General features: G+C 69.1%; 51 protein-coding genes (2 of these 51 cut by a window edge). 28 read left to right on the top strand and 23 right to left on the bottom strand.

The genetic code is table 11. The annotated features are described in order from the left end of the window. The 4 genes from ASF94_RS12895 to hemA all read right to left on the bottom strand — a co-directional run. Positions 1-511, bottom strand: partial view of a hypothetical protein gene (locus tag ASF94_RS12895; RefSeq protein WP_056666793.1) — the 5' portion only. The gene continues 92 nt to the left of window position 1, outside the view; the window shows 511 of its 603 coding nt (coding positions 1-511); the start codon lies at positions 509-511; its stop codon lies off the left edge, out of view. 93 nt (positions 512-604) lie between these two features. Then, positions 605-1462: an NADPH-dependent 7-cyano-7-deazaguanine reductase QueF gene (gene queF / locus ASF94_RS12890; RefSeq protein WP_056666792.1), complete on the bottom strand. Its 858-nt coding sequence runs from the start codon at positions 1460-1462 to the stop codon at positions 605-607. A gap of 14 nt (positions 1463-1476) precedes the next feature. Further along, positions 1477-2556, bottom strand: a complete 1080-nt coding sequence (gene prfA / locus ASF94_RS12885; protein WP_056666791.1) for a peptide chain release factor 1 — start codon at positions 2554-2556, stop codon at positions 1477-1479. 137 nt (positions 2557-2693) lie between these two features. Further along, on the bottom strand, positions 2694-4022 hold the full coding sequence (gene hemA, locus ASF94_RS12880; RefSeq protein ID WP_056666787.1) for a glutamyl-tRNA reductase: 1329 nt from the start codon (positions 4020-4022) through the stop codon (positions 2694-2696). 72 nt (positions 4023-4094) lie between these two features. Here hemA and ASF94_RS12875 point away from each other — a divergent pair, with 72 nt between their 5' ends. The 4 genes from ASF94_RS12875 (at position 4095) to ASF94_RS12860 (ending at position 6581) form a co-directional block, all read left to right on the top strand. Next, entirely contained in the window at positions 4095-4370 is a 276-nt protein-coding gene (locus ASF94_RS12875; protein WP_056666784.1) for a hypothetical protein, read from the top strand. A 107-nt stretch (positions 4371-4477) separates the two neighbouring features. After that, positions 4478-4690 (top strand): hypothetical protein, encoded by a 213-nt coding sequence (locus ASF94_RS12870; protein ID WP_056667263.1) that lies wholly within the window; start codon positions 4478-4480, stop codon positions 4688-4690. Between the two features lie 23 nt (positions 4691-4713). Next, a complete protein-coding gene (locus ASF94_RS12865; RefSeq protein WP_056666781.1) occupies positions 4714-5499 on the top strand; it encodes a zeta toxin family protein in 786 nt (261 codons plus the stop codon). 116 nt (positions 5500-5615) lie between these two features. Next, positions 5616-6581, top strand: a complete 966-nt coding sequence (locus tag ASF94_RS12860; protein ID WP_056666780.1) for a tripartite tricarboxylate transporter substrate binding protein — start codon at positions 5616-5618, stop codon at positions 6579-6581. Between the two features lie 76 nt (positions 6582-6657). Here the strand turns inward: ASF94_RS12860 and ASF94_RS12855 are convergent, their stop codons facing one another. The 8 genes from ASF94_RS12855 to ASF94_RS12820 form a co-directional block, all read right to left on the bottom strand. Further along, on the bottom strand, positions 6658-9180 hold the full coding sequence (locus ASF94_RS12855; protein WP_235505368.1) for a DUF3772 domain-containing protein: 2523 nt from the start codon (positions 9178-9180) through the stop codon (positions 6658-6660). Between the two features lie 311 nt (positions 9181-9491). Beyond that, complete coding sequence (gene ugpQ, locus ASF94_RS12850) at positions 9492-10256, bottom strand: glycerophosphodiester phosphodiesterase (RefSeq protein ID WP_056666777.1); 765 nt, start codon at positions 10254-10256, stop codon at positions 9492-9494. A gap of 86 nt (positions 10257-10342) precedes the next feature. Then, positions 10343-10690 carry a VOC family protein gene (locus ASF94_RS12845; protein WP_056666772.1) on the bottom strand — a complete coding sequence of 116 codons (348 nt, stop codon included), beginning with the start codon at positions 10688-10690 and terminating at the stop codon, positions 10343-10345. 19 nt (positions 10691-10709) lie between these two features. After that, entirely contained in the window at positions 10710-11723 is a 1014-nt protein-coding gene (locus ASF94_RS12840; protein WP_056666769.1) for a sn-glycerol-3-phosphate import ATP-binding protein UgpC, read from the bottom strand. A gap of 63 nt (positions 11724-11786) precedes the next feature. After that, positions 11787-12638, bottom strand: a complete 852-nt coding sequence (ugpE, locus tag ASF94_RS12835; protein ID WP_056666766.1) for a sn-glycerol-3-phosphate ABC transporter permease UgpE — start codon at positions 12636-12638, stop codon at positions 11787-11789. A 174-nt stretch (positions 12639-12812) separates the two neighbouring features. Then, positions 12813-13694 (bottom strand): sn-glycerol-3-phosphate ABC transporter permease UgpA, encoded by an 882-nt coding sequence (gene ugpA / locus ASF94_RS12830; protein WP_056666764.1) that lies wholly within the window; start codon positions 13692-13694, stop codon positions 12813-12815. 114 nt (positions 13695-13808) lie between these two features. After that, entirely contained in the window at positions 13809-15125 is a 1317-nt protein-coding gene (gene ugpB / locus ASF94_RS12825; protein ID WP_056666759.1) for a sn-glycerol-3-phosphate ABC transporter substrate-binding protein UgpB, read from the bottom strand. A 293-nt stretch (positions 15126-15418) separates the two neighbouring features. Beyond that, positions 15419-16309 carry a LysR family transcriptional regulator gene (locus ASF94_RS12820; protein ID WP_056666755.1) on the bottom strand — a complete coding sequence of 297 codons (891 nt, stop codon included), beginning with the start codon at positions 16307-16309 and terminating at the stop codon, positions 15419-15421. A 107-nt stretch (positions 16310-16416) separates the two neighbouring features. On the opposite strand from ASF94_RS12820, the gene ASF94_RS12815 reads away from it, so the two are divergent. The 6 genes from ASF94_RS12815 (at position 16417) to ASF94_RS12790 (ending at position 25831) form a co-directional block, all read left to right on the top strand. After that, entirely contained in the window at positions 16417-17544 is a 1128-nt protein-coding gene (locus tag ASF94_RS12815; protein ID WP_056666752.1) for a TauD/TfdA family dioxygenase, read from the top strand. A 235-nt stretch (positions 17545-17779) separates the two neighbouring features. Further along, a complete protein-coding gene (locus ASF94_RS12810; protein WP_156382532.1) occupies positions 17780-18733 on the top strand; it encodes a tripartite tricarboxylate transporter substrate binding protein in 954 nt (317 codons plus the stop codon). Then, on the top strand, positions 18730-19629 hold the full coding sequence (locus ASF94_RS12805) for an oxaloacetate decarboxylase (protein WP_056666749.1): 900 nt from the start codon (positions 18730-18732) through the stop codon (positions 19627-19629). Before ASF94_RS12810 ends, ASF94_RS12805 begins: the two co-directional genes overlap by 4 nt. 433 nt (positions 19630-20062) lie before the next feature. Next, positions 20063-21292: a phosphoglycerate dehydrogenase gene (gene serA / locus ASF94_RS12800; protein WP_056666746.1), complete on the top strand. Its 1230-nt coding sequence runs from the start codon at positions 20063-20065 to the stop codon at positions 21290-21292. 193 nt (positions 21293-21485) lie between these two features. Then, the gene (locus ASF94_RS12795) at positions 21486-25400 is read left to right on the top strand and encodes an FAD/FMN-binding oxidoreductase (protein ID WP_056666744.1); all 3915 of its coding nucleotides are present in this window, start codon (positions 21486-21488) and stop codon (positions 25398-25400) included. Further along, complete coding sequence (locus tag ASF94_RS12790; protein WP_056666741.1) at positions 25400-25831, top strand: HIT family protein; 432 nt, start codon at positions 25400-25402, stop codon at positions 25829-25831. The genes ASF94_RS12795 and ASF94_RS12790 overlap by 1 nt, the downstream gene beginning before the upstream one ends. 54 nt (positions 25832-25885) lie before the next feature. Here ASF94_RS12790 and ASF94_RS12785 read toward each other — a convergent pair whose 3' ends face one another. Beyond that, positions 25886-26950, bottom strand: coding sequence for a diguanylate cyclase (locus ASF94_RS12785; protein ID WP_056666734.1), 1065 nt, complete (start codon positions 26948-26950; stop codon positions 25886-25888). A gap of 196 nt (positions 26951-27146) precedes the next feature. Here ASF94_RS12785 and ASF94_RS12780 point away from each other — a divergent pair, with 196 nt between their 5' ends. The 11 genes from ASF94_RS12780 to nudB all read left to right on the top strand — a co-directional run bounded on the left by ASF94_RS12780 (position 27147) and on the right by nudB (position 37969). Beyond that, positions 27147-27581: a gamma-butyrobetaine hydroxylase-like domain-containing protein gene (locus tag ASF94_RS12780; protein WP_056666730.1), complete on the top strand. Its 435-nt coding sequence runs from the start codon at positions 27147-27149 to the stop codon at positions 27579-27581. Positions 27582-27853: 272 nt separating this feature from the next. After that, positions 27854-28585 carry a bifunctional demethylmenaquinone methyltransferase/2-methoxy-6-polyprenyl-1,4-benzoquinol methylase UbiE gene (ubiE, locus tag ASF94_RS12775; RefSeq protein WP_056666727.1) on the top strand — a complete coding sequence of 244 codons (732 nt, stop codon included), beginning with the start codon at positions 27854-27856 and terminating at the stop codon, positions 28583-28585. A gap of 40 nt (positions 28586-28625) precedes the next feature. Then, positions 28626-29666 carry a Tim44 domain-containing protein gene (locus ASF94_RS12770; RefSeq protein WP_056666724.1) on the top strand — a complete coding sequence of 347 codons (1041 nt, stop codon included), beginning with the start codon at positions 28626-28628 and terminating at the stop codon, positions 29664-29666. A gap of 101 nt (positions 29667-29767) precedes the next feature. Next, positions 29768-30361 carry a hypothetical protein gene (locus ASF94_RS12765; RefSeq protein WP_056666721.1) on the top strand — a complete coding sequence of 198 codons (594 nt, stop codon included), beginning with the start codon at positions 29768-29770 and terminating at the stop codon, positions 30359-30361. After that, the gene (gene ubiB, locus ASF94_RS12760; RefSeq protein ID WP_056666718.1) at positions 30358-31923 is read left to right on the top strand and encodes a ubiquinone biosynthesis regulatory protein kinase UbiB; all 1566 of its coding nucleotides are present in this window, start codon (positions 30358-30360) and stop codon (positions 31921-31923) included. Before ASF94_RS12765 ends, ubiB begins: the two co-directional genes overlap by 4 nt. A gap of 100 nt (positions 31924-32023) precedes the next feature. Beyond that, positions 32024-33472 carry a sodium:solute symporter family protein gene (locus ASF94_RS12755; protein ID WP_056666716.1) on the top strand — a complete coding sequence of 483 codons (1449 nt, stop codon included), beginning with the start codon at positions 32024-32026 and terminating at the stop codon, positions 33470-33472. A 124-nt stretch (positions 33473-33596) separates the two neighbouring features. Beyond that, a complete protein-coding gene (locus ASF94_RS12750; protein ID WP_056666713.1) occupies positions 33597-33914 on the top strand; it encodes an FmdB family zinc ribbon protein in 318 nt (105 codons plus the stop codon). Between the two features lie 43 nt (positions 33915-33957). Continuing rightward, positions 33958-34578, top strand: coding sequence for a DUF502 domain-containing protein (locus ASF94_RS12745; RefSeq protein ID WP_056666710.1), 621 nt, complete (start codon positions 33958-33960; stop codon positions 34576-34578). An 85-nt stretch (positions 34579-34663) separates the two neighbouring features. After that, positions 34664-36478, top strand: coding sequence for an aspartate--tRNA ligase (aspS, locus tag ASF94_RS12740; RefSeq protein ID WP_056666706.1), 1815 nt, complete (start codon positions 34664-34666; stop codon positions 36476-36478). 116 nt (positions 36479-36594) lie between these two features. Further along, the gene (locus tag ASF94_RS12735) at positions 36595-37434 is read left to right on the top strand and encodes a CsgG/HfaB family protein (protein ID WP_056666704.1); all 840 of its coding nucleotides are present in this window, start codon (positions 36595-36597) and stop codon (positions 37432-37434) included. A 37-nt stretch (positions 37435-37471) separates the two neighbouring features. Then, positions 37472-37969: a dihydroneopterin triphosphate diphosphatase gene (gene nudB, locus ASF94_RS12730; RefSeq protein ID WP_056666702.1), complete on the top strand. Its 498-nt coding sequence runs from the start codon at positions 37472-37474 to the stop codon at positions 37967-37969. A 179-nt stretch (positions 37970-38148) separates the two neighbouring features. Here nudB and ASF94_RS12725 read toward each other — a convergent pair whose 3' ends face one another. Further along, positions 38149-39918, bottom strand: a complete 1770-nt coding sequence (locus ASF94_RS12725) for a response regulator (RefSeq protein WP_056666699.1) — start codon at positions 39916-39918, stop codon at positions 38149-38151. 402 nt (positions 39919-40320) lie between these two features. On the opposite strand from ASF94_RS12725, the gene clsB reads away from it, so the two are divergent. From clsB to ASF94_RS12690, 7 genes are all read left to right on the top strand, one after another. Next, positions 40321-41526, top strand: coding sequence for a cardiolipin synthase ClsB (gene clsB, locus ASF94_RS12720; protein ID WP_056667259.1), 1206 nt, complete (start codon positions 40321-40323; stop codon positions 41524-41526). A gap of 159 nt (positions 41527-41685) precedes the next feature. Beyond that, entirely contained in the window at positions 41686-42411 is a 726-nt protein-coding gene (gene folE / locus ASF94_RS12715; RefSeq protein WP_056666696.1) for a GTP cyclohydrolase I, read from the top strand. A 3-nt stretch (positions 42412-42414) separates the two neighbouring features. Continuing rightward, positions 42415-42837, top strand: a complete 423-nt coding sequence (locus tag ASF94_RS12710) for a BLUF domain-containing protein (protein ID WP_056666694.1) — start codon at positions 42415-42417, stop codon at positions 42835-42837. Between the two features lie 67 nt (positions 42838-42904). After that, the gene (locus ASF94_RS12705; RefSeq protein ID WP_056666690.1) at positions 42905-43786 is read left to right on the top strand and encodes a DMT family transporter; all 882 of its coding nucleotides are present in this window, start codon (positions 42905-42907) and stop codon (positions 43784-43786) included. Between the two features lie 13 nt (positions 43787-43799). After that, positions 43800-44768 carry a DUF429 domain-containing protein gene (locus ASF94_RS12700; protein ID WP_082493233.1) on the top strand — a complete coding sequence of 323 codons (969 nt, stop codon included), beginning with the start codon at positions 43800-43802 and terminating at the stop codon, positions 44766-44768. A 78-nt stretch (positions 44769-44846) separates the two neighbouring features. Further along, positions 44847-45485: a LysE family translocator gene (locus ASF94_RS12695; protein WP_056666687.1), complete on the top strand. Its 639-nt coding sequence runs from the start codon at positions 44847-44849 to the stop codon at positions 45483-45485. Positions 45486-45501: 16 nt separating this feature from the next. Beyond that, positions 45502-45774: a hypothetical protein gene (locus ASF94_RS12690; RefSeq protein ID WP_369818667.1), complete on the top strand. Its 273-nt coding sequence runs from the start codon at positions 45502-45504 to the stop codon at positions 45772-45774. A 69-nt stretch (positions 45775-45843) separates the two neighbouring features. On the opposite strand, the gene ASF94_RS12685 is transcribed toward ASF94_RS12690, so the two are convergent. The 9 genes from ASF94_RS12685 to ASF94_RS12645 all read right to left on the bottom strand — a co-directional run. Then, positions 45844-46524, bottom strand: coding sequence for a hypothetical protein (locus ASF94_RS12685; RefSeq protein ID WP_082493232.1), 681 nt, complete (start codon positions 46522-46524; stop codon positions 45844-45846). A gap of 64 nt (positions 46525-46588) precedes the next feature. After that, positions 46589-46975 carry a two-component system response regulator gene (locus ASF94_RS12680; protein ID WP_056666677.1) on the bottom strand — a complete coding sequence of 129 codons (387 nt, stop codon included), beginning with the start codon at positions 46973-46975 and terminating at the stop codon, positions 46589-46591. A 271-nt stretch (positions 46976-47246) separates the two neighbouring features. Continuing rightward, entirely contained in the window at positions 47247-49475 is a 2229-nt protein-coding gene (locus ASF94_RS12675; RefSeq protein ID WP_235505352.1) for a GAF domain-containing protein, read from the bottom strand. Further along, on the bottom strand, positions 49472-50131 hold the full coding sequence (locus tag ASF94_RS12670; protein WP_235505351.1) for a biliverdin-producing heme oxygenase: 660 nt from the start codon (positions 50129-50131) through the stop codon (positions 49472-49474). The genes ASF94_RS12675 and ASF94_RS12670 overlap by 4 nt, the downstream gene beginning before the upstream one ends. 250 nt (positions 50132-50381) lie before the next feature. Then, complete coding sequence (locus ASF94_RS12665) at positions 50382-50987, bottom strand: hypothetical protein (protein WP_056666675.1); 606 nt, start codon at positions 50985-50987, stop codon at positions 50382-50384. Positions 50988-51148: 161 nt separating this feature from the next. Beyond that, positions 51149-52564, bottom strand: coding sequence for an amidase (locus tag ASF94_RS12660; RefSeq protein WP_056666672.1), 1416 nt, complete (start codon positions 52562-52564; stop codon positions 51149-51151). 17 nt (positions 52565-52581) lie between these two features. Further along, a complete protein-coding gene (locus tag ASF94_RS12655) occupies positions 52582-54075 on the bottom strand; it encodes an ABC transporter substrate-binding protein (protein WP_056666670.1) in 1494 nt (497 codons plus the stop codon). 215 nt (positions 54076-54290) lie between these two features. Then, positions 54291-55229, bottom strand: a complete 939-nt coding sequence (locus tag ASF94_RS12650) for an ATP-binding cassette domain-containing protein (protein WP_056666667.1) — start codon at positions 55227-55229, stop codon at positions 54291-54293. Beyond that, positions 55226-55446 carry the 3' portion of an ABC transporter ATP-binding protein gene (locus tag ASF94_RS12645; protein WP_056667255.1) on the bottom strand. 865 nt of this gene lie beyond the right edge of the window, so only the last 221 of its 1086 coding nucleotides appear in the window; its start codon lies beyond the right edge, outside the window — the gene reads right to left on this strand; its stop codon occupies positions 55226-55228. The genes ASF94_RS12650 and ASF94_RS12645 overlap by 4 nt, the downstream gene beginning before the upstream one ends.

Below are 55446 nucleotides of genomic sequence, written 5' to 3'. Positions count from 1 at the left end.
GCATCGGGCCAGCGGGAAGGTCGAGCACCTGGAGCCTCCACATGCATCGCGCGGGATCGTCTTCGCTGCGCCCATAAACCAGGCTGGCGGGCCGCCCCTTCACGGTCAGGGTGATGGATTCGGCAGGCGCGCAGGCCCGTGCGCCGGCGCGCTGGAGATGGCTGATCGAAAGCATCACCTCGCCGAGTTCGGTGGTGTAGACCGCGTCGGCCCGGCTCCCGTCGCCGGACTGGTAGCGCACGATCTTCTCGCGCTGCGGGAAGCCGTAGGTGTCCGCCAGGCTGGCGATACCCGGAGCGTCGGACTGGTTCAGCATCCGCAGGTCGAGCACGTACTGGTCCGGGATCTTCGCCTCGTTCCAGCGCACCGTGGCGTTGGCGCTGTAGGGGCCCGCGATCTCGATGGTCTGCTTGCCGGGGCATGCCGGGGCGGCGGGTGCCTGAGCGGCCGCCCAGTGCGAGGCGAGCAGCAGCGCGCATCCACCCAGCAGTCGGAAAGTGACAGCGGTCATCTTGTTTCCTCCTTGTGCTTCATGTCGGACCTGGAAGCAGGCCGCCCCGAAGACTAACGCGCCGCAGCGGCCGGTCAAGCGCCGCGACGGTGGCTACTGCCGCGCCGTCCGCACGTTGGCCGGCAGCGCCTGCGGGTGACTGGTGCGCAGCGGGTTGATGTCCAGCCCGCCACGGCGCGTGTAGCGCGCATAGACGGCCAGCTTGATCGGCCGGCAGCGCGTCCACACGTCCATGAAGATGCGCTCCACGCACTGCTCGTGGAATTCGTTGTGGTTGCGAAAACTCACCAGGTACTGCAGCAGCCCGGCCTGGTCGATCTGCGGGCCGCTGTAGCGGATCTGCACGCTGCCCCAGTCGGGCTGGCCGGTCACCAGGCAATTGCTTTTCAGCAGGTGGCTGACCAGCGTCTCGGTCACGGGCGCCTCGCCCTCGGCAGCCTTCAGCAGCTCGGGCGCGGGCGTGTAGCGCGTGCACTCGACGTCCAGCCGGTCCAGCAGCAGGCCGTCCAGCTCATGCACCGGTTCGCGGTCGAACAGCTCGGGCAGCAGCAGCTTCACGCCCACTGTCGAAGCGCTCGCCGCGCCGCGCCAGGCGGCTTCGCTGAGGTCGGCCCGCAGGCGCGCCTGCACCTCGGCCGCATCGGCAAATCGGCTGTTGTTGAAGCTGTTCAGGTACAGCTTGAACGACTTGCTCTCGATGATGTTGGGCGTCTCGCAGGGGATGGTGACGTGCGCCAGCGCGACCTGCGGCTTGCCGCGCGGGTTCAGCCACGACAGCTCGAAGGCGGTCCACAGGTCGGCGCCGAAGAAGGGCACGGCGGCAGCGGCGCCCAGGCCGATCTCGGCCCGCTTGGGCGCGCGCGGAATGGGAAAGAGCAGCGACGCGTCGTACTGGTCGACATAGGCCGAGGTGCGGCCCAGCTGCGATTGTTCGGGGGTGTTGTCGTTCATGGGCCGGTGTTCCTTCAGGTGCGTTCCAGTTCTTCGAGCAGTTCCGCCTCGCGCGCATGGGCCAGGGCCTGCAGCACGTCGCCCAGGTCGCCTTCCATCACGGCCAGCAGCTTGTAGACCGTGAGGTTGATGCGGTGGTCGGTGAGCCGCCCCTGCGGGAAGTTGTAGGTGCGGATGCGGTCGCTGCGGTCGCCCGAGCCGATCAGGCCCTTGCGCAGCGCGGCTTCCTTGGCGGCGCGTTCGCTGCGCTCCTTGTCCTGGATGCGCGCCTGCAGCACCTGCAGCGCCTTGGCCTTGTTGCTGTGCTGGCTGCGGCCGTCCTGGCATTCGGCCACGATGCCCGTGGGCAGGTGGACCACGCGCACGGCCGAGTCGGTCTTGTTGATGTGCTGGCCACCCGCGCCGCTGGCGCGGAAGGTGTCGATGCGCAGGTCGGCCGGGTTCAGCGTGATGGCCTGGTGCTCGTCGGGCTCGGGCATCACGGCGACGGTGCAGGCGCTGGTGTGGATGCGGCCCTGCGTTTCGGTGGCGGGCACGCGCTGCACGCGGTGGCCGCCGGATTCGAAGCGCAGCGCGCCATACGCTCCGTCAGCTTCCACGCGCAGCACCACTTCCTTGTAGCCGCCGATCTCGTTCTCGCTGGCGCTCATGATCTCGACCTTCCAGCCCACGCTGGCGGCGTAGCGCGTGTACATGCGCGCCAGGTCTGCCGCGAACAGCGCCGATTCGTCCCCGCCCGCGCCGGCGCGGATTTCGAGGAAGGCGTTGCGCGCGTCGTCCGGGTCCTTCGGGAGAAGCAGGCGCTGCAGGCCGTCTTCCAGCTGCACCAGCTCCGCCTCGGCGGCGGCCACCTCTTCCTGCGCCATCTCGGCCATGTCCGGATCGGCCAGCATTTCGCGCGCACCGGCCAGGTCATTTTCGCGCTGGCAGTAGCGGGCGTAGCGGCTCGCGATCTGCGTCACCTCGGCATGCTCGCGCGAGATGGTGCGGTACTGCGCCATGTCGCTCATGATGTCTTCGCGCGAGAGCAGGAAGTCGAGTTCTTCGAGGCGCTGGGCATAGCGCTCCAGCTGGCTTCTGAGAAAGGGTTTCATCGGGGCGGAAAAGGAGAGGTGCTACGGGTGGGGTAGCTGAAGGCGCTGGCTGGACCAGCGCCCGGGGCCGGAATGGCTCGAAAGGGGAAACAGGGGTGCGGCAGGCGCGGGTGTCGCCCTGCCCGGGGCGAGCGCCGCTACAGGCTGCTCTTGGTCTGCGAGCGCAAGAAGAGCCGCGAGACGGTCTGCGCCGTCTGGGCGCGCGCTTCGGCGTCGCCCGCGCGCAGCTCGGCCATGGTGCCGTGCAGCATCTTCTGGGTGAGGCCGCGCGAGAGCGCCTCCAGTACCGCGTCCACGTCTTCGCCGCGGGCCAGCAGCTTCTTGGCGCGGGCGATCTCGGCGGCGCGCCAGGCGTCGGTCTGTGCGTTGAGCTGCTGGATCAGCGGCACCACCGCAGCGCCGCCTGCCGCCCCCGCCGCACCGGCGGGCGGGCTGCGCAGGTCCATCCAGTGCATGAAGCTTTGCACGCCCGCGTCGATGATCGCCTCGGCCTGTGCCACGGCGGCCTGGCGGTTGGCCTGCGCCGTCTGCACCACGGTGGCGAGATCGTCCACGGTGTAGAGGTACACGTCGCCCAGCGCCTTGACCTCGGGCTCGATGTCGCGCGGCACGGCCAGATCGACCATGAACATGGGGCGGTGGCGGCGCTTCTTGAGCGCCCGTTCCACGGCGCCCAGGCCGATGATGGGCAGGCTGCTGGCGGTGCAGCTGATGACGGCGTCGAATTCATGCAGCCGCTCGGGCAGGTCGGCCAGGCGCATCACCTCGCCGCCGAAGCGGGTGGCCAGTTTCTCGCCGCGCTCCAGCGTGCGGTTGGCGATGGCGATGGCCTTCGGTGTCCGGGCGGCGAAGTGCGTGGCGCACAGCTCGATCATCTCGCCCGCGCCGACGAACAGCACCTTGATGTCGGACAGGTCTTCGAACAGCTGCCCCGCCAGGCGCACGGCGGCGGCGGCCATGCTGATGCTGTGCGCGCCGATCTCGGTGCTGCTGCGCACTTCCTTGGCCACGGCAAAGCTGCGCTGGAACAGCTGGTTGAGCGTGGTGCCCAGTGCGCCGGCCGTTTCGGCGGCCCGCACGGCATCCTTCATCTGGCCCAGGATCTGCGCCTCGCCCAGCACCATGGAGTCGAGCCCGCTGGCCACGCGGAACGCATGCCGCGCGACCAGGCCGTCTTCGAGCGCGTAGGAGTGCGAGCGCAGCAGCGCGGGGCTGACGCCGCCGCTCTGGGCGAGCCATCCCAGCGTGTGATCCACCGCGGTTTCGTTGCCGGCGCAGTAGATCTCGGTGCGGTTGCAGGTGGAGATGATGGCCGTCTCGATCTGCGGATGGCGGGCCGATGCGCCCGCCAGCGACTGGCGCAAACCCTGCAGCGTGGGGGCGATCTGATCGAGCGCGAACGCAAAACGACCGCGCAGATCGAGCGGCGCGGTCGTGTGGTTGATGCCGAGGGCCCAGACTGCCATAAGCCGCCATTATAAAATTTGTGGCTCCGCCAGGTAAGCCACCTGCCCGAAAGCCTTGATCCAGGTCAACCCATGGGCCCCATCGCCGCCGCCAACCACCTGCTGAACTTCATCGCGCCCGCCCTGGTGGTGGCGCTGCTGCTGGTGCTGGCCTGCCGCCTGATGATGCGCCGGCGCTCTGCGGCCAGCGGCCTCTGGAAGCAGTGGGCGGTAGTGTCGGCCGTGGGCTGCGCGGTGCTGCTGGCCGGTCTGGTGGGGCTGGGGCGGGACGGCAAGATGCTGACCTATGCGGGGTTGGTGGTGGGTTGCGCCAGCGCGCAGTGGGTGCTTTTGCGCGGCTGGCGCTGAGCGGTGTGCGCCATCCTTTTCGGGGCGCTGGTAGACTGAGTCACCACTTTTCCATGGAGTCGCTGATGTCTACGGGTTCCGTACGAAGGGTACTTACCGAGCGAGGCATGCAAATGGCCGAGCAGCGTATCCCCGAGTTGGCTGCAAAGGCCGGCCACCAAGCCTACCGGACGACATTGGAGCAGACGGGCGCGGTGATCGTGAAGACGAGTAACGGTCAGGTGGTGGAGCGCAAGCGAGATGGCAGCGTGATCCTCATCAAGACACTTGCGCTGGGTAAACGCGTCAAACCCGGCACGGTGCTCAAGCGCAGCAGTTGACGCGACGCCCGAGCATCGCAGCGATGTCCTCGGCAGCCACGCGTTCCCCTCACCTGGCGCAGCCTGCTCAGCCTCGCCTTCGCATTCTTGCGGGGCCTAACGGGTCCGGCAAAAGCACGATCAAGTCAGAACTGAAGCCTGAGTGGATCGGAGCGTTCGTCAACGCCGACGACATGGAGCGCGAACTGCGGATCACGGAGGGCACGCTGAGCCTGGCTGCCCTAGGGATTTCTGGCAGGCCCGCAAGCGTGTTGGAGAGCGTTCTGCGCAGTCTCACCACGTCCGGCCTGGGGCACAGGCTGAATCTGAGAGCACTGCGCAGCGGCATGACGCTGGATGACAGCATGGCGCTCCATGTGCCCGGACCGCATGACTCGTATCTGGCTGCCGCGCTGGCCGAAGCGGTGCGGCAGCAACTCCTGGCAGCAGGACAGACGTTCACCTTCGAAACCGTGATGTCCCATCCATCCAAGATTGGCATCATGAAGCAGGCGCGGGCGAGCGGCTACCGTGTTTATTTCTATTTCGTTGCCACGGACGACCCGGACATCAATATTGACCGCGTGCATCGGCGCGTGCTCCAGGGCGGGCATCCCGTCGATGCCGGCAAGGTGGTCGAGCGATACCACAAATCGATTGCCCTGATGACACAGGCGTGCAAGGTCGCCCACCGAGCCTATATCTTCGACAACTCCGGTTCGAGGCATAAGTTGCTTGCCGAGGTCACCGACTTCGACACTATCAAGCTCGTCTCCAGTCGCATCAACCCCTGGTTTCTCAGCACGGATCTCTGGCAGGCGTTTTCCTGAACTAGCGCGTGAGAGTGCGCACCGCGCATCCTGCGGGTAAGGCCCCGTGTCAAGCCCCTGCCGCCGGCCTAAGCTCGGGTTCTTTCATTCCAGCATTCGCACAAGGAGACCCCCGCATGCGCCTTCGCCACTGGCTCGCCACCGCTGCCTTGACCTGCCTGTCCCTGGGCGCCTTCGCCCAGGCCTTTCCGTCCAAGCCCATCCGCATCGTTGTCGGCTTTCCGCCCGGTGGCCCGCTGGACCAGCATGCGCGGCTGCTCACCGACAAGCTGCAGGCCGTGCTGGGCCAGCCGGTGGTGGTCGATTACAAGTCCGGCGCGGGCGGCACGGTGGGTGCGCAGGACGTGATGAAGGCCCCGCCCGACGGCCACACGCTGATGCTGGCCAACACGGGCGTGATGGTCATCAACCCGGCGCTGTACAGCCGCCTGCCGTATTCGACGCTGAAGGACTTCACGCCCATCGCCCGCACCGCCATGCAGCCGCTGGCGCTGCTGGTGAACCCGGCGCTGCCGGCGAAGACGCTGCCGGAATTCATCGCCTATGCCAAGGAGCGGCCGGGCAAGGTGAATTTCGGCTCGGCCGGCAACGGCGGCATCAGCCACCTGGTGCCGGAGATGTTCAAGACAGCGACGGGCCTCTACCTGGTGCACATCCCGTACCGGGGCAGCGCGCCGGCCTTCACCGACCTGATGGGCGGGCAGGTGCAGTTCATGGCCGAGAGCATTCCGCAGGCCGCCAGCTATCACAAGCAGGGCAAGGTGCGGGCACTGGCCGTCACCAGCCGCCAGCGCAACCCGGCGCTGCCCGACGTGCCCACGGCCATCGAGAGCGGGCTGAAGAACTTCGAGGTGGTGGGCTTCTACGGCTTCCTCGCGCCGGCCGGCGTGCCCAAGGACGTGGTCGCCAAGCTGAGCGATGCCTTCGGCCAGGTGATGCAGCTGCCCGAGGTGCGCGACCGGATGGTGTCGCAGGGCGCCGACCCGGCCTTCCTCGGCGCCGATGCGTTCGCGGGCTTCCTGGCGGCGGAGATGCCGCGCTGGGCGACTGCGGTCAAGCAGTCCGGCGCCAAGCTGGACTGAGCGCCGGGCGTCTGGACGGGGGTTGGAGGCCTTTCAGCCCTCCAGCGCTTGTCCATCATGCGCTGGTAGCTATTAATTATGTAGCGTTCGACGCGCCGCCCACCGCGGCTTGCGGTTGGGGCACCGCCACCGTCGGCAGGGCGGGCGCGGCGGCCGGTGCCGGCGCTGCGGGAGCGTGGGGCGCCACGCTGGTCGATGCCGGTGGCGACAGGGCCAGGCCGGCGGCGCGCAGCGATTCGAGGATCGAGAACAGCAGGTCGCTCTTCACGCCGCCCGCATTGCGCGGGTTGCTCACGTAGCCGATCGCCAGGAAGGTGAGCGTGCCGCTCACGATGTCTTCCAGCTGCACGATGGGTTCGGGGGTGTCCAGGATGCCTTCGTGCGCGGTGAGCGCGGCCAGGATGATCTCGCGCATGCGCTTTGCGTCCACGTCCAGCGGGGCGGGCAGGCGCAGCAGCACCCGCCCCGGCGCGCCGGTCAGCGTCATGTTGCGCACGGTCTTGGTGATGAATTCCGAATTGGGCACGATCACGGTAGAGCGGTCGCCCAGCTGGATCTCGGTGGCGCGCACGTTCACGCGGCGCACGTCGCCCTCGGTGGTGCCCAGCACCACCCAGTCGCCCACCTTCACCGGCCGCTCGGCCAGCAGGATCAGGCCCGAGATGAAGTTCTGCACGATGGCCTGCAGCCCGAAGCCGATGCCCACCGACAGCGCGCTCGCCACCCAGGCGATGCGCTCCACGCTGATGCCCAGGCCCGCCAGCGCCACGGCGATGACGACGACGCCGCCCACATAGCCCAGCAGCGTGGTGATGGAGCTGCGCATGCCCGGCTCCAGCGACGTGCTGGGGAAGTAGCGGTCGCTCAGCCAGCGCTTGACGATGCGGATCATCACGAAGCCGGCCACCACCACGGCCAGCGCGGTCAGCAGCGCCTGCGGCGCCATGGTGAATTCGCCCACCTTCAGGCTGTGGTCGGCGTTGGTGCCGCGCCGGAAGACTTCGTCCGGCCCGGTGCCGAAGGGCGCCATCAGCGCGATCAGCATGTAGAAGAAGAGCGCCACGCGCAGCACGCCGGACACCAGCACGGCGGCCTGGTCCAGCAGCCGCGCGTCCATGCCCATGACCTTGTGCAGCCGCCCGCCGAAGCCGCCCCGCGACGACAGCAGGGCCTCGCAGGCGTCGTCCACCAGCTGGAAAGCCAGGTAGGTCACGGCGAACACCACTCCGGTCCAGACCATCTGCCGCGCCAGCGTGCCGGCCAGCGCCACGTAGCCGATGGCCACCAGGATGGCCGTGACCACGGTGGCCAGCGTGGCGCAGGCCACCAGCAGGCCGACCCAGGGCGAGCGGGGCGCCGCGGCGCCGGTGGCATCTGGCGCGGCGGCAGCGTCGGCCGCCGGGGTTCCGGCGGCCTCGCCCGCGTGCGCCTGTGCGGCGGCGTGGCGCGCGGCGGAAGGCGCGCGCAGGTGGCGCAGCGCCATCGCCACCAGGGCCGACACCAGCAGGGCGGACACCACGTGCACCGTCACCTCGGCCGTGAGGCTCGCGCCCACGATGCTGTTGATCTGGGTGATCAGACCGCTGGCGGCGGCGACGATGCCGATCAGCCAGGGATAGGGGCTGAGCTGGGTGGCCAGGTTGTCCGAGATGCCCGTGAGCCGCCAGGAGCTGCGCTTGCGCGACAGCAGGGCGTGGCCGAGCGCGATCACCACGGCGGCAAAGGTCGCCATCTGCACGCTGGACTCGGCCAGCTCCTGCAGCCGCTCGCCCAGATCCGCGGCCGTGTCGAGCGCGCTCCAGGCCCACTGCGCGGCCAGGCCGATCAACAGGGCATGCACCACCACCGATGCCGCCGCCAGCAGCGAGCGGCGCAGCCGCCCACCCGGCAGCTTGGCCGGCACCAGCCGCAGCAGCACGCGCTCGGCGATCCAGGTGCCGGCGATGGCCAGCAGCAGCGCGCCGACCAGCCCCCCGAGGAAGGCGGAGCGGCGGTCGGACTGCAGCGCGGTGCGCACGGCGGCGCGCAATTCGTCCGCCAGCGAACCCAGCCGTGCCGAGTCGCCGGGCAGCGAGGCGCGCAGATTGCGCCAGTAGACGCGGCCCAGGGGGGAATCGACGCGCGTGGTCAGCGCGGCCTGGAACTGCTCGCGCCGCTGGCGAATGAGGTCGGTGCCGCGCTGCTGGGCATCGACCATGATGAGGCGGGCGAGCTTCAGGTCGGAATCGACGGCGCTGCGCTGCTTGGACAGGCCCGCGCGCTGCTCGGCCACGTCGGGCGCATCGGCCGGGGCGCCTTTCTCGGGCGCGGGGCCCAGGCCGGAAAGGCGGGAATCGATGTCGGCCAGCTCTTCCGTGCGGCGGTTGGCCACCTGCTCGGCGGCCGTGCCGATGGCGTTGACCTCGGCCAGCAGCTTGCGGCCGTCGTCGTCTTCGGGCAGCTTCTGCGGAATGGCGTCGAGCTGCTTGCGCAGCAGATCGATGCTGGGCAGCTGCGGCTCGGCCGGGCTGCTGGCGGCGGCCGCGGGCGGGCTGGCCTGCCGGTTCTGCGCCCAGGCTGTGCCGCCGGGCCAGGCTGCGAGCACAAGCGCCAGGACCAGCGCGAGCAGCCAGGCGCACCACGGGTCCAGCGATCCAGCGGCCACCGCCCGGCAGGACGGGGCCGGCTCTGCGCGGCGGCCACCGGCACTACCGGGCAAGACGGCCGGTGCGCTGGACGAAGACAGCGGGAAGGGCACGGGCGACCTGCGGTGGCGCGGGTTCGCAAGGTCGCTGCCGGCGGGGGCAGACTGAGGATGCGGACGGGGCGAAATCATCCGCGGATTGTGCGGTGACTGGCCGCGCCCCGGTGAACAGTTGTAGCCGGGTCTGTCGTGCCCGCTGGCCGCGTCAGGCAGCGGGCGGCCCCCCGTCAGCCCGCCGGGCTGAACAGATCGACGCGGTCGGTGATGATGCCGTCGGTGCCCAGGTCGATCAGGCGCTGGGCGGCCCACTCGTCGTTCACGGTGTAGCTCAGCGCGCGCAGGCCGGCGCCATGCACGGCGGCGACATGTTCGGCCGTCCACAGCGCATGGTTGCAGACGATGGCGACGCAGCCCAGCTGCAGGGCGGTGTCGAGCCAGCCCGGCGTCAGGCTGTCCAGCAGCAGGCCGCGCGGCAGTTGCGGCGCGGCGCGCTGGGCACCCGCCAGCGCGGCGGGCTTGAAGGAGGTCAGCAGCGGCGGCACGGCCTGGCCGTGCCAGAGGCGCGCCGCCTGCGATGCGACGACCCGGCCGGTCTCTTCCTCGGTGCCCGGCGTGGGTTTGATCTCGATGTTCAGCAGAAAGCCGTTGGCGATGCAAAAGCGGGCAGCGTTGTCCAGCGTGGGCAAGGGCTCGCCCGCATAGGCGCGCGAATGCCAGCTGCCCGCGTCCAGCCGGGCCAGGTCGCTCCATGGCAGGTCGCCGCCGGTGCCGCGGCCGCTGGTGGTGCGCTCCAGCGTGGCGTCGTGCATCAGGAAGGGCACGCCGTCCGCGCTGAGCTTGGCATCGCACTCGAACATGCGGTAGCCGTGCGCGGCGCCCAGGCGGAACGCCGCCAGCGTGTTTTCCGGCGCCAGCTTGCCGGCGCCGCGATGGGCGACCCAGCGCGGATAGGGCCAGCCGGAAGGGAGATCGGGGGGGAGGGTGGAGGTCATGTCAGGGAACCATCAACGAAAGCCGCTGCGCGCGGCAAGCACCACGCCCGCAGCAACAGCAGTAGCGGCAACAGCAGCACGGAACGTCAGATCGCCTCGCCGAACTTGAGCAGGTTGCCGTGCGGGTCGATCACGTACAGCTCGCGCATGCCCCACGCGCGGTCCTGCGGGGGCGCGAGCGCCAGGCCGCGGCGGGTGAAGTCGGCATGCAGGGCGCGCGTGTCGCCGCGCACGTAGCACGAGGTGTTCTGGGCGATGTGGCGGTCATTGCACCGCCAGAAATGCAGCTCGCATCCCTCGCGCTCCACGATCAGGTAGTCGTCGTGGCGCGCACGGGTGGCGAAGCCCAGGCAGCCGGTGTAGAAGGCCTCGCTCTCCGCCAGGTCGAGCGACGCCAGCACGGGGATGGTGGCCTTGATCGCCGGCTGCGTCATGGGGTGGCGGCTTGCGGTGTCAGATCCGCTTGCCCGTTGCCGCGTCGAACCAATGCAGGCGCGCGTCGCGCGGCGTCACGTGGATGATCTCGTCGGCGGCGGGGTGGTGCGTGCCTTCCTCGACGCGCACGATCAGCTGCTCGTCACCCAGGCGGCCGTAGACCAGGCGCTCGGCGCCCAGCAGTTCCACCGTTTCCACGCGCACCTGCCAGCCGCCACTGCCGGTCGGGCCGATGTCCAGGTGCTCGGGGCGGATGCCCATGATGGCGCCGTCCTTGCCACCCGGCGCGTTCTTCAGCAGGTTCATGGGCGGCGAGCCGATGAAGCTGGCCACGAAGGTGGATGCGGGCGTGTGATAGACCTCCTCGGGCGTGCCGAACTGCTCCATCACGCCGCCGTTCATGACGATCATGCGCTGCGCGAGCGTCATGGCCTCGACCTGGTCGTGGGTGACGAACAGGCTGGTGATGCCGAGTTCGCGGTGCAGCTTCTGGATCTCCAGGCGGGTCTGGGCGCGCAGCTTGGCGTCCAGGTTGGAGAGCGGCTCGTCGAACAGGAAGACCTGGGGCTGGCGCACGATGGCGCGGCCCATGGCGACGCGCTGGCGCTGGCCGCCCGACAGCTCGCGCGGCTTGCGTTCGAGCAGGTGGCCCAGCTCGAGGATCTTGGCGGCCTTGTCCACGCGCGCCTTGATCTCGTCCTTGGGCACCTTGGCGATCTTCAGGCCGTAGGCCATGTTCTCGAAGTTCGTCATGTGCGGGTAGAGCGCGTAGTTCTGGAACACCATGGCGATGTCGCGCTGCGCGGGTTCGAGGTCGTTGACCACGCGGTCGCCGATGCGCAGCTCGCCGCCGGAGATTTCCTCCAGGCCCGCGACCATGCGCAGCAGCGTCGATTTGCCGCAGCCCGAAGGGCCGACGATGACGACGAATTCGCCGTCGTGGATTTCAGCGCTCACCCCGTGGATGACCTGGTTGGCCTTGGGGCCCACGCCGTAGCGCTTGATGATGTTGCGAAGGGAGAGAGATGCCATGATTGCTATTGATTTGGTAGCTGCATGCGCTTAATTGTCGAGCGCTGGCGGCGGTTTTGATGCTTATTTTTCGGTGTCGACCAGGCCCTTGACGAACCAGCGCTGCATGAACACCACGACGAACGCGGGGGGCAGCATGGCCAGCAGGGCCGTCGCCATGACGATGTTCCACTCGTTGCCGGCGTCGCCGCCCGCGATCATGCGTTTGATGCCGATCACCACGGGGTACATGTCTTCCGACGTGGTCACCAACAGGGGCCACAGGTACTGGTTCCAGCCGTAGATGAACTGGATCACGAAGAGCGCCGCGATCGAGGTGCGCGACAGCGGCACCAGGATGTCCTTGAAGAAGCGCATCGGGCCGGCGCCATCCACGCGGGCGGCTTCGACCAGCTCGTCCGGCACCGTCAGGAAGAACTGGCGGAACAGGAACGTGGCGGTGGCCGAGGCGATCAGCGGCACCGTCAGGCCGGCGTAGCTGTTGAGCATGCCGAGATCGGACACCACCTGGTAGGTCGGGCCGATGCGCACTTCCACCGGCAGCATCAGCGTGATGAAGATCAGCCAGAAGCAGATGCCCTTGAAGGGAAAGCGGAAGTACACGATGGCGAAGGCCGACAGCAGCGAGATGGCGATCTTGCCCACGGTGATGACCATGGCGGTGACGAAGCTCACCCACATCATGTGCGCCACCGGCGCGGTGGAGCCGGCGCCGCCGCCGCCGCCGAACAGCGTCTCGCGGTAGGTCTGCCAGAAGTTGCTGCCGGGCAGCAGGGGCATGGGCGCCTGCACGATGTCCTGCGCGGTGTGGGTGGAGGCCACGAACGCCAGGTACAGCGGGAAGCCGACGATGATCACGCCCAGCACCATGATCAGGTGCGAGAAGAGCTTGAGATAAGGACTGCGTTCAACCATTTGAGTTTTCCGATGTGTGCATTGCCGGGAGCCTGCGAACTCCGCACGGCCTGGACCAGGGCAGCCGAGCAAGGGCCGCCCCGCAGCGAGGGCTGCGTGCCCCTGCCCGGCGTGCACAGCACGGCGAGCGCGGGGAGAGGGCGCGCAGCGCCTCAGGGGGGTGTCGTCGTCGCATCAATACTGCACTTTCTTCTCGACGTAGCGGAACTGCACCACGGTGAGCACCACCACGATGGCCATCAGCACCACCGACTGGGCCGCCGAGCCGCCCATGTCCATGGCCTTGAAGCCGTCGTGGTAGACCTTGTAGACCAGGATGGCCGTGTCGCGCCCGGGGCCGCCCTGGGTGGTGGCGTCCACGATGGCGAAGGTGTCGAAGAACGCATACACCACGTTGATCACCAGCAGGAAGAAGGTGGTGGGCGAGAGCAGCGGGAACTGGATGCTCCAGAACCGGCGCCATGGGCCGGCACCGTCGATGGCGGCCGCCTCGATCAGCGACTTCGGAATGGATTGCAGGCCCGCGAGGAAGAAGAGGAAGTTGTAGGAGATCTGCTTCCACACGGCCGCGATCACGATCAGCGCCATGGCGTGGTCGGAATTGAGCATGTGGTTCCAGTCGAAACCCCACTGGCGCAGCATGTACGCCACCACCCCCAGCGAGGGCGAGAACATGAACATCCACAGCACGCCGGCCACGGCGGGTGCCACGGCATAGGGCAGCAACAGGGCGGTCTTGTAGACCAGCGCGCCCTTGATGATGCGGTCGGCGAAGATGGCCAGGATCAGCGACAGGCTGATGCCGCTGACCGCCACCAGGATGGAGAAGAAGGCCGTGGTCTTGAAAGAGGCCAGGTAGCTCGGGTCTTCGAACAGCGTCCGGAAGTTGTCGAAGCCCACCCATTCCTTGGAGAAGCCGAAGCTGTCCTGCATCTGGAAGGACTGCACCAGGGCCTGGCCGGCCGGCCAGAAGAAGAAGACGCTGATGACCACCAGCTGGGGTGCCAGAAGCACCCAGGGCAACCACGCGGAGCGAAATAGAACGCGTTTTTCCATGACGGGACTCTCAAAAAGACAACCCGCCGCCCCGTAAACCGATGCGGTCTACAAAGGGCGGCGGGTCTTCAGCGCCCGGCCTGCGGCAGGCCCGGGGCTGACGGGGCGTGCTGCTTACTTGTTGGCGCGCGCGAAGCGGGCCAGTTGCTCGTTGCCGCGGGTGACGGCGGTGTCCAGGGCTTCCTTGGGCGTCTTCTTGCCAGCCCAGATCTGTTCCGTTTCCTCGTCGATGATGGTGCGGATCTGCACGAAGTTGCCCAGGCGGATGCCACGCGACTTGTCGGTCGCCTTGCGGATCATCTGCGTGACGGCCACGTCGGTGCCGGGGTTCTTGGCGTAGAAGCCCGAGGCCTCGGTCAGCTTGTAGGCGGCGGTGGTCACCGGCAGGTAGCCCGTGCGCTGGTGGCTGGCGGCCTGCACCTTGGTGTCGTTCAGGAAGTTCAGGAAGTCGGCCACGCCCTTGTATTCGTCGGCCTTCTTGCCCGACATCACCCACAGGCTGGCACCGCCGATGGCGGTGTTCTGCGGCGCGCCCTTCACGTCGCTGTAGTAGGGCAGCGCAGAGATGCCGTAGGCGAACTTGGCGTCCTTGGAGACGCGGGCATAGAGGCCCGAGGAGCCGGTGATCATGGCGCATTCGCCCGAGGGGAACGAGGCGTCAGGCGCGTTGCCGCGGCCCTTGTAGACGAAGCTGCCTTCCTTCGACGCCTTGGCCAGGTTCTCGAAATGGCGCACGTGCAGCGGCGTGTTGATCTCGAGCTTGGCATCGGTGCCGTCGAAGCCGTTGTTCTTGGACGCGAACAGCGTGTTGTGCCACAGCGAGAAGCTCTCCAGCTGCGTCCAGCTGATCCAGCTGGTGGTGAACGGGCAGCTGTGGCCGCTGGCCTTCAGCTTGGACGCGGCGGCGAACACTTCGGGCCAGGTCGTGGGCGCCTTTTCCGGGTCCAGGCCGGCCTTCTTGAAGGCGTCCTTGTTGTAATAGAAGATGGTGGTGGAGCTGTTGAGCGGATAGCTCAGCATCTGGCCGTTGGGCGCCGTGTAGTAGCCGGCCACGGCGGACACGTACTGCGTCGGGTCGAACTTGAAGCCGCCGTCGGTCAGCACCTTGCCGGCCGGGATGATGGCGCCCTTGCTGGCCATCATGGTGGCCGTGCCCACTTCGAACACCTGCAGCAGGTGCGGCGCATTGCCGGCGCGGAAGGCGGCGATGGCGCCGGTCATCGACTCGTCGTACGTGCCCTTGTAGGTGGGCACGACCTTGTACTTGGTCTGGCTGGCGTTGTATTGCTTGGCCAGGTCGTTGACCCAGTCACCGAGCGCTGCGCTCATCGAATGCCACCACTGAATCTCGACCGGCTGGGTTTGTGCCTGGGCCGGAACGCACACGGACAGTGCGACGGCGGCGGACAGCGCCAGATGCTTGAATTGCATGAAAACTCCTGCGAAGGGGGTAGTGCGGGAATGCACGAAGCGGCCATCGTATGGCGCGCTTCGTGACGGGAATGTGACGTTGTGACACACCCTTTGCCAGCGCTCAACCGGGGAAACCCGTCGGGTCGGTCCTCTCGGTTCGTGGCAGTGACGTGACAGTATTGTGACAAAGTGCGAACGTTCGTGCGCAGTCCCCGTACCGCTGGGGGGAATTGCTGCAACGAGAAGCCGCAATTGCTGCGGCGCACCAAAAAAGGGTGCGGCCTTTCAGTCGGGACAGGACAGCTGCGACCTCATGGCCTGCCTTTCAGGCCCCCCGCCTTGAGCTGCACTTCGAGCCTCTCCCGCAGCACCGCGATCGCGCGGTCGTCGTCGTCGGCCTTTCTGGTCACGAGCGTGAGCTCCATCACCGGCGCGTTGCGGCCGAGCTTCACTTCGCGCACCGGGTAGGCGCCGCAGAGGGCTGCGTCCAGCAGGTGGATGATCGATACGCCCAGACCCCCGCTGACCATGGCGATGATCGCGGACGCCGAGTCGAGCTCGAACGCGCTGCGCTTGTCGGGCACCAGCGAGAGCACGTGCCGCGCCGCCATGGCGCCGGTCACGGCCGAGCGGTCGTAGCGGATCCAGTCGTGGCGGCGCAGCAGCGCAGTCGGGGTGGACTCCTGGGCGCCGGGCGGGGCGATCAGCACCAGCTCGCGGCGCGCGAGCGGCCACCAGCGCAACTGCTCGCTGCCGCCCTTGGCGGGCATGGCGACGACGGCTGCGTCCAGGTGCCCGGCCTTGACGTCGGCGATGAGTCCGGTGCTGCGACCGCGCACCGGCCGCACCGTCAGCCGCGGATGCTGCGCCCGCAGCGCCGAAAGCGTGCCGGGCAACAGCGAGGGCAGCAGCGACTCCAGCACCCCCAGCCGCACCTTGCCGTCGATCGCGATGCTGGGGCGACGCCGCAGGCCGTCGAGTTTCTCCAGGCCGCCGCGCATGGCGCCGGCCACGTCGAACGCCGACACGCGGGGGCGCACCTGCGGGCCGGACCGGTCGAACAGGGGCTGCCCGAGATAGCGCTCCAGCTGCTTCATCTGCATGCTCACCGCGCTGGGCGTGAGGTTCATCTGCACGGCGGCACCCGCAAAGCTGCCGGTGCGCAGGACCGCGTCGAGGGTGGCGAACGCTTCGATCTTCATCAAAATCCTTGATGTCTTTCGTGAATTTTCATCGCTTTTTGTTGATCCATGACAAACCTAGACTGCAGGCCAGAGATCAACCCATGCCTGCTGGCAAGGAGACACGCATGAAAGCCCCCGAATTCAAGCCCCGCGCCTGGCTGGCCGCCGACGTGGAACGAGACAGCTCCTGGATCATCCGGATGACGCCGGACGAAGTCGCGGGCTTCGACGACGCTTTGCAGCACGCGGTCGGGCTGAACAAGCCGCTCCTGGCCATGACGGCGGAGGACTTCCCGCTGCCCGACGCGTCGCGCCGCGTGCTGGCCCGTGCCATCGAGTCGACGCAGGGCCGCTGGGGCATGTGCCTGCTCAAGGGCTTCCCGGTCGACCAGTGGACGGAAGCCGAGACGCGCCTGGCTTACTGGGGCATGGGCCTCTACATGGGCGTGGGCCGCACGCAAAACCGCGCCAGCGAAATCATCAACGACGTGCGCGACACCGGGGCCAGCTACAAGGTCAAGGGCGGCCGCGGCTACAACACCAACGCGGGCCTGGACTTCCACCAGGACTCGTGCGACGTGGTGGCCCTGCTGTGCCGCCGCACGGCCAGGTCGGGCGGCACCAGCAAGGTGATCAGCTCCATCGCCCTGCGCGACGAAGTCGAGCGCCTGCGCCCCGACCTGATCCCGGTGCTGCAGCAACCCTGGTTCCATACCTATCAGAACACGCAGGACCCGACGCAGCCACCCTTCTACCGCTGCCCCATCCTGGGCGATGACCCGACCTACTTCACGGTGCGCACCAACCGCAAGAACATCGACGCGGCGCAGCGCGACTTCGAGGACGTGCCCCGCCTCACGCGCGCGCAGAACGAAGTGCTCGATTTGTTCGACCAGCTCATGCCCAGCGACAAGCTCTGCTATTCGATGGAGCTCGAACAGGGCGACCTGCAGCTGCTCAACAACTACGTCACCCTGCACTCGCGCACGCCGTTCGAGGATTTCGAAGACCCCGACCAAAAGCGCCACCTGCTGCGCCTGTGGCTGTCCGTGCCGACTTCGCAGCCGCTGCCCCCGCAGTGGGAGGAGTATTACGGAGACGTGCGCCCGGGCGCGGTGCGCGGTGGCGTGCGCGGCAGCGCCATCACGCAGGAGTTCCTGGACTATGAGGAGCGCCAGGCCAAAGCGCTGGGCATGCGCTGGCGCAAGTGGCGGCCGCTCGTGACGCGCGAGGCCGCGACGGCTGCGCCCTGATGTGGGGCGAAGGCACGATGCGGCCGCGTCGTTCGCGGCCTGCATCGCCGCCAGACATCGCATCGGCCGGTACCGCACGCAGGAGATGCCGCCCCTGAAGGACGCCGGCGAGCCGCGCCGGTTGCATGAGACCCCAGCGGGCGCCCGACCCGCGGTCCCCCCTCTACCCCGGCCAGGTTTGCCGGCTGCGGCCGCCGCGCCGGCACACGACACGCACAACCAGGAGACATTCCCCATGATCGATCGACGCAAGTCGCTGCTGGCCCTCGCCGCAGCCACCCTCGCCTTCGGCGCGCACGCGCAGAACACCGTGACCCGCATCCTGGTGGGCGCCACGCCCGGCGGCGGCACGGACATCGTCGCGCGCGCACTCGCACAGGAACTCTCCACCCGGCTGGGCCGGCAGTTCATCGTGGACAACCGCCCGGGCGCGGCCGGCAACATCGCGGCGCAGGCCGTCGCCCAGGCCAAGCCGGACGGGGGCACGCTGCTGCTCTCCTATACCAGCCACGTGATCAACCCCACGCTTTACGGCAAGCTGCCCTTCGACCCGTTGAACGACTTCACGCCGCTGGCGGGCATTGCGTCGCTGCCGGCCATCCTGGTGGCGCGGCCCAACTTCCCGGCGGGCAACATGCGCGAGTTCATCGACGTGGCCAAGGCCCACCCGGGCAAATACAACATGGCGATCGCGGGCCTGGGCAGCGCCAACCACCTGGCCGGCGAATCGCTCAAGCTCGACGGCGGCATCGACATCACCGGGGTGCCCTACAAAGGCACCGGTCCCGCGCTGCAGGACGTGGTCGCAGGGCAGATCGACCTCGTCATCTCGGGCGTGGCGAGCGTGCAGCAGTTGCTCAAGGCCGGCAAGGTCAAGGCGCTGGGCGTGACCAGCGCCCGGCGCGTCACCGAATTCCCCCACATCGGGCCGGTGGCCGACGTGATCCCCGGCTTCGACTTCAGCTCGTGGTACGGCCTCTTCGGCCCCGCGGGCATGGATGCGGCCGAAGCCGAGAAGATCTCGGCCGCCGCCCGCGCGGCGCTGCAGTCGCCCGCCATGCGCGAGCGCTTCGCGCACGAAGGGCTGATCCCGATGGGCACCGGCCGCGCCGAATTCACCGCCTTCGTCAAGTCCGAAATCCCCCGTTGGGGAAAGATCGTCACCGCCACCGGAGCCAAACCCGAATGAATGCTCCCGCTCCCCGCCGTCCTTCGTTGCGCGAACGCCTGGCCGAGGCGCGCCCGCTGCTGGCCCCGGGCGTGTACGACGCACTCACCGCCTTGTTGGCCGAACAGGCTGGCTTCGAGGCGCTCTACCTTTCGGGCGGCGCGGTCGCGTACACGCAGCTCGGCCGCTCGGACGTGGGGCTCACCACCGCGAGCGAGACCGCCAATGTGCTCGCTCGCATCACCGACCGCGTGCGCCTGCCGGTCATCGTCGACGGCGACACCGGCTACGGCAACGCGCTCAACGTGCAGCGCACCGTGCGCGATTTCGAGCGCGCCGGCGCCGCGATGATCCAGCTGGAGGACCAGGATTTTCCCAAGCGCTGCGGCCACCTCGCCGGCAAGTCGCTGGTGTCCACCGCCGAGATGCAGGGCAAGCTGCGCGCGGCGCTGGATGCGCGGCAATCGCGCGAGACGCTGATCCTCGCGCGTACCGATGCGGTGGCCGTCGAAGGCGTGGAGGCCGCATTCGCGCGCGCCGAGGCCTACCTCGAATGCGGCGTCGATGCGCTCTTCATCGAAGCGCTGCGTTCGCGTGAGCAGATGCAGTCGGCATGCGACCGTTTTGCCGGCCGCGTGCCGCTGCTGGCCAACATGATCGAAGGTGGGCAGACGCCCGTATCCAGCGCGGCCGACCTGGGCCGGGTGGGCTTTCGCATCGTCATCTTTCCGGGCGGCACGGCGCGCTGGGTGGCGGCCGGACTGCAGCACTACTTCGCCACGCTGCAGCAAGACGGCACCACCGCCGCCGTGCAGGACCGCATGCTGAAGTTCGACGAACTCAACGGCGTGATCGGCACGCCCGATTTGCTGGCCCTGGCCGAGGGCTACGCGGCCGAGGCGCAAGCGCGGCGCTGAGGGGCGGCGCCGCCGCCAGGGCCCACCGCAGCGCGTGCGGGCAGTCACGCGCCATACGGCACTCTGCCCAGGCGCACGGTGGCGCGCCGCCCCGGCACTCGCCACGTGATGGCTGCAACCCGGTAAGGGCAATTGCTGCGATGCACAATCAGCCCAGGAGCGCGCACGGACAGCTGCCAGCACGAGGAGCCCAGCCTTGTCGGAACTTGCCAGCCTTTGCGGGCACTGCCAGCATCGCCAGCCCCTTCCCGTCCGTGCCAGCCCTTGCCGCCCGGTTCCGGCTTCATCGGCCGGGCTAGGGATCGTCGAAGCCCGGGCTCGCTCACCAGCGGGTCGATGAGCCTGCCGACAGATTCCGGGCCCGAGCCCAAGAGCTGTTTCGATACTGCGATCACCGGGCGCGTTTCATCCCCTTTTTGAAAGCTTCAACGCCATGGCCAAGACGTCTCTCGACAAAAGCAAGATCAAGTTCCTGTTGCTGGAAGGCATCCACCCCTCCGCGGTGGAGGTGCTGCGGGGCGCCGGGTACACCCAGATCGAGCTGGTGTCGGGCGCGCTGGAGGGCGAAGAGCTCAAGCGCCGCATCGCCGACGTGCACTTCCTCGGCATCCGCTCGCGCACGCAGCTGACGGCGGATGTCTTCGCCCAGGCGCACAAGCTGGTGGCCGTGGGGGCGTTTTGCATCGGCACCAACCAGATCGACCTGGACGCGGCCCGCGAGCGCGGCATCGCGGTCTTCAACGCGCCGTATTCCAACACCCGCTCGGTGGCCGAGCTGGTGCTGGCCGAGGCCATCCTGCTGCTGCGCGGCGTGCCCGAGAAGAACGCCGTGGCGCACCGCGGCGGCTGGCTCAAGAGCGCCGAGGGCGCCTACGAGATCCGTGGCAAGACGCTGGGCATCGTGGGCTACGGCTCCATCGGCACGCAGCTGTCGGTGCTGGCCGAAGGGCTGGGCATGCATGTCGTCTTCCACGACGTGATCAACAAGCTGCCGCTGGGCAACGCCCGGCAGGCGCCGTCGCTGCAGGCGCTGCTGGCGCAGAGCGACATCGTCAGCCTGCACGTGCCGGAGCTGCCCTCCACGCAGTGGATGATCGGCGCCGCCGAGATCGCGGCGATGAAGCCCGGCGCCATCTTGCTCAATGCCTCGCGCGGCACGGTGGTGGACATCGATCCGCTGGCCGAGGCCCTGCGCGCCAAGAAGCTGCTGGGCGCCGCCATCGACGTGTTCCCGGTCGAGCCGCGCTCGAACAAGGACGAGTTCGTCAGCCCGCTGCGCGGCATGGACAACGTCATCCTGACGCCGCACATCGGCGGCTCGACGATGGAGGCGCAGGCCAACATCGGCCTGGAAGTGGCGGAGAAGCTGGTCAAGTACAGCGACAACGGCACGTCGATCACCTCGGTGAACTTCCCCGAGGTGGCGCTGCCCGCCCACCCCGGCAAGCACCGCCTGCTGCACATCCACCGCAACGTGCCGGGCGTTCTGTCGGCCATCAACCAGGTGTTTGCCGACAACCAGATCAACATCGCCGCGCAGTACCTGCAGACCAACGAAAAGGTGGGCTACGTGGTGATCGACATCGACGCCGTCTCTTCCGACCTGGCGCAGGACAAGCTGGCCCAGGTGCCCGGCACCATCCGCAGCCGCGTGTTGTTCTGATGCTATATATTTGATAGCTAAAGGTGCTCGTATGACGGGCGCTTGCGGCTGATTTGGCGTAAAAATCGGGGTCGGGCGGCCCGCGCGCGCCTGCCGGGCGTGCGCGGCGGCGGGCGGGCAGGGCGGGCAGCGATTAAAATCCCGTCCCCCGAGGCATGACGGGCGCGCCCTGCGCCCTACCCAGGTTGACCCCATGAATGTTCCGATAGCGTTGGCTGCCTTGCAGACGCAGGCCGCCGAGCCCGCCCGTCTGCGCGAGATTCCCTACAACTACACCTCGTTTTCCGACCGGGAAATCGTCATCCGCCTGTTGGGTGCTGCCTCCTGGGACGTGCTGGACCAGCTGCGCCGCGAGCGCCGCACCGGCCGCTCCGCCCGCATGCTCTACGAGGTGCTGGGCGACATCTGGGTGGTGCAGCGCAACCCTTATCTGCAGGACGACCTGCTGGACAACGAAGGCCGCCGCAAGGCCCTGGTGGAGGCGCTGCAGCACCGCCTGACGGAGATCGGCAAGCGCCGCACTCCCGGTGAAGACGAGGAGCGCGACCGCCTGGTCGGCCAGCTGGTCGATGCGGCCCGCCGCGCCATCGCCGAGTTCGACGCCACCTTCGTGGAAGCCGCGCAGCTGCGCCGCCAGGTGCAAAAGCGCCTGGGCCGCCACACGGCCAAGGACAACATCAAGTTCGACGGCCTCTCGCGCGTGTCGCACGTGACCGACGCGACCGACTGGCGCGTCGAATATCCGTTCGTGGTGCTCACGCCCGACACCGAGGCCGAGATGGCCGCGCTGGTCAAGGCCTGTATCGAGCTGGAGCTGACCATCATTCCGCGCGGCGGCGGCACCGGCTACACCGGCGGCGCCATTCCGCTGACCTGGCGCAGCGTGGTCATCAACACCGAGAAGCTCGAAGCCATGACCGAGGTGGAGATGCTCCGCCTGCCCGGCATCGAAGGCGAAGTGGGCACCATCTGGACGGAAGCCGGCGTCGTCACCCAGCGCGTGGCCGACGCGGCCGAGCGCGCGGGCTTCGTCTTCGCGGTCGATCCGACCAGCGCCGAGGCTTCGTGCATCGGCGGCAACATCGCCATGAACGCGGGCGGCAAGAAGGCCGTGCTGTGGGGCACGGCGCTGGACAACCTGGTCAGCTGGCGCATGGTGACGCCCGAGGCGCAGTGGCTGGAAGTCACGCGCCTGGACCACAACATGGGCAAGATCCACGACGTGGAGACGGCCACGTTCGAGCTGCAGTACTTCGAGGCCGACGGCAGGACGCCGATCCGCACCGAGCAGCTGGCGATCCCCGGCCGCACCTTCCGCAAGGAGGGCCTCGGCAAGGACGTGACGGACAAGTTCCTCTCCGGCCTGCCGGGCATCCAGAAGGAAGGCTGCGACGGCCTGATCACCAGCGCGCGCTGGGTGGTGCACCGCATGCCGGCGCACACCCGCACCGTGTGCCTGGAGTTCTTTGGCAACGCCAAGGACGCCGTGCCCTCGATCGTCGAGATCAAGGACTTCATGTTCGCCGAGCAGAAGCGCTCGGGCGTGCTGCTGGCCGGCCTGGAGCATCTGGACGACCGTTACCTGAAAGCCGTGGGCTACGCCACCAAGAGCAAGAAGCACGGCGGCGGCCTGCCCAAGATGGTGCTGTTCGGCGACATCGCGGGCGACGACGCCGATGCGGTGGCGCGCGTGACCAGCGAAGTGGTGCGCATCGCCAATTCGCGCGCGGGCGAGGGCTTCATCGCCATCAGCCCCGAGGCGCGCAAGAAGTTCTGGCTGGACCGCAAGCGCACGGCTGCCATCAGCCGCCACACCAACGCCTTCAAGATCAACGAAGACGTGGTGATCCCGCTGCCGCGCATGGCCGAATACACCGACGGCATCGAGCGCATCAACATCGAACTGTCGCTGCGCAACAAGCTCAAGCTGTGCGATGCGCTGGAAGATTTCTTCCTGCGCGGCAACCTGCCGCTGGGCCGCCAGGACGACGCGCACGAGATTCCGTCGGCCGAGCTGCTGGAAGACCGTGTCGCCCAGGCCGTGGCGCTGATCGGCGAGGTGCGGGCGCAGTGGAGCGGCTGGCTGTGTGACGTGGAGACGCTGTTCCCGCAGCTGCAGGACCACACCCTGCGCGCCAGCTGGAAGACGCAGCTGCGCGAGCCGCTCGCCAAGATCTTCGCCGGCGCCGCCTTCAAACCCATCATGGACGAGGCACAGGCCATCCACCAGCGCGTGCTCAAGGGCCGCGTGTGGGTGGCGCTGCACATGCATGCCGGCGACGGCAACGTGCACACCAACCTGCCGGTCAACAGCGACGACTACGACATGCTGCAGACCGCGCACGAGGCCGTGGCGCGCATCATGGTGCTGGCGCGCAGCCTGAACGGCGTGATCTCGGGCGAGCACGGCATCGGCATCACCAAGCTCGAATTCTTGACCGACGACGAACTGCGCCCCTTCGCCGACTACAAGCGCCGCGTGGACCCGCAGGGCCGCTTCAACAAGGGCAAGCTGCTACGTAATCCGGAGCAATCTGCCCAGGCAGGAAAAGCGCCAGCGGCCGTTTCGACCCGCGAATCGCTGATGTATTCGGACCTGACCAATGCCTACACGCCCAGCTTCGGGCTGATGGGGCACGAGTCGCTCATCATGCAGCAGAGCGACATCGGCGCCATCGCCGATTCGGTCAAGGACTGCCTGCGCTGCGGCAAGTGCAAGCCGGTGTGCGCCACCCACGTGCCGCGCGCCAGCCTGCTCTACAGCCCGCGCAACAAGATCCTGGCGACGTCGCTGCTGGTCGAGGCCTTCCTCTACGAAGAGCAGACGCGCCGGGGCGTGTCCATCAAGCACTGGCAGGAGTTCGAAGACGTGGCCGACCATTGCACCGTCTGTCACAAGTGCTACACGCCGTGCCCGGTCAAGATCGACTTCGGCGACGTGACCATGAACATGCGCAACCTGCTGCGCAAGATGGGCAAGAAGACCTTCCGCCCGGGCAACGCCCTGGCCATGGGCATGCTCAACGCCACCAACCCGGACACCATCAAACTGATGCGCACCGCCATGGTGGACGTGGGCTTCAAGGCCCAGCGCATGGCCGTCGATCTGCTGCGCGGCTTTGGCCGCAAGCAGACCGCGCACCCGCCCGCCACGGTGGGCACGGCGCCGGTGAAGGAACAGGTCATCCACTTCATCAACAAGAAGCTGCCGGGCGGCCTGCCCAAGAAGACGGCGCGCGCGCTGCTGGACATCGAGGACAAGGACTACGTGCCCATCATCCGCAACCCGGCCGCCACCACGGCCGAGACGGAGGCGGTGTTCTACTTCCCCGGCTGCGGTTCCGAGCGCCTGTTCTCGCAGGTCGGTCTGGCGACGCAGGCCATGCTCTGGCATGTGGGCGTGCAGACCGTGCTGCCGCCCGGTTACCTGTGCTGCGGCTACCCCCAGCGGGGCAGCGGCCAGTTCGACAAGGCCGAGAAGATGATCACCGACAACCGCGTGCTGTTCCACCGCGTGGCCAACACGCTGAACTACCTGGACATCAAGACGGTGGTGGTCAGCTGCGGCACCTGCTACGACCAGCTGCAGGGCTACCAGTTCGACAAGATCTTCCCGGGCTGCCGCATCATCGACATCCACGAATACCTGCTGGAAAAGGACATCACGCTGCAGGGCAAGGGCGCCTACCTCTATCACGAGCCCTGCCACAGCCCGATGAAGCAGCAGGACTCGATGAAGACCGTCAAGGCGCTGGTGGGCGAGCAGGTGCTGAAGAGCGAGCGCTGCTGCGGCGAATCGGGCACGCTGGGCGTGACCCGGCCGGACATCTCCACGCAGGTGCGCTTCCGCAAGGAAGAAGAAATCCGCAAGGGCGAGGCCAAGCTGCGCGCCAGCGGCGCCGTCGCCCCGCAGGAGAACGTGAAGATCCTGACCAGCTGCCCCAGCTGCCTGCAGGGCCTGAACCGCTACCAGGACGACCTTCAGAACGGCCTGCTCGAAGCCGACTACATCGTCGTCGAGATGGCGCGCGAGATCCTGGGCGAGAACTGGATGCCCGAATACGTGCAGCGCGCCAACGCGGGCGGCATCGAGCGGGTGCTGGTCTGATGGCATCGGCCTGCCCGCTGTGCGGCGGCGACGGGGGCGTGCTGGTGTGGCGTGGGCAGAAGCTGCGCGTCATCCGCGCCGAGGAAGCGGGCTTTCCCGCCTTCTACCGTGTGGTCTGGAACGCGCACGTGGCGGAGTTCTCCGATCTGTCCGCACCCGAGCGGCTGCTGTGCATGGAGGTCGTGACGGTCGTGGAGCAGGTGCTGCGCGCCGAGCTGCAGCCAGGCAAGATCAACCTGGCGGCGCTGGGCAACATGGTGCCGCACCTGCACTGGCACGTGATCGCCCGTTTCGCCTGGGACAGCCACTTTCCCGCGCCCGTCTGGGCAGCGCCCCAGCGCGAGCGCGATCCGGCGCTGGAGGCGCAGGTGGCCGAGCGTTTGCCGGCGGTGGAGCAAGCCCTGCGCAAGCAGCTCGATCGCCTGGTGTGAGGCAGCGGCAGGCGGTCTGCCTGCGAAACCGACCGCACCCTCCAGGGCGGCCGTTCAGCCGGCGCCGCTGCCGGCGACCGTCACGCGGTTGCGCCCGGCCTGCTTGCTTTGGTAGAGCGCGCCGTCGGCCCGGGCGATGGCGCCGGACAGCGACTCGTCGCCCCGCACCTCGCACACCCCCAGGGAGAGTGTCGCGGTGAGCGGCGCGCCGGCTGGGTGAGTGGCATGGCCCGCCACGGCGCAGCGGATGCGCTCGGCCACCGATTGCGCGTCCTCCAGGGAGGTGTCCGGCAGCAGCACCAGGAACTCCTCGCCGCCCCACCGCGCCACCATGTCCTGAGCCCGGCTTGCGCCGCGCAGCAGCTCGGCCGTACTCACCAGCACCTGGTCGCCGGCATCGTGGCCATGGCGGTCGTTGATCTGCTTGAAGTGGTCAATGTCCGCGATGACGAGGGCCGTGGGCCGGCCTGCGGCACGCGCCCGCACCAGGGTCTGCTCGGCGCGGGCGATCAGGCTGCGGCGGTTGGACAGGCCCGTCAACGGATCGGTGGCAGCCTGGGCCTGCAGCTGCGCCTCTGCCCGGCGCACGGTGGCGTAGTAGAAGCGGGCCGTGTAGGCCGCCATGCAGAACACCACGGCCACATTGAAGCCATGCACCACGGCCAGGCCATGGTCGGTGAGCGGCATCTGCGCGCCGGCATGGTGCGACAACGCATGCAGCCCGAGATAGAAACCGAACAGCACCAGCAGGAGCAGGGCGGGGCGTGCCAGATGGCGGGCGCTGACGGTGATGGCGGGGATGAACATCAGCAGGTAGTAGTGAAACCCGCTGTCCCATCCGATGAGCCAGGTGCCCAGCGCGGCATGGCCCGTCACCTCCAGCCAGATCAGCAGCAGGGCGGCGCTGTTGGCTCGGCGCAGCAGCAGCCAGTAGGCGGTGGCGTAGAGCGCCATGCTGAGCACGTTGAGCCAGGCCAGCAGGGGCGAGCCCAACGCCAGGAACAGCGGCAGGAACGCCAGGTCCACCCCGGCCGCCATCACGGTGACGCGCCGCGACATGATCCAGAACGCCTTGTGCGCGAGGCTGGGTTGCGTCGCCGGAGGGGAAGTCGCTTGCATGAACGATGAGGGTGGGGCTTGCCTTGCAAGCAAAGGTAACCGCGATGGTCGGGAGGGTCAATGCCCGCAGGGGCCGCTGCCGCCTGCCCTTGGGGCTGGGCGCGGCCGGCGTGGCCGATCTTGCGGGCGCGGTGTGACAATGCGGGCCGTTCTCTTTCCCCCAGTCAGTTCCACAGCAAGGACAGGTGCAATCTCCATGGCAGGTTTGACCGCAGGCGCTCCCACGCCGCAAGCAATCACGGTGCACGGCGCCTCGCGCGTGCTGGAAGTCACATTCTCCGACGGCGCGGCCTTCCGCATTCCCTTCGAGCTGATGCGCGTGTATTCGCCCTCGGCCGAGGTGCAGGGCCATGGCCCCGGCCAGGAGGTGCTGCAGACCGGCAAGCGCGACGTGACGCTGGTGTCGCTGGAGCCCGTGGGCAACTACGCGGTCAAGCCCACGTTCTCCGACGGCCACGACAGCGGCATCTTCTCGTGGGACTACCTCTACCAGCTGGGCCGCGAAGAAGCGGCGCTCTGGAACGACTACGCAGCGCGGCTCGCGGCGGCCGGCGTGGACCGCGATGCGCCCATGGCAGCCAAGCCGGCCGGCGGCCATGCCCACGGCCACGGCTGCGGCGGCGGGCACTGAGCGAGCAAGCTACGCGCGCATCACCGCGCCGCGCGCAACGCATGGCCCGGTGCGCACCGGGCCCCGCGCACCGGGCGCTGCCGCCCATCCCGGCGACACGTCTGCACGTCCTTTGCACGTCCCTTGCACGTCCCTTGCACGTCCCTGGGCAGGCCTCCTGGCACATCGTCGGCACGTTCCAGGGGCATCTTTCAACCTGCAAGCGACAGATGCCCCAGGCCCCCAGGGGGTTGTCGCTGTACGCCCCCCGGGCCGGCGCCTAACATCGGGGCATGAGCACCACGCATTTCGGTTTCCAATCGGTCGACGAGCAGGACAAGGCGCGCCACGTGCGCGGCGTGTTCGATTCGGTCGCTTCCAAGTACGACGTCATGAACGACCTGATGTCGGCAGGCCTGCATCGCGCCTGGAAGGCCTATACGGTCATGGTCGCGAACCTGCGCGAAGGAAGCCAGGTGCTGGACATTGCTGGCGGCACGGGCGACCTCGCACGCGCCTTCGCCCGCAAGGTCGGCACCACCGGCCGGGTGGTGCACACCGACATCAACGAGTCCATGCTGCGCGTCGGCCGCGACCGCCTGATCGACGAAGGCCTGGTGCTGCCCACGCTGGTCTGCGATGCGGAGCGGCTGCCGTTTCCCGACGCGCATTTCGACGTGGTGAGCGTGGCCTTCGGCCTGCGCAACATGACCCACAAGGACGTGGCCATCGCCGAGATGTGCCGCGTGCTCAAGCCCGGCGGCCGGCTGCTGGTGCTGGAATTCTCCAAGGTCGCCAAGCCGCTCGAAAAAGCCTACGACTGGTATTCGTTCAAGGTGCTGCCGCGCCTGGGCAAGCTGGTGGCAGGCGACGACGCCAGCTACCGTTACCTGGCCGAGTCGATCCGCATGCATCCGGGGCAGGAGGAGCTCAAATCCCTCATGCAGCAAAATGGCTTTGGACATGTGGACTATCACAACATGACTGGCGGAATGGTGGCGCTGCATGTTGGAATCAAGTGCTGACCCGCGCGCGCGGGCTCGATAAAGATCAACAGGAGATGACATGATGAAACTCTGGTCCGTGGTTCTGGTCGCGATGCTTGCCGTCGCGCATGGCGATGCGGACGCCAAGCGCATGGGCGGCGGCAAGTCGCTGGGCAAGCAGTCCAGCAATGTCACGCAGCGCGAGTCCGCAACGCCGCCCGCCACGCCCGGTGCGCCCGCGCAGAACGTCACCAACAACGCCGCTGCGGCCAAGCCGGCCACGGCGGCTGCCGCACCTGCCGCTGCCGCCAAGAAGCCCTGGGGCGCCATGCTCGGCGGCCTGGCGGCCGGGCTGGGCCTGGCCTGGCTGGCCCACTCGCTGGGCATGGGCGAGGCCTTCGGCCAGTTCCTCTTGATCGCCCTGATGGTGGCGGCGGTGGCGGTCGTGATCGGCCTGGTGATGCGCTCGCGCAAGTCGGCCAGCGCGCCGCAGGCCCGGTCGCCCTTCGCCTTCCAGGGCGCGGCGGCTGGCGCTGGCGCGACCTCGCCCGCCGACGCCCAGGTGCCTCGCCAGTACAGCCCGTCCAACGTCGGCAACGACGCGTCCGCCCGCCCCTGGGAGCGCGGCACAATGGCGTTCGACTCGTCGCGCCAGGCAGCGGCAACCGGCGCCGCCGGTGCCTCCGGCGTGGTGATTGGCTCGGCCCTGGCGGGCTCGCAGAACTGGGGCGTGCCGGAAGGCTTCGACACGCAGGGTTTCCTGGCTGCGGCCAAGCGCAACTTCACCACGCTGCAGGCCGCATGGGACAGCTCCGACATCAGCACGCTGCGCTCGATGATGACCGACAGCATGCTGGAGGAGATCCGCACCCAGCTGCGCGAGCGCGAGACGCACCGCGATGCCAATCAGCCCAACTACACCGAGGTGGTCATGCTCGAGGCGCAATTGCTGGGCATCGAAGACCTGGGCGACGGCTACATGGCCAGCGTCGAGTTCTCCGGCATGATCCGCGAGGAAGCCTCGGCCGGCCCGAGCCCGTTCCGCGAAGTCTGGAACATGACCAAGCCCAAGAGCGGCTCGAGCGGCTGGCTGGTGGCGGGCGTGCAGGCGCTGCAGTGATCCTGTGAGGGCGCGCCGCACGGCGCGGCGCCCGATGGCCGTGGGGCAGTGGGGTCAAAGCCCGCGTGCACTGCGGCCAGTTCAGGGAATAATCGGGGACTATGGCAACACAGTCCCCTTTTTCGTTCCTGGACGGTCTTTTCGAACGCCTCGTCAGTGGTCCGCAGCCGCCGCAGTGGCTGGTTCACGAAGTCCAGCACCGCGCCGTGCTGTTTCTGAACCATGTGCTGATGCAGGAACCCCAGGCGATGGAGCGGCTGGCCCGCCAGCGCGCAAGGGTGGCCCATGTGCAGTGGCGCTCCTACTCGGTGGCGCTGTTGATCACGCCCGCCGGCCTGCTCGACCTGGCCCCGGCTGGGTCCACGCCCGACCTGCGGCTGGAGATCACCGAAACCTCTCCCCTGTCGCTGGCGCAGACCGCGTTGCGGGGTGACAAGCCCACCATCCGCATCGAAGGCGACGTGCAACTGGCGGCCGAGATCAACTGGCTGGTGGACCACGTGCGCTGGGACGTCGAGGAAGACCTGGCGCGGTTGATCGGCGATGCCCCCGCGCATGCGGTGGGCTCGGTGGCGCGCCGCGTGGCGCAGGCGCTGCGCAACTTCGTCGGTTCGCGCATGGCGGCCGGCACGGCAGGCAACGGCGCCGCCGGCAGCCCGGCGGCATCGGCCGGCAGCGACAGCGCCGCACCATGAGCCGGTATTTCCGCGGCCTCACCATCGTCTGGGTGGCGCTGCGCTACGGCCTGGACGAGCTGGTGCTGACCAGCTTCCAGCGGCCCTGGCTGCGCCTGCTGGCGCGCACCATTTCCATCGGCCGCGACCTGCGGGCGCCGCGCGGCCAGCGGCTGCGCGAGGCGCTGGAAAGCCTGGGGCCGATCTTCGTGAAGTTCGGCCAGGTGCTGTCCACCCGCCGCGACCTGCTGCCGCCCGACATCGCCGACGAACTGGCACTGCTGCAGGACCGAGTGCCGCCGTTCGATTCGAAGATCGCCATCTCCACCATCGAGCGGGCCTTCCGCCGCCGCGTGGACGAGGTGTTCGTGGCGTTCGACCCGGTGCCCATCGCCAGCGCGTCCATCGCGCAGGTGCACTTCGCCGTGATCCGCGACCGCCAGGGGCAGGAGCGCGAGGTGGCGGTGAAGGTGCTGCGCCCGGGCATGCTGCCCATCATCGAGAACGACCTGGCGCTGATGCGTATGATGGCCGGCTGGGTGGAGAGCCTGTCGGCCGACGGCAAGCGGCTCAAGCCCCGCCAGGTGGTGGCCGAGTTCGACAACTACCTGCACGACGAGCTGGACCTGGTGCGCGAGGCCTCGAACGCCGCCCAGCTGCGCCGCAACATGCAGGGGTTGGAGCTGGTCGAGATTCCGGAGATCTTCTGGGACTTCTGCCATTCCGACGTGCTGGTGATGCAGCGCATGAAGGGCGTGCCGATCAACCAGATCGAGCGCCTGCGCGCCGCCGGAGTCGACATTCCCAAGCTCGCGCGCGACGGCGTGACCATCTTCTTCACGCAGGTGTTCCGCGACGGGTTCTTCCACGCCGACATGCACCCGGGCAACATCCAGGTCAGCCTGGAGCCCGAGACCTTCGGCCGCTACATCTCGCTCGACTTCGGCATCGTCGGCACGCTGACCGAATTCGACAAGGAATACCTGGCGCAGAACTTCACGGCCTTCTTCCGCCGCGACTACAAGCGCGTGGCCGAACTGCACATCGAAAGCGGCTGGGTGCCGGCGACCACGCGGGTCAACGACCTGGAGGGCGCGATCCGCGCCGTGTGCGAGCCGTACTTCGACCGCCCGCTCAAGGAAATCTCGCTGGGCATGGTGCTGATGCGGCTCTTCCAGACCTCGCGCCGCTTCCATGTGGAGATCCAGCCGCAGCTGGTGCTGCTGCAAAAGACGCTGCTCAACATCGAGGGCCTGGGCCGCCAGCTCGATCCGGAACTGGATCTGTGGAGCACCGCCAAGCCGTTTCTGGAAAAGTGGATGCTCGAGCAGATGGGCCCGCAGCGCCTGTGGCACGAACTGAAGGCGGAGGCTCCCCACTTCGCCAAGATGCTGCCCGAACTGCCCCGGCTGCTGCACGCCTACCTGCGCCACCGGCCGCATGAAACCCAGCGCGAGCTCAAGGAGCTGCTGCAGAGCCAGAAGCAGACCAACCGGCTGCTGCAGGGGCTGGTCTACGGTGGCCTGGGTTTTGCATTGGGACTGCTGGCCATGCAGTTGCTGGTGCGCGTGCGGATCTTCTGACGGATTCGCTGCACGCGCTCCGGCGTTTTCCTCTCCGTTTCCGTTTCCGTCGTTCGACGCCACCCCCCTCCACCCACTTCGCGACATCGAGGAGCATGCCGTGCTGTTGACCCTGGTCATTGCCTACCTGTTGATCACCATCGCCATCGGCCTGGTCGCCGCGCGCCGGGTCAACAACACGACCGATTTCGCCATCGCCGGGCGCAACCTGCCGATGTTCATGATCATCACCACGACCTTCGCCACCTGGTTCGGCTCCGAGATCGTGCTGGGGGTGCCGGCGAAGTTCATCGAGGGCGGGCTGCACAACGTGGTGGAAGACCCGTTCGGCGCGGGCATGTGCCTGATCCTGGTGGGGCTGTTCTTCGCGGGCAAGCTCTACCGCATGACGCTGCTGACCATCAGCGACTACTACCGCGAGCGCTACGGCCGCGTGATCGAGGTGGCCTGCTCCCTGATCATCATGCTGAGCTACCTGGGCTGGGTCTCGGCCCAGGTCACCGCGCTGGGGCTGGTGTTCAACCTGCTGTCGGGCGGGGCGCTGAGCATTCCCGTGGGCATGACCATCGGGGTGGTGTCCATCCTGGCCTATACGCTCTTCGGCGGCATGTGGTCGGTGGCGGTGACCGATTTCCTGCAGATGATCATCCTGGTGGTGGGCCTGCTGATCCTGGCCTTCTTCGCCGGCGACATGGCGGGCGGTGCCGGCAAGGTCATCGACCTGGCGGTGAGCCGCGATCTGTTCAAGTTCCTGCCCGAGCCCACCTTCCACGACATCGTGTTCTTCTTCGCGGCGGCCATCACCATCATGCTGGGCTCGATTCCGCAGCAGGACGTGTTCCAGCGGGTGATGTCCGCCAATTCGGTCAAGGCGGCCACCCGGGGCACGGTGATCGGCGGCAGCGCCTACATTCTGTTCGCCTTCGTGCCCATGTTCATGGTGGTGAGCGCGCTGATCATCATGCCGGAGCGAGCCCAGGCCCTGCTGGCCGAAGACCCGCAGAAGGTGCTGCCCACGCTGGTGATGGAGAAGATGCCGTTCGTCATGCAGGTGCTGTTCTTCGGCGCGCTGCTGTCGGCCATCAAGTCGTGCGCATCGGCCACCCTGCTGGCACCCAGCGTCACCTTCACCGAGAACATCTGGCGCCAGTTCCGCCCGGCAGGCAGCGACCGCGAGAACCTGCTGACCATGCGCATCAGCGTGCTGGTGTTCAGCATCGCCGTGCTGGCCTACTCCATCCGCATGCAGGGCACGCCCATCTACGAGCTGGTCTCGGGTGCCTACCAGGTGCCGCTGGTGGGCGCCTTCGTGCCGCTGGTGGCGGGGCTTTATTGGAAGCGCGCCAGCACCCAGGGCGCCGTCTGCGCGGTGGTGATGGGTATCGGTGTCTGGATCGCCGGGCTGACCATGGCTTGGGGTTCCGTGTTCCCGGCGCAGCTGGCAGGCGTGCTGGGGGCGGGCCTGGGCATGGTGGCCGGCTCGCTGCTGCCGCAGTGGCTGGGCGATACGCGCACGCCGCACCGGCTGGTGCCCGAGGGCTCTGCCTGAACGGTGACCGGTGACCGGCGGGCGACGTCCGGCGCGGCCGGGCGCCAGGTGGGCGAGGGTGGTGCACCGGCCGCGCCACCTATAATCGCCGGTTTTGCATTCCTCGCCCCGCGCCGAGCATCCGATGCCAATTTATGCCTACAAATGCGGCTCCTGTGGTCATGCCAAGGACGTGCTGCAAAAAATGTCCGACCAGCCCCTCACGGTGTGCCCTGCCTGCGGCGCCGAGGCGTTCTCCAAGCAGCTGACGGCCGCAGGCTTCCAGCTCAAGGGCTCCGGCTGGTACGCGACCGACTTCAAGAACAGCGGTAGCGCGCCCACGCCGCCGGCCGCCAGCAGCCCAGCTGCGGCGGGCGACGCCGCCCCGGCAGCTGCCGCCACGCCGGCGGCTGCGCCGGCCCCCGCGCCGGCCGCGTCCGCGCCCAGCGCCCCTGCGGCCTGACTCCCGTTCCCTTCACCCCACTTCACGTACTGCGTCTGCCCGAATGTCTGCTTTGCGCAAATGGTTGCTGACCGGCCTGCTGGTCATCGTGCCCGGTGTCATCACCGCCTGGGTCCTGAACTGGATCGTCAGCACGCTCGACCAGACCTTGCAGATCCTGCCGATCTCCTGGCAGCCGGACCGCCTGCTGGGCTTCCACATTCCCGGCTTCGGCGTGCTGCTCACGCTCGCCATCCTGCTGGTGGTGGGGGCGCTCGCCAGCAACTTCGCCGGCCGCAAGCTGGTGGAGTGGGGCGATTCGCTGGTCAGCCGCATCCCGGTGGTGCGCTCGATCTACTCCAGCGTCAAGCAGGTCTCCGATACGCTGTTCTCCGAGAGCGGCAACGCCTTTCGCACCGCGGTGCTGGTGCAGTGGCCGCGCGAGGGGGTGTGGACGGTGGCTTTCGTCACCGGCACGCCCAGCGGCGAGGTGGCTGCCTACCTGCGCGATGAATTCGTCAGCGTGTACGTGCCCACCACGCCCAACCCCACGGGCGGCTACTTCGTGATCCTGCGCAAGAGCGACTGCATCGAGCTGGACATGAGCGTGGACTCCGCCTTGAAATACATCGTCTCGATGGGTGTGGTGGCGCCACCGGACCCGGTCGTGCCCGAAGCCAAGTAAGCCCTTTTGTTGCCGTGCGCCCTGACCGAGGGCGCCTGGAAAAACCCTTGTCGCGCCGATCCCGGCGCAGGAAGACTGAAATCCCATGGCCATGCGTTCCCACTATTGCGGTCTCGTCACCGACGCCCTCCTGGGCCAAACCGTCACCCTCGCAGGCTGGGTGAACCGCCGGCGCGACCACGGCGGCGTGATCTTCATCGACCTGCGCGACCGCGAAGGCTCGGTGCAGGTGGTGTGCGACCCCGACCGTGCCGACATGTTCAAGACCGCCGAGGGCGTGCGCAACGAGTTCTGCGTGCAGATCAAGGGCCTGGTGCGCGCCCGCCCCGAGGGCACGACCAACGACAACCTCAAGAGCGGCAAGATCGAGGTGCTGTGTCACGAGCTGAACGTGCTCAACCCCTCCGTCACGCCACCCTTCCAGATCGACGAGGAGAACCTGTCGGAAACCACGCGCCTCACCCACCGCGTGCTGGACCTGCGCCGTCCGTACATGCAGAACAACCTGATGCTGCGCTACCGCGTGTCGATGGAGGTGCGCAAGTTCCTCGACGCCAACGGCTTCGTGGACATCGAGACCCCCATGCTCACCAAGAGCACGCCCGAAGGCGCGCGCGATTACCTGGTGCCCAGCCGCGTGCACGACGGGCAGTTCTTCGCGCTGCCGCAGTCGCCCCAGCTGTTCAAGCAGCTGCTGATGGTGGCCGGCTTCGACCGCTACTACCAGATCACCAAGTGCTTCCGCGACGAAGACCTGCGCGCCGACCGTCAGCCTGAATTCACCCAGATCGATATCGAGACATCGTTCATGGAAGAGCAGGACATCCGCGACATGTTCCAGGGCATGATCAAGACGGTGTTCCAGAACACGCTGGGCGTGGATCTGGGCGAATTCCCGGTCATGACGTACCAGGACGCCGCCTACCGCTACGGCTCCGACAAGCCCGACCTGCGCGTCAAGCTCGAATTCACCGAACTGACCGAGGTGATGAAGGACGTGGACTTCAAGGTCTTCTCCGGCGCCGCCAACATGAAGGGCGGCCGCGTGGTGGCCCTGCGCGTGCCCGGTGGCGCGCGCGAAGCGGGCGGCCTCTCGCGCGGCGAGATCGACGGCTACACCGAGTTCGTGAAGATCTACGGCGCCAAGGGCCTGGCCTACATCAAGGTGAACGAGCTGGCCAAGGGCCGTGACGGTCTGCAGTCGCCCATCGTGAAGAACATCCACGACGCGGCCATCGCCGAGATCCTCAAGCGCACGGGCGCGCAGGACGGCGACCTGCTGTTCTTCGGCGCCGACAAGGAAAAGGTCGTCAACGACGCCATCGGCGCGCTGCGCATCAAGATCGGCCACAGCGAATTCGGCAAGAAGAACGGCCTCTTCGAAGACCGTTGGGCGCCGCTCTGGGTGGTGGACTTCCCGATGTTCGAGCACGACGAGGAAAACGACCGCTGGGTCGCCGTGCACCACCCCTTCACCGCCCCCAAGGACGGCCACGAAGACTACATGGTCACCGCGCCGGAGAAGTGCATCTCCAAGGGCTACGACATGGTGCTGAACGGCTGGGAAATGGGCGGCGGCTCCGTCCGCATCCACCGCGCCGACGTGCAGCAGAAGGTGTTCGACGCCCTGAAGATCACGCCCGAGGAAGCGCAGCAGAAGTTCGGCTTCCTGCTGGACGCGCTGCAGTACGGCGCGCCGCCGCACGGTGGCCTGGCGTTCGGCCTGGACCGCATCGTCACGCTGATGACCGGCGCCGAATCCATCCGCGACGTGATCGCCTTCCCCAAGACGCAGCGTGCCCAGTGCCTGCTGACCCAGGCACCGAGCCCGGTGGACGAAAAGCAGCTGCGCGAGCTGCACATCCGCCTGCGCAACCCCGACGCCGCCAAGGCCGCCTGACGCTGCCGCCCATGCCCGTGTGCCGGGCAGGCGGACACGAAGCGGCAGGAGCGCCATGTTCCTGCCGCTTTTTTCATGCTTCCCAGGCTGTTCCCAGCCATCCCAAGGTGACCTGAATGCGGACGACCCCTCGACTCCCGGCAGCGCCGCTGGCACTGGCCGTATTGGCCGCTGCGGCCCTGCTGGCCGGCTGCGGCGAAAAGAAGACCGAGCTTGGCCAGGGCGGCTCCGTCGTCACCGGCTCGGCCGGCCCCCAGGGCGCGCAGAACGCATCGCGCGAACTGGTGCGCTGCGATGCGCCCGTGGCCACGCTGGCGCTGGCGGAGAACCCGAACGGCTACATCATGTCGTCCCAATACCAGCTGCCGCCGTCGCCCGTGCCGCTGGTCAAGCTGCTGGCGCAGCAGAGCGGGTGCTTTCGCGTGGTGGACCGGGCGGCCGGCCTGCGCGGCACCGTGCAGGAGCAGGACCTGAAGGAAGCCGGCGTGCTGCGGCCCAATTCCACGGTGAAGAAGGGCCGGGGCTACGAGGCGCAGTTCACCCTCACCCCCAGCTTGACCTTCAGCGAGCAGGACGCGGGCCGCGGACTGGCCGGGGTCATCGCCATGATTCCGGTGCTGCGCGACATCGCCGGCCTGGCGGGGCTGGTGGAGCAGGTGAAGTTCAAGGAAGCGCAGACCGCCCTGCTGCTGTCCGACAACGAAACCACCGAGCAGGTGGCGGCCGCCACCGGCGCCGCCCGCTCCACCGACCTGGGCGTGGGCGGGCTGGTGTTCGGCAGGCTCGGCGGCGCGGCGGGCACGGGCTGGAGCAACACCAACGAAGGCAAGGTGATCGCCGCCGCCTTCCTGGACGCCCACAACCAGCTGGTCGCCCAGGTGCGCACCCTGCAGGCGAAGGAGCTGCCGCCCCAGGTGCCAACGCACGGCCGCCAGCCGGCAGCGGCGGGCGGTTGAGCGCGGCAGCATCGGCCTGGCAGCAAACGCCCCAGCGATGACCGGCTACGCGGCGCCCTTCAAGATTCCCGAATCGGTGCTGGTGGTGATCCACACGCCCGCGTGGGAGGTGCTGCTGATCCGCCGGGCGGGTGATGACGATCACTGGCAGTCGGTCACCGGCAGCAAGGACTGGCCCGAAGAGCCCTTCGAAGCCGCAGCCCGCCGCGAGGTGATGGAGGAAACCGGCATCGACACCCAGGCCCCCGGCTGTCTGCTGACCGACTGGGCGCTGGAGAACGTCTACGACATCTGGCCCCAGTGGCGCCACCGCTATGCGCCGGGCGTGGTGCGCAACCGCGAACGGCTCTTCGGCCTCCGCGTTCCGCCGGGCACGCCGGTGCGGCTGAACCCGCGCGAGCACCTGCGCTGGCGCTGGCTGCCCTGGCGCGAAGCGGCGGATGCCTGCTTTTCGCCGTCGAACGCAGAGGCCTGCCTGATGCTGCCGCGCTTCAGTCCACCGATGGGCGGAGGTGGCGCCGGCCTGGCGCGTTGACCGATTCCAGGCGGTTTTGGGCATTTGCGCTTGATACATATGGGTTTGTTGCTATAAAAACAATAGCAATTCGGATGCGTTGCCGCTGGGGCTGGTGGAACTGCTGGACCCGCTTGACCCGCCTGACCCGCTGGACCTGCCGGAACTGCTGCTGCGTTGGTGGCAGTTCAGCCGCCCGGTCATGCAGCCGGCCGCAACTGCAGCGCGGCCAGTGCCGTCAGCGGGTCGCCCGGCCCGGCACGGGGCATGGCGCCATCGCCTGCCACGGCCGTTTCCGCGATCGGCGCCACCCGGCGTGACGACGCTTCCGGCGCCGTGCGGGTGCGCAATACCAGTTCGCCCGCCTTGCGCTGGCCGCCTTCGCCCAGCACGGCGCGGGCGGCACCTGCGCCACAGGCCTGCCGCAACTGGTCGATGGTGGCCTGGTGGGCCTCCGCGTCGGCGATGCGGGCGGCGTGGCGGGTCAGCATCTGCTGCGCAATGTCCAGCAGCTTGGTGTTGAGCGTGGCCTCCACCCTGGCCAGCAGCAGCGTGATGGCGCCGGCCTGGTCGCCGCCCAGGCTCTGCGCCACCGCGGTCTCGGCCGACTTGTTGACCTGCAGCAGGCAGTCGCGCAGCGTCTGCGCGTTCTCGGAGTACATCTGGCAGGCATTGGCCAGCAGTTCGGTGAGGCCCCGGGTGTTGGTGAAGCGCAGGCCGATGGCCAGCACCCAGCCCGGCCCCTCCGGCAGCGAGATCGAGGTGGCGGCCAGCACCGACAGCAGCGCGGCCATGTTGCAGGCGGCCTCGAAGTCGAATTCGCTGTCCAGCACGTCCTGCCCCAGCATCCGCACGCTGGCCACCGCCTGCACCACCTGGCGCTGCTGGATCTGCTGCAGCGCCCGCACCACCGACTGGAAGCGCAGGATGCGCGGGCTGTCCGGGTGCCGCTCGATGATGCGCACGAAGTCGGCCATGCACCGCTCCAGCCCCTTGCGGTCGTTGTCGGCGAAATACTGGAAGGCCAGCAGCACCAGCGACTGGTAGTCGAACAGCTTGGAGTCGATGCCCAGGATGGCGGCGCGCGACAGCGCCTTGGCGGCCGTTTCGCGGTCGCCCATGTAGTGGGCCATCATGCCCAGCTTTTGCAGCCGGGCGATGGAGTCGGGCGTGACGCTGCTGGCCAGGCGGTAGGTGGCCAGCGCCTCGTCGAACTGGCCGGTTTCCACCTGCGCGCGGCCCAGCACGTCGTAGGCGTCGGCAAACGATGCGTCTTCGCCCAGCAGGCCCTGCAGGGTGGTGATGGAGCGGGGCGCCTGGCCCGATTCCAGCTGCGCGCGGGCCACGCCCAGCCGCGCCCAGGGCAGGGCGCGGGTTTCGATCACCGCCTCGAAGAGTTTGCGGGCGGCGTCGTGCCGGCCCAGCCGCAGCAGCAGCTCGGAGCCGATGCGCGCCGCGTACAGCCAGTAGGGTTTGCGCTGCTCGAACCGCTCCACGCACAGCGCTGCCGCGCCCTCGAAGTCCTCCCGCCCGATCGCCTCGAAGATCGGCTGCAGGTGCGTCTTGCGCAGCCGGGCGCTGGACAGGCGCTCGAACATCGTGCTGGGGGTGAAGGGCTTGAGCAGGTAGCCGTCCAGCGCCGATTCGGCGGCCTCGGCGACGGCGGCGTAGGACGCCTCGGCCGTGACCATGAAGAACACGGTGGAAAAGGGCAGCAGCTGCGCGCGGCGCAGATCGTCCAGCAGCGTCTGGCCCGACTGGCCCTCGGCAAAATACTGCTCGCACAGCACGTAGTCGAACACCGTGTGCTCGAGCCGCGAGCGCGCATCCTGCACGCGGCTGCACTGCATCACGCGCGTCACGCCGTATTCGCGCAGCTGCGACACGAGGATGCTGCGCGACGTGGCGTTGCCGTCGATGACCAGGGCCCGGGTTTCTGGGCCTGGCTGGGCGGAGTAGGTGAGGTTCATGGACGGCGGCGCGCGCGGGCGTGCCGCAAGTTGAATAGCGCAGTGTAGGGAAAGCCGGGGCAATCGGATACAGGTGGATACGTCTGTTCCGAAAAAGCCTCGCGCGGGGGCGCCACGAGGCTGCGACACAATCGCGGCCATGCCCACCCCCGCCCAGCCGCCCCGCCATGCCCTCTGCCGCCCGTCTGCCGATGGGCATGGGGAAGTCCGCGCGCGGCCGGGTGGCCTGGCGGGACTGGCTGACCTGGGCGGCCGAGGTGGGCTGGGGCGCCTTGGCGGCCAGAAGGCAGGCCCGTCACCCTGCCCGGGCCGGCCGCGGGCAGCGGAGTTCCGCGCGTGACGGCGGCGGAGGGGGGCGCGCGGCGCGGCAACCCGTTCCGGCGGCGCCGCAAGGCCGCCCCGGTGTGCGATGACCACCGGATCGACCTGCTTCAGGGCGCGGGCGAATACTTCGAGGCGCTGATCCGCGACATGGATGCCGCGCTGTCCGACATCCAGTTCGAAACCTACATCTTCGACTGCACCGGCGCCGGCGCCGAGGTGGCCGAAGCCTTCATCCGCGCGGCACGGCGCGGCGTGCGGGTGCATGTGGCGGTGGACGGCGTGGGCTGCATGGGTGGGCTGCCTTCGCCCTGGCCCGAGCGAATGACCCAGGCCGGCGTGCAGTGGCAGGTGTATTCGGCGCCGGGGCGCTTCGGCCTGCTCTGGCCCAAGCGCTGGCGCCGGCTGCACCGCAAGCTCTGCGTCATCGACGGCTGCGTGCTGTATTGCGGCGGCATCAACGTGCTCGACGACTTCCACGACCCCAACCACGGCGCGCTCCAGGCGCCCCGGTTCGACTTTGCCGTGCGCGTGGTGGGCAGCCTGGTGGCCGAGGCCAGCGACACCATGGAGCAGCTCTGGTGGCGCATGCAGGCCGTGCGCGACGCGCGCCGGCACCGGCTGGGCGACGCGCTGGCCGACCTGCGGGCCGCCAGCGCCGCCCGGCTGGCGGCCGAGCACGCGGCGCGCCAGTCCCAGGGCATGCGGGCCCTGCTGGTGCTGCGCGACAACGTGCGGCACCGCTCCCGCATCGAGCAGGCCTATCTGCGCGCCATCGGTACCGCCCGGCACGAGATCATCATCGCCAACGCCTATTTCATGCCGGGCGCCAGGCTGCGCCGCGCCCTGGTGCGGGCCGCACGGCGGGGCGTGCGGGTGCAGCTGCTGCTGCAGGGGCGCTACGAATACTTCATGCAATACCACGCGGCGCGGCCGGTCTACGGCGTGCTGCTGGAGGCCGGCGTCGAGATCCACGAATACTCGCCCAGCTTCCTGCACGCCAAGGTGGCCGTGGTCGATGCCGGGGGCGAGCGGCCTTGGGCGACGGTGGGTTCGTCCAACCTCGATCCGCTCTCCATGCTGCTGGCGCGCGAGGCCAACGTGGTGGTGGAGGACGCGGCCTTCGCGAGGGACCTGCGCGACCGGCTGGTGCACGCGATGGACCACGCGGGCGAGCAGCTCGGCCCGGCCTGCTATGCCGGCCGGCCCTGGCGCCAGCGCCTGCTGGACCGCGTGGCCTTCGGGCTGATGCGGGCCGCCCTCTGGGTGACCGGCCATCGCTACTGAGCCGGCGGCGGGCCGGTGGGCAGCACGGCCGGCACCGCTTGCGCCGGGTTGGCAGGCTTTTGCTATCAAAATAATAGCTAGAAGTGCTTTGTTTATGGGCGCAGCAGGCCAAAAACCCTTGCACTCCCGCGCTGCCGCTTCGCTGGTACCATCGCCGCCATGCTGAAAGAACTCATCGCCGCCGATAACGCCGCGTCGTCCGCCGAGGGCACGCCGGTGTCCGTCAAGATCCGCGAACGGCTGGTAGCGGCCCGCAAGCGGTTCAACGCCAACGACAACATCGCCCCGTTCATCGAGCCGGGCGAGCTGGAGCTGCTGCTCGACGAGGTCGAAGCCAAGATGCAGGGCGTGCTCGACAGCATGGTCATCGACACCGCCACCGACCACAACACGCACAACACTGCCCGGCGCGTGGCCAAGATGTACCTGAACGAGGTCTTCAAGGGCCGCTACGTGCCGCAGCCGCCGATCACCGAATTCCCCAACGCCGAGCACCTGAACGAGCTGATGATCGTCGGCCCGATCACCGTGCGCAGCGCCTGCAGCCACCACCTCTGCCCGGTCATCGGCAAGATCTGGATCGGTGTGCTGCCCAACGAACACACCAACGTCATCGGCCTGTCGAAGTACGCGCGGCTGGTGGACTGGGTCATGGGCCGCCCGCAGATCCAGGAAGAGGCCGTGGTCCAGCTGGCCGACCTCATCATGGACAAGACGCAGCCGGACGGCCTGGCCATCGTGATGGAGGCGAGCCACTTCTGCATGTCCTGGCGCGGCGTGCGCGAGATGGACAGCAAGATGCTCAATTCCGTCATGCGCGGCGTTTTCCTGAAGGACCCGGCGCTGCGCCGCGAATTCCTCTCCCTCATCCCCGGAAGGAACTGACCCATGCTGGTTCGCCTGCTCTACGCCAGCCGCGCGGTCGACACCTCGCCCGCCGCCATCGAGGCCATCCTCGCGCAGTCCCGCTCGCACAACCCGCCCAGCGGCATCACCGGCGTGCTCTGCTACGGCGGCGGCGTGTTCCTGCAGGCCATCGAGGGCGGGCGCTCGGCCGTCAGCGCGCTCTATGCGCACATCCAGCGCGACCCGCGCCACAAGGACGTCGAGCTGCTGCACTTCGAGGAAATCGACGAGCGCCGCTTCGGCGGCTGGACGATGGGGCAGGTCAACCTCTCGCGCATCAACCATTCCATCTTGCTGAAGTATTCCGAGAAGCCCGAACTCGACCCGTACGCGGTCTCGGGCAAGGTGTCCTACGCGCTGCTCGAAGAGCTGATGGCCACGGCGTCCATCATCGGCCGCCACTGAGCCTGGCGGGCCGCCCGCTCCAGCGGCCTTCGCCCCGGCCCGCGCGGCCGGGACGCGCTTCCCATCCATGTCGCTGCAGGCATTCGCACTCATCATTCTGGCTGGGCTGATCCATGCCTGCTGGAACATCGCGGCCAAGAAGGCCGGGGGCGATGCGCGCTTCGCCTTCTTCACCTCGGCGCTGATGATGTTCATCTGGGCTCCGCTGGGCTGGTGGATGGGGCGCGACGTGGTGCCCGGCTGGGGCCGCACCGAATGGGGTTTCGTCGTCGCCAGCGGGCTGTTGCACGTGGGCTACTACGTCATCTTGCTGCGTGGCTACCGGAAGGCGGACCTGACCGTGGTGTACCCGCTCGCACGCGGCTCCGGGCCGCTGCTGTCGTCGCTGGTCGCCATCAGCTTTCTGGGCGAGCGCATCTCGGCGCTGGGCGCATTCGGCATCGCGGGCGTGGTCGGCGGGGTGTTCCTGATCGCGGGCGGGCCGGCGCTGCTGCGCGCCGCGCACGACCCGGCGGCACGCCAGCGGGTGCATGCGGGCATCTTCTACGGCGTGCTGACGGGCGTCTTCATCGCCAGCTACACGGTGGTGGACGGCTACGCCGTCAAGATGCTGCTGATGTCGCCCATCCTCATCGACTACATGGGCAACTTCGTGCGGGTGGGCGTGCTGGCGCCCACCGTGCTGCGCGACCGCGCCACCGCGCTGCGGCTCTGGCGGCTGCAGTGGCGCTTCGCCCTGCTGGTCGCCGCCGTCAGCCCGGTGGCCTATGTGCTGGTGCTCTACGCGATGAAGGAGGCCCCGCTGTCGCACGTCGCGCCGGCCCGCGAGGTGTCGATGCTGTTCGCCGCGCTGATCGGCGGGCACCTGCTGGGCGAAGGCGACCGGCTGGCGCGCATCGCCGGGGCGGTGCTGATCGCGGCCGGCGTGACGGCGCTGGCGCTGGGCTAGGGACTTGTCCGCCATGACCGGCACCAACACCACCACCACCGCCACCGCCACCGCCACCGCCACCGCCACCGCCACCGCCACCGCCGCCACCGCGACCGTCACGGCCACGGCCACGGCCACGGCCACGGACCCTGCCTCCGGCACGCTGCTGCTCGGCTGCGATTTCTCCAGCAGCCCCAGCCGCACCAAGCCCATCGTGCTGGCGCTGGGCCAGGCCCGCGCTGGCCGGGTGGTACTGGCAGGGCTGGAGCGATTCACCACGCTGGCCGCCTTCGGTGCCTGGCTGGCCGCGCCGCGCTCCTGGGTCGGCGGGTTCGACCTGCCTTTCGGCCTGCCGCGCCCGCTGCTCAGCCAGTTGGGCTGGCCGCTCAGCTGGCGGGCCAGCATGGAGCACTACCGCCGGCTGACACGCCCGCAGATCCGCGACACCTTCGCGGCGTTCTGCCAGGCCCGGCCGGTGGGCGGCAAGTTCGCCCACCGGGCGACGGACGGGCCGGCGGGCTCCAGCCCGTCGATGAAATGGGTCAATCCACCGGTCGCCTACATGCTGCACGCCGGCCTGCCGCTGCTGCTGGACGCGGGCGTTCAGCTGCCGGGCCTGCACCCGGGCGACCCGTCGCGCGTCGCGCTGGAGGCCTACCCCGGGCTGCTGGCGCGCGAAGTGCTGGGGCGGCGCAGCTACAAGAGCGACGACCGGCAGCGCCAGACCCCCGACCGCCTGATCGCCCGCCGCGACCTGATCGAGGCGCTGGAGCTGGGCCGCACCCGGCTCGGTCTGCGCCTGAAAGTCAGCCATGCGCAGCGCGATGCCCTGGCCGGCGATGCCAGCGGCGACAGCCTCGACGCGGTGCTCTGCCTGATCCAGGCGGCCTGGGCCGCGCAGCGCCATGCGCAGGGGGACGCGCTCTACGGACTGCCGCCGGGGCTGGACCCGCTGGAGGGCTGGATCGTCACCGCCCCCTGGCCGTCCGACGCGCACTGAAACGGCCGGCTTTCGCTACCATCGCTGCCTGGCGGGGCGCAGTCCGCGCACCGCAGGCAACCGGGGAGCTTTCGCACCATGACCTTCGCCCAATGGCTGCTGTTTTGCGGCGTCTCGCTGCTGATGTGCTTCACCCCCGGCCCCGCCGTGCTGCTGGCCGTGTCCAACTCGGTGGACGTGGGGGCGCGTCGCACGGCGTTCAGCTCGCTGGGCAGCGCCATCGGCATCTTCACGGTGTCGGGCCTGGCGATGCTGGGCATGGGCGCGGTGCTGAGCGTGTCGGCCCATGCCTTTCTGGCGCTCAAGATCGCCGGCGCGATCTATCTGGTCTGGCTGGGCGTGAAGCGCTGGCGCAGCCCCGACCCGCTCATCAGCCGCCAGGCGGGCGCGGCCACCGGGCAGCGCCGGGAGCGCAAGAACTGGCAGCTGGTTCTGCAGGGGCTGGGCGTGTCGCTCACCAACCCCAAGGCGATTCTTTTCTTCTCGGCGCTGTTTCCGCAGTTCATCGTGCCCGATGCGCCGCTCTTCACCCAGTACCTGGTGCTGACCACCACCTTCGCCGTGCTGGCGCTGGTGTCGCATGCCTTCTATGTGGCGCTGATGGCGCTGGTGAACGACTATGTGGCCTCCCGCTCCCGGCTGTTCAACCGCCTCGTGGGCGGCACCTTCATCGGGCTGGGGCTGGCGCTGCTGCAGACCCGGCACAAGGTCGGCTGAAAGCGTTGGCACCCGCATGATCCCCGGTCTATATCGGGCCCTCTCGGCGCGGCAGTCGCTGGCCGCGTCGGTACGTGTGGCGGCAGGGATGGCGGCGTGGGCCATGCTGGCTGCCGCGCAGCCCGCGGCCTCGGCACCCGCGCCCTGGCACTGGTGGCGCAGCAAGGTCGACGGCCAGCGGATCTGCTCGCAAACCTCGCCGGGCGCGGGCTGGACGCAGGATAGCGGTCCGTACGAAGGACCCGGCTGCCAGCCCAAACCCCGGGTGTTCGTCGTGCCGATGCGGTGAAGCGAGAGCAGGAGGGCTGCCGCGCCTTCCCGGCGTGAGGCGGGACGGTCAGCCGTCAGCGGTGAGCGGTCAGCTGCTGCCCAGGGCGATGTCCACCTGCCGCGGGCCCAGCGTGATGGGCACCTGGAGGTGGTCGGACAGGCACTGCAGTGCGGCGGCGTCGATGGGCAGCGTGTTCTGTGCGCTGGCCGGCACCAGGGGCGGCAGCGCATCCGCAGAGACGCTGCCCCGGGCGATGACGCGGATGCCGTCCGCGCGCGGCTCGATGTGGATTTCCGCGGGCGGCTCGGCCGGCGACTCGCCCAGGTGATAGATCGCCGCGAGGGTGATGTAGAGCAGCGTATGGTGCGGCACGGGCGCTTCGCTGTCGCCTGGCGACGCCCCGGCCAGCGGCTGGATGAAGACGCCGCGCAGCGCCAGCAGCGGACGGGCCAGCTCGATCGCTTCGAGCAGCGTGGTGCGCGCCGGCTGGCGGTCGGTGATCTGCACGTCCCAGTTGCGCAGGCGCCGCACATGCTCGCCCAGGGTGGTCAGCTGGCCTTCCAGCTGCTCTACCCGCTCGACCGCCTGTTCGGCGGGCGTGTCGTTGCCGGGGGCGACGCGGCGCTTGAGCACGGTCATGCCCATGCGCAGCACCGACAGCGGGCTGGCCAGATCGTGGCGCATGGCAGGCAGGGCGCGCATCAGCACAGCGTGTTGCACGCCCGCGGCCATCCACATGCGGGAGTTCGGGTGGTCAAGGCTGGTCATGGCACGGGGGATTCAGTCGGGGCGGTGGAGGTCGAAGGCGAGAAGCGAAACGGTGGTCGGTCCGTTACTGCGGCGATCGGGCCTGCAGTTCGCTGACGCAGCGGGCCACCAGCGCGTCGAAGGCTTCGAAGTCGAGCGGCTTGCCCAGCACGTGGTCAAAAATCGGGGTGGCGGCGCCGGTTCCCGACGCCATCCCGGTGATCGAGATGGCGATGCAGGGCAGGCCGGCCTGCGTGGCGATTTCGCGCAACTGGGGCGTCAGCACCGAGCCCTGCACGTCCGGCAGGTTCTGGTCCACCAGCAGCAACTGGGCAGGCCGCTCGCGCATGGCTTCCAGGGCGGCCTGGCCGCTCAGGGCCGTTCGCACGGGGAAATCCTGCATCTCCAGCAGCTCCCGCAGCAGCTCGGTGGCATCCAGGTTGTCGTCGATGATCAGAATCTCGGGTTGCATAGGGGCCAGTGTCGAACGAAGGGTCTGGGGGGTACGGTGGCGCTGGAAGATTGGATCACCGTGGGGTGCGGAATCGACGCAGAGACCTCGGTGGGAGGGGACGGGCCGGCAACCGCCGGGTCGGTTCTGCCGCCGGTCCCATTGTGTCCAATTTCGCGGGACTGGGCCGTGCCGCTGCGGTAGGACACCGCCGCTACCTGCATCCGCGCCCGCCTGGATGCCGGCGCTGGGCCCCGGCTGCCACGGCTGCCATCGCGTGGTGGCAGCCGGGTCAGAGCACGTCGCGCAGCTGCAGGGTGAAGACCACGCGGGGCGCAGCGTAGTGGTAGCGCAGGTCCCCGCCATGCTCCATCACGATCTGGTGCGCGATGTAGAGCCCCAGCCCCATGCCGCCCCGGTTGCGGGGGTTGTTGAGGGAGGTGGGCTTGAAGGGCTTGAAGAGCGCCTCGGCCACCTCCTGCGGGATCTCCGGCGCCACGTTGCTCACCTGCAGGGTGGGGCCTCGCTCATGGCTGAACGCTCGCACCTCGATGGCTTCGTCCACCTGCCCATGGTGCCGCGCGTTGCTGACCAGGTTGACGATCACCTGGGCGATGCGGTCCGGGTCGGCGAAGGCCATCAGGGACGCGGGCCCGTCGAAGGTCAGCGCCAGGTGCGGATGCGCGGTGCGGGACTCGTCCAGCAGGTCGGCCACCAGCGGCACCAGGTCGAGCGGCTCGGGGTGCACGTCCAGGCCCAGCTTGTTCTGCAGGCGCGACATGTCCATCACCTGGCTGACCAGCCGCTGCATGCGGCTGCTGGACGACTGGATGCGCTGGCCGATGCGGCCGGTGCGGCTGCCGGCGTCCTCGGTCTTTTCCAGCACGCGCGCGGCCATGCTGATGGAATGCAGCGGGTCGCGCAGGTCGTGCCCCAGCACGGCCATCAGCTGGTTGCGGGCGCGGTTGAGCTCGGCGTTGCGGCCGTTTTGCGAGCGCACCAGTTCGTCGAGCATCTGCTGCGCGATCTTCAGGTCCTCGGTGCTCCAGGGCACTGCGGTGGAGCGCACGGTTTCCTTCCACAGATCGAAGGAGCCGCGCGGGGTGAGCCGGGGCCCCAGCGGGCCGAAGCGGGTTTCCTTGTCGGGCTTGCCGCCCCAGTGGATGGTCTCCACCTGCTCCTTGCGCAGGAAGATCAGCCAGCTGCCGGTGCTGCGGTCCAGCGGCAGCCCCAGCACGCCGCACCAGGGCGCCACCGCCGCGGCGATGGCGGGCGATTCGAGCGGCAGGGCGTGCGTCTGGTAGATGGCCTGGCCCTGGTCGGGCTGGGTGGTCTGCAGCCACTGCACCAGGATGCGCGCCACGGCCAGCGGGATCGGGCCTTCCTGGCAGAACTTGCTGCGCTCCGCCACGATGGCGCCGTCGGCGTTCAGCGCCCGAGCCAGCGGCGCGGCGAATTCACAGAGCGTGGCGAATTCGTCGTCGGAATGCAGCACGTTTTCCATCACGTGCGTGCGCAGCGCGGCCACTTCCTGCAGCCGCTCGGCCTGCGCGCGGGTGAGCGCGGTCTGGATGTTCGCGGCCAGCATCTGGGCGATCACGTCGCAGGCCATGCGCACGCTGTAGGGCACTTGGCGCGGCGCCATGTGGTGGCAGGCGAGCAGCCCCCAGAGCTGGTCGTTGATGACGATGGACACGCTCATCGACGCGCCCACGCCCATATTGGTCAGGTATTCGATGTGGATCGGCGAGACGCTGCGCAGCACGCCGGCGCTCAGGTCGAGCGGCTCGGCGTTGAGCTGCAGCAGCGGCACCGGGGGCGAGGCGATGTCGGCGATCATGCGCAGCGTGTTGGCCACGTACAGGCGCCGTGCCTGGGCGGGAATGTCACCTGCCGGGTAGCGGCGGCCCAGATAGGGGTCGAGCGTGTCGGCGCAGGCTTCGGCCACCACGTCGCCGCTGGCGTCGTGCCGGAAGCGGTAGGCCATCACGCGATCGAAGCCGGTCAGGGCGCGAAGCTCGTCGGTCGCCAGCTGCAGCAGGTCGTCGATGGCGCGCGGGCGGCGCAGCTTTTCCATGGTGCGGTGCGCCTGGAGGGCAAAGCCCGTCAGTTCGTCGGCCGATTGGCGGCGGCTTTCGAATTCCACCACCAGCAGCGACTGCACCGTGTGCAGCACGACGTCGAAAGTGCGGCCCGCGAGGTGGCATTCGGCCGGCATGGGCATGTCGCCGCGGCCGCGCACGGCCGCCAGGCCCTCGGTGATCAATGCGTTGAGGCGGTCGTCATCGCCCAGCAGTTCGGGCGTCCAGCGGGTGCCTGGCTCGATGGCGTGGCCCAGCATGTCGCCCGTGTTGGCACTGGCGTAGCGCACCAGGCCTTCGGCGTCCAGGGCCAGCAACGCGCCGTGGTTCTGGATGGCGCCCGGGATGTGGATCGGCTCACGGTCGCAGTTGTCGAGCGTGGCGGGGGGCAGCAGCCCCTGGTAGTGCGGCGGACGGCCGGGCGGCGTCACGGGCGTCACAGGGGCGCTCCGGCGGCCCGCAGGTCGCTTTCCAGGCCGTCGAATGCGGCGCAGGCACCGGCGCAGGCGGCCTCCATGGCTTCGGGCGGAACGGCGGCGAACTCGCCACGCAGCCGTTCGACGAATTCACGCCAGCGAACGCCCGCACCGCTGCCGCCGCTGCCTTGCAGGTAGCGCAGCGGGTGGGGGGCGAGACGGGGTGCCAGCCGGCGATGCAGCACCTGGCCGCCCAGCTGCGAGCCTTCCACGACATAGGCCAGACCCCAGCGGAAGGCCGCGTGCCGGTCCGGGGCGGCCGGCCGGGCCTGCCGCAGCGCCTGCTGGGTGGCGGCGCTGGGCGCGGGCGGCGCCAGGGGCAGGCCGGTGTCGCGCAGGTCGGCCTGCAGGGCCGCCAGACGCGCCGGGTCGTCAAAAGTGAAGCCGGGGGCCTGGGACTGGAGCGCCTGCAGCTCGGGCGCCAGGGCCGCCAGCCAGCCGCTCAGGGCCTGGGCGTGCAGAGCGTAGTCGCGCAGGCTGGCGTCGGGCTGGGCCAGGGGCAGGTGGGCGTCCAGCCGGGCATGGCGCGTCTGCGTGGCCCGGCGCAGGGCCGTCAACGGGTCGGCCGTGCCCGGGGCGGATGCGGTGGGCGAGAAAGCGTCGGACGGGCGCAGGGACACGGATGAATGCGTTGGAAGATCGGGCGCGGGTGCCAGGAACGGCCTGGCGGGGCGCAATGGCCGCATTCTAGGCGCAGCACCTTGGGCGCGCTGCGGGATGCCCCCGGAGCCCCGCAGTGGCATCCGCGCCAGTGCGGCGCTCCGTTCCGGTGCGGTCGATGACGTCGGTATTGCTATGGTATTTATAGCTGTATCGCCTTATGGGTAGGTCGCGGGAAGCCCGTTTGGCCGAAAGTTGGTGGCTTGGCGATCAGTCGCCCACCAACGCGGTGTAGGCGGCCCGCGTCTCGGGCGACACCGACGCCACGAGCTGGGCATGCGGCGTCTGGTGGCGGGCCGCCATGCGGGCGGAGGCCACGGTGCGCGACTTGCAGAACCAGTGGCAGGTGTGCTGCATCAGGAACAGCTCGGCGGTCATCATGAAGGCTTTGTCGCGCGGGGTGCGGCCGGCTTCGTTGCGGGCCACGCGGGCGATGCCCTGGGCGTGCACGGCCAGCGCCTGGCGCATGTCGAACGATGCGGCGGGAAAGAGCTGCAGGGCGAACGGCAGGCCCACCGGCAGGCGGCTGACCCGCGCCAGCGGCGCGTCGACGCGGGCGAATTCGGCGGCGAAGCGGCTGAACTGGTCGCTCAGCTGCGATTCGGTGCTCTCCAGCAGCGCCCAGATCTGGCTGCGGCGTTCGGCATCCTGCTCGCCCAGGGCGCGCAGGTAGCCCTGGGTCAGCGTTTCCAGCAGCTTTTCGATCTGGTAGTGGCCAAGGTGGGCGCCCAGCAAGGCGATGCGCTTGCGCTGCTGCTGGGAGGTGACGGCATAGCCGCCGGTGGACAGCAGCAGCGCGAGGAGAAGAAGGTCCATGGGGTCGGGGGTCGCAGCGGAACGGAGGGAGGGAGGGAGGGAGACGGGACGGGCACGAACTGGCGGACGCGGCAGGCGGCAGGCGGCGCAGTGACGCCCGCCGGCCCGGCGAACCCCGCATTGTGCGCGCGGCCGGGCCCCCAGCCTGGCGCAGGTCGCTCTCAGGGGGCAGGCGGCGCCGGCCAGGGCGGCAGCGCCGGCCGCAACTGCTCGAAGGCCCGCGCCAGCCGCAGCACGCCCAGGTCGTCGAAGCGCGGCCCGGCGATCTGCAGCCCGATGGGCAGGCCAGCCTGCGTGTGGGCGCAGGGCACCGACGCCGCAGGCTGCTCCGACATGTTGTAGGGCACGGTGAAGGCGATGTGCTCCAGGGGCCGGAGCGGGTCGCCCGTGGGCGAGGCCGCCTCGGCCGCGAAGGCCGGCATGGGCGCGACGGGGGACAGCACGTAGTCCACCGCGCTATAGGCGCGCACGGTGGCCACCCTGGTGGCGTGGAACTGCTGGCTGGCATCGAAGACTTCGGCCCCCGTCATGCCGGCCGCGCTGTCGGCCCAGGCCTGGATGTAAGGCAGCACCTGCGCACGGCGTTCGGGTGGCAGGGTGCGCAGATCGGCCAACGAGCGCATGCGCCAGAAATGGTCCATGCCCGCCAGCATGGCCGGGGTGAGGAAGGGGCGCATCGGCACGATGGTGGCGCCGGCCTGCTCGAACAGCCGGGCGGCCTGTTCGATGGCCGCGCGCACTTCGGGCTCCACGGCCAGGCCGCAGCCTGCGTCGAGCAGCAGGCCCAGGCGCAGGCCGCGCACGCGCTCCGGGCCGGCCTCGAAGGTGTCCCAGGCGATGGCGGCGGGCGGCAGCGCCATGCTGTCGCGCGCATCGGGCTGCGACAGCACCTGCATCATCAGCGCGGCGTCGCGCACCGACCGTGTCATGGGGCCGGCGGCGCGGCCGGTGGTCGGCGGGTCGATCGGGACGCGGCCCAGGCTGGGCTTGAGGCTGAAGATGCCGCACCAGCCCGCCGGCAGCCGCAGCGAGCCGCCGATGTCGGTGCCCACATGCAGCGGCCCGTAGCCGGCCGCGGCCGCGGCCGCCGCCCCAGCGCTGGAGCCGCCCGGCCCACGCGACAGGTCCCACGGGTTGCGCGCCAGCGCGTGGAACGACGACAGGCCCGAGGACAGCATGCCGTAGTCGGGCATGGTGGTCTTGGCGATGAGCACCGCGCCGGCTTCGCGCAGTCGGGCGGCGGGTGGGGCGTCTTCCGGGGCCGGCGCCAGCACGGTGGCGGCGGTGCCGAGCGGCGTGGGATCGCCCCGGGTGGCGATGTTCTCCTTGATGGTCACCGGCACGCCGTCCAGCAGGCCCTGCGGCGTGCCGCGCAGCCAGCGCGCCTCGCTGGCGCGGGCCTGCTCCAGCGCGGCCTCGGGCCGCAGCAGGTAGGTGGCGTGCAGGTGCGGCTCCCAGCGGTCGATGCGGGCCAGCACGGCCTGGGTGACCTCGACGGGCGAGAGCGCGCGCTGGCGGTAGGCGGCCAGCAGCGCGTGGGCGGGCCAGTCGTGCAGGGGCAGGGCGGGGTCGGTCATGGTGCGGCCTCCCGTCGTCAGGCCCAGGACAGGGCCGCCAGGTCGTTGACGAAGACCGGCATGTCCTTCCACAGCCCGCGCAGGTTCTTCTGCGCCACCGTCACCCACTGCGGCTGGTAGAGAAAGGCATGCACGCTGTCTTCGGCCAGCAGGCGCTGCGCGTCGCCCAGCAGGCGGGCGCGGTCGGCCGGGCGGGTGGCGTTCTTGATCTGCTCGTAGAGCGCGTTGAATTTCTGCGACTGGTAGCCCCAGTAGTAGTCGGGCTTGGCGAAGTTGCCCAGGTCGAACGGCTCGACATGCGAGATCAGCGTCAGGTCGTAGTTCTTGCTGCCGTAGGTGCCGCTCAGCCACTGCGCCCATTCCACGTTCTGCAGCCGTGCCGTGATGCCCACCTGCGCCAGCTGCGCGGCGATCACCTCGCCGCCCTGGCGGGCGTAGGGCGTGGGCGGCAGCGTCATGGTGAGGGTGAGGGGCGTCTTCACGCCGGCCTCGGCCAGCAGCTTGCGGGCCTTGTCGGGGTCATGGGGGTTGATGCCGGTGGTATCGATGTAGCCGAACGCGCCGGGAACGTAATGGCTGCCGATCGGCACTCCCAGCCCGTCGCCCGCGCCTTCGATCACGGCCTTGCGGTCGATCGCCGCGGCGATGGCGCGGCGCACGCGCACATCCTGCAGCGGCTTTCGGGCGTGGTTCATGGCCAGGATGGTCTTGGCGCGCGAGCCGCTCACCACCACCTGGAAGCGGGCGTTGGACTTGAACTGCGTCAGGCTGCGCGGTGTGACGCGCGGGAACACGTCCACGTCGCCCGCCAGCAGCGCCGCCACCTGGGCTGCCGGGTCGGGGATGAAGCGGAAGGTGGCGCGGCGGATCTTCACGTTGCCGGCCGACCGGTAGCCCGGCCAGGCGGTGAGCGTGATGGAGGCGCCCCGACTCCACTGGCCGAGCTGGTAGGGCCCCGTGCCCACCGGGCGGGTGGCGTTGCCGGCCGCACTCTTGGGCTCCACGATGACGGCGGTGGCCTGGCCCAGCAGGAACAGCAGGTCCGGCTCGATGTCCTTGTTGATGACGACCACCGTGTGCTCGTCCACCACCTGCGTGGTCAAGGTGGCGAAGGTGCGTTTGTCCTTGTTGGTGCTCTTGTCGCTGCCGGCCCGGTCGAACGAGAACTTCACGGCGGCGGCGTTGAACGGCTCGCCGTTCTGGAACGTGACGCCCCGGCGCAGCCGGAAGGTGGTGGTCTTCAGGTCGGGCGACACCTCCCAGCTTTCGGCCAGCAGGGGCGAGACGCTGCCGTCGGCATTGATCTTGGTGAGTGGCTCCAGCACGTTGTAGAGCACGACCTCGCCGATGGATGACGCCGCGCCGGCCGTCGGGTCCAGCCCTGGCGGCTCCAGCGTCATGGCCAGCGTCACCGCGTCCTTGCGGGTCTGCGCCAATGCGGCGCCAAAGGGCGCACACAGCGCGGCGGAAGCGAGGGCGCCGGTGGCAAGGACGGAACGGCGGTCGGGCATGGGGGCGGGTCTCCTGTGGTTCGTTGTACGGTGGCAATGGCAGTCGCCAGGGTCGCCAAGGTCTTCATGGGCGACGGCGGGGCGCCCGCATCCACCGCATGATGCCAGTCCGCGCCTGCGTTTGCCCGCAGCCTGCCGGCGCGCATCGTGGCCCGTGCCCCGGCTTCGACAAGCTCAGCCCGGACGGATTGCTCGCGCGCCCAGGCCTTCGGGTGCTAAGCGCTGGGCTTGCCCCGGCGACGGGCCCGTGCGGCCCCCGGCGCCAGACGTGGCACCGCCGACACCAGCGCCTGGGTGTACGGGTGGCGCGGCCGCGAGAACAGCGTGGCGGGCTCCCCGCGTTCCACGATGCGCCCCTGGTGCAGCACCATGGCCTCGTCGCACACCTGGTGCACCACGGCCAGGTCGTGGCTGATGAGCAGCAGGGCAATGCCGTGCTGCTCGCGCAGGTCCTGCAGCAGGTTCAGCACCTGCGCCTGCACCGACACGTCGAGCGCGCTGACCGGCTCGTCGGCCACGATCAGGCGCGGCCGGGTGACCAGCGCCCGGGCGATGGCGATGCGCTGGCGCTGGCCGCCAGAAAATTCGTGCGGGTACCGGGCCGCATCGCTGGTGCGCAGGCCCACTTCGGCCAGCGCCTGCAGCACCCGCTCGTGCTGCTCGGCGCGCGGCAGCGGGCGGTCGTGGCCGGGCAGGGGCAGGGCGTCCAGCGGCTCGGCGACGATGCGGGCGACCGTCTGGCGCGGGTCGAGCGAGCCGTAGGGGTCCTGGAACACCATCTGGAAGCCGGCGCGCGCGGCTCGCAGCTCGGCGGCGGGCATGCGGTGCAGGTCGCGCCCCTGCCATTCCACCGTGCCGCTGCTCGGCGCATCCAGGGCCATCACCAGACGCGCGAGCGTGGACTTGCCCGAGCCCGATTCGCCGACCACGCCCAGGCTGCCGCCGGCCGGGAGGGAGAAGCTGACGCCCGCCAGCGCGGTCACATGCGGGCGCGGGCCGAAAAGGCGTTCGCGGGGCAGCGCGTAGTGGCGGGCCAGGTCGGTCACGCGCAGCAGCGGCGTGGCAGCAGCTTCCGTGCGAAAAGAGCCTCTCGCGCCCGCTGCGACTGGGTCTCTAGCTATCGAAGTGATAGCGCCCGCGTCGTGCGATGTCATGCAGCTGCCTTTCGCGCCGCTGCCACCGCGCCGAGCCGGATGCAGCGCGCGAGGTGGTCCGGGTCGGTGTCATGGCCGGGCACTGGGCCGCCGTGCCGCAGGTCGATCGCGCCGCGGGCCTGCGCCCGCGCTGCATGCACCCGCAGCGCGGGCGGCAGGCCGGCATGGCAGTCGTCGATGGTGAAAGCGCAGCGGCCCGCGAAAGGGCAGCCGGGCG

The organism is Acidovorax sp. Leaf160, from assembly GCF_001424265.1.
GTDB lineage: Bacteria > Pseudomonadota > Gammaproteobacteria > Burkholderiales > Burkholderiaceae_C > Paracidovorax.
This window is presented reverse-complemented; position numbering and strand designations above follow the sequence as displayed.

What these genes read in the sequence shown, in the direction of transcription:
- ASF94_RS12735 (WP_056666704.1), top strand. Translation starts at nt 36,595, where the DNA reads ATGCGGACGACCCCTCGACTCCCGGCAGCGCCGCTGGCACTGGCCGTA.
- ubiB (WP_056666718.1), top strand. Translation starts at nt 30,358, where the DNA reads ATGAGCCGGTATTTCCGCGGCCTCACCATCGTCTGGGTGGCGCTGCGC.
- ubiE (WP_056666727.1), top strand. Translation starts at nt 27,854, where the DNA reads ATGAGCACCACGCATTTCGGTTTCCAATCGGTCGACGAGCAGGACAAG.
- ASF94_RS12805 (WP_056666749.1), top strand. Translation starts at nt 18,730, where the DNA reads ATGAATGCTCCCGCTCCCCGCCGTCCTTCGTTGCGCGAACGCCTGGCC.
- queF (WP_056666792.1), bottom strand. Translation starts at nt 1,462, where the DNA reads ATGAACGACAACACCCCCGAACAATCGCAGCTGGGCCGCACCTCGGCC.
- ASF94_RS12680 (WP_056666677.1), bottom strand. Translation starts at nt 46,975, where the DNA reads ATGCAACCCGAGATTCTGATCATCGACGACAACCTGGATGCCACCGAG.
- ASF94_RS12765 (WP_056666721.1), top strand. Translation starts at nt 29,768, where the DNA reads ATGGCAACACAGTCCCCTTTTTCGTTCCTGGACGGTCTTTTCGAACGC.
- aspS (WP_056666706.1), top strand. Translation starts at nt 34,664, where the DNA reads ATGGCCATGCGTTCCCACTATTGCGGTCTCGTCACCGACGCCCTCCTG.
- ASF94_RS12875 (WP_056666784.1), top strand. Translation starts at nt 4,095, where the DNA reads ATGGGCCCCATCGCCGCCGCCAACCACCTGCTGAACTTCATCGCGCCC.
- ASF94_RS12685 (WP_082493232.1), bottom strand. Translation starts at nt 46,524, where the DNA reads ATGACCAGCCTTGACCACCCGAACTCCCGCATGTGGATGGCCGCGGGC.
- ASF94_RS12810 (WP_156382532.1), top strand. Translation starts at nt 17,780, where the DNA reads ATGATCGATCGACGCAAGTCGCTGCTGGCCCTCGCCGCAGCCACCCTC.
- ASF94_RS12725 (WP_056666699.1), bottom strand. Translation starts at nt 39,918, where the DNA reads ATGAACCTCACCTACTCCGCCCAGCCAGGCCCAGAAACCCGGGCCCTG.
- ASF94_RS12770 (WP_056666724.1), top strand. Translation starts at nt 28,626, where the DNA reads ATGATGAAACTCTGGTCCGTGGTTCTGGTCGCGATGCTTGCCGTCGCG.
- nudB (WP_056666702.1), top strand. Translation starts at nt 37,472, where the DNA reads ATGACCGGCTACGCGGCGCCCTTCAAGATTCCCGAATCGGTGCTGGTG.
- ASF94_RS12665 (WP_056666675.1), bottom strand. Translation starts at nt 50,987, where the DNA reads ATGGACCTTCTTCTCCTCGCGCTGCTGCTGTCCACCGGCGGCTATGCC.
- serA (WP_056666746.1), top strand. Translation starts at nt 20,063, where the DNA reads ATGGCCAAGACGTCTCTCGACAAAAGCAAGATCAAGTTCCTGTTGCTG.
- ugpB (WP_056666759.1), bottom strand. Translation starts at nt 15,125, where the DNA reads ATGCAATTCAAGCATCTGGCGCTGTCCGCCGCCGTCGCACTGTCCGTG.
- ASF94_RS12785 (WP_056666734.1), bottom strand. Translation starts at nt 26,950, where the DNA reads ATGCAAGCGACTTCCCCTCCGGCGACGCAACCCAGCCTCGCGCACAAG.
- ugpA (WP_056666764.1), bottom strand. Translation starts at nt 13,694, where the DNA reads ATGGAAAAACGCGTTCTATTTCGCTCCGCGTGGTTGCCCTGGGTGCTT.
- ASF94_RS12840 (WP_056666769.1), bottom strand. Translation starts at nt 11,723, where the DNA reads ATGGCATCTCTCTCCCTTCGCAACATCATCAAGCGCTACGGCGTGGGC.
- ASF94_RS12705 (WP_056666690.1), top strand. Translation starts at nt 42,905, where the DNA reads ATGTCGCTGCAGGCATTCGCACTCATCATTCTGGCTGGGCTGATCCAT.
- ASF94_RS12660 (WP_056666672.1), bottom strand. Translation starts at nt 52,564, where the DNA reads ATGACCGACCCCGCCCTGCCCCTGCACGACTGGCCCGCCCACGCGCTG.
- ASF94_RS12820 (WP_056666755.1), bottom strand. Translation starts at nt 16,309, where the DNA reads ATGAAGATCGAAGCGTTCGCCACCCTCGACGCGGTCCTGCGCACCGGC.
- ASF94_RS12700 (WP_082493233.1), top strand. Translation starts at nt 43,800, where the DNA reads ATGACCGGCACCAACACCACCACCACCGCCACCGCCACCGCCACCGCC.
- ASF94_RS12815 (WP_056666752.1), top strand. Translation starts at nt 16,417, where the DNA reads ATGAAAGCCCCCGAATTCAAGCCCCGCGCCTGGCTGGCCGCCGACGTG.
- ASF94_RS12870 (WP_056667263.1), top strand. Translation starts at nt 4,478, where the DNA reads ATGCAAATGGCCGAGCAGCGTATCCCCGAGTTGGCTGCAAAGGCCGGC.
- ASF94_RS12745 (WP_056666710.1), top strand. Translation starts at nt 33,958, where the DNA reads ATGTCTGCTTTGCGCAAATGGTTGCTGACCGGCCTGCTGGTCATCGTG.
- ASF94_RS12750 (WP_056666713.1), top strand. Translation starts at nt 33,597, where the DNA reads ATGCCAATTTATGCCTACAAATGCGGCTCCTGTGGTCATGCCAAGGAC.
- prfA (WP_056666791.1), bottom strand. Translation starts at nt 2,556, where the DNA reads ATGAAACCCTTTCTCAGAAGCCAGCTGGAGCGCTATGCCCAGCGCCTC.
- ASF94_RS12780 (WP_056666730.1), top strand. Translation starts at nt 27,147, where the DNA reads ATGGCAGGTTTGACCGCAGGCGCTCCCACGCCGCAAGCAATCACGGTG.
- hemA (WP_056666787.1), bottom strand. Translation starts at nt 4,022, where the DNA reads ATGGCAGTCTGGGCCCTCGGCATCAACCACACGACCGCGCCGCTCGAT.
- ASF94_RS12865 (WP_056666781.1), top strand. Translation starts at nt 4,714, where the DNA reads ATGTCCTCGGCAGCCACGCGTTCCCCTCACCTGGCGCAGCCTGCTCAG.
- ugpQ (WP_056666777.1), bottom strand. Translation starts at nt 10,256, where the DNA reads ATGACCTCCACCCTCCCCCCCGATCTCCCTTCCGGCTGGCCCTATCCG.
- ASF94_RS12845 (WP_056666772.1), bottom strand. Translation starts at nt 10,690, where the DNA reads ATGACGCAGCCGGCGATCAAGGCCACCATCCCCGTGCTGGCGTCGCTC.
- ASF94_RS12710 (WP_056666694.1), top strand. Translation starts at nt 42,415, where the DNA reads ATGCTGGTTCGCCTGCTCTACGCCAGCCGCGCGGTCGACACCTCGCCC.
- ASF94_RS12655 (WP_056666670.1), bottom strand. Translation starts at nt 54,075, where the DNA reads ATGCCCGACCGCCGTTCCGTCCTTGCCACCGGCGCCCTCGCTTCCGCC.
- ugpE (WP_056666766.1), bottom strand. Translation starts at nt 12,638, where the DNA reads ATGGTTGAACGCAGTCCTTATCTCAAGCTCTTCTCGCACCTGATCATG.
- ASF94_RS12695 (WP_056666687.1), top strand. Translation starts at nt 44,847, where the DNA reads ATGACCTTCGCCCAATGGCTGCTGTTTTGCGGCGTCTCGCTGCTGATG.
- ASF94_RS12690 (WP_369818667.1), top strand. Translation starts at nt 45,502, where the DNA reads ATGATCCCCGGTCTATATCGGGCCCTCTCGGCGCGGCAGTCGCTGGCC.
- ASF94_RS12650 (WP_056666667.1), bottom strand. Translation starts at nt 55,229, where the DNA reads ATGACATCGCACGACGCGGGCGCTATCACTTCGATAGCTAGAGACCCA.
- ASF94_RS12860 (WP_056666780.1), top strand. Translation starts at nt 5,616, where the DNA reads ATGCGCCTTCGCCACTGGCTCGCCACCGCTGCCTTGACCTGCCTGTCC.
- ASF94_RS12790 (WP_056666741.1), top strand. Translation starts at nt 25,400, where the DNA reads ATGGCATCGGCCTGCCCGCTGTGCGGCGGCGACGGGGGCGTGCTGGTG.
- ASF94_RS12795 (WP_056666744.1), top strand. Translation starts at nt 21,486, where the DNA reads ATGAATGTTCCGATAGCGTTGGCTGCCTTGCAGACGCAGGCCGCCGAG.
- folE (WP_056666696.1), top strand. Translation starts at nt 41,686, where the DNA reads ATGCTGAAAGAACTCATCGCCGCCGATAACGCCGCGTCGTCCGCCGAG.